This window comes from Anaerococcus sp. HMSC075B03 (assembly GCF_001815585.1).
GTDB classification, from domain to species: Bacteria; Bacillota; Clostridia; order Tissierellales; family Peptoniphilaceae; genus Anaerococcus; species Anaerococcus vaginalis.
This window is the reverse complement of the sequence record NZ_KV821186.1, coordinates 1-57671: the sequence shown is the minus strand read 5'-3', so window position 1 is coordinate 57671 and position 57671 is coordinate 1. Positions and strand designations below refer to the sequence as shown.

The following is a 57671-nucleotide window of genomic DNA, read 5'->3' as shown; positions in this document are numbered from 1 at the left end:
AAGTCAACAACTTGACCATCTCTTTTTTTAACTTCCATATCCACCCCTAAATATTGTTATTTTTATATTTAATCCACTATATATAGTGGTAATTCCGAAATTTCTACCTAACAATCATATCACAAGATAGGAATTTTAAAAAGTATAAAGTACTTATAATTTTTGAAAATTTAAAAATACTTACAAAATAAATAATTTCTAATTATAATTATTAAATAATTTAAATTTAAAATTTCCCACAAAAAAAGATATATCTTGAAATTCAAAATATATCTTAAAATCTTTATTTAATTTTCAAAAAGATAATCTACCACATCATCTTTTATAACAACCGTATCAACTAACATATCTGCCAAAGATTGTTTGTTTGGGCTAAATCCTATAATTAGGTACAAAATTTTTATAAAATTTTGAATATATCTTGCGAAAACTTCTCTTACCAAACAATCAAAAAAACTAAGTTTTTCATCATTTAAAGAAATAACCCTAATTCCCATCGCCATTTTTCCTAAAGTTTGGCCGTTGTTCAAATAAGTTAAGATGAAAAAATATAACAAACAAATTCCTGTTTCAATCAACGGATTTATTTCTATATTCATAATTGTTAAATCCGTTTTTATTTGAAAAATTTTCATAATAATATTTGAAAAAGAATAGGCAACTATAGAGTCTATTGTAAAAGCCACAAGTCTTAGGAAAAAACCAGCATAGGCAAATTGAGGTATGGAGATTGTCTTTTGTGAATTCAAAGAGTTGTTTTCTATTGTTTCCATATTTTCCATAATTTCACCTATTTCCCATAATAATACATTGGTAGTGGAGATTCTTTTTCCATTAATTCTTTCAAAACACTAAGATCAGATGAAGAATTTTTTTCTACTAAATTTTGAGCTTTTGAAAATAATTTTTTTAATGAATAATCACTTCCTTCATATTCAAAAACTTCTGGATTATTTAATTTATAATCTTTTTTCATATCTTCAATTGCATCATCAAGATTTCCAATTTTATCTACAAGACCATTGTTTTTAGCTTGAGCACCATCATAAACCCTGCCGTCTGCAAGTTTTCTAACTTGATCTTCTTTCATAGATCTACCTTGAGATACAATTTTTATAAACCTATCAAATGACGAATTTATAAGGTCTTGGAAATATTTTTTTTGCTCATCAGTCATATCTTTTCCAAGAGAGCCTGCATCTTTCATCTTGCCTGTTGTGATATTTTGTTCTTTAATTCCATATTTTTCAAATAAACCTTGGAAAGATCTTGATGACATAATTACACCAATAGAACCAGTTAAGGTTTCATTTGAAGCATAAATTTTATCAGTTGGGGCAGAAATATAATATCCACCACTTGCAGCCATTGTCTTCATAACTGTAAATACAGGGATTTTTTTGTCAGTTTGAATTTCTTTTATCTTATTTGCAATTTGTTCAGAATTATAAACAGCTCCACCTGGAGAATTTACTTGCATAATTACGCCCTTAACAGAATCATCCTTGTATATATCATCAAGTTGCTCCATAAAAGAATCATAAACTTCTCCATCTCCGATTGCTCCCTCATAAGAAATAAGAGCAATTTTATTTTTCTTATCCCCATCTTCTACAATATTTTTATTTGCAGTAGCTGAAAAAGGATTAAATTGATTTAAATATTCATTTTTCAATTTATCTGCCTGTTTTTCAGATATTTTATCGCTCCTATTTGATACAATAGAAGATGCTACAAACAAAAGTAGAGCAATAGCCACAGCTATCCATCTTTTGCCATTGTTTTTTTTCATATTAACTCCTTTAATTTTATATTTTATAATAACACTATATTATTCTAAATTTAAAGAATCAAGGATAAGAAAATAAGTTTTGATTTTTTTTAACAATTGAGTACAATGAAAAGGCAAGACAATTATCGTTGACACTAAGAGAAATTGTTTTTGTATAGTCTCTTAATTGAGACTATTTACATAAAGGATTTTTACCAAAAATCAAAAGGTAAAAGTCCATTTTTTTGTATGTTTTTAAAACTTATCTACAAATTCTTCCTCGTGTTCTTTTGCAAATGCTGTAACCTTTCTAATTTCTCTAATAAAAAACATCCCCTCATATTCCTTAGGACAGATAGAAATATTTTGAATAATATTTTTACCCTCTACTAGCATAAGTAAAATCTAGTTTAAATTTTCTAGTTATTTTGAAAAACATGTTATCTATACCTAAATAACAGGCAAAGAAATTCGGCAATTTTTAAACCTGTAAGAAAATTTCTCCCTCTACTAGACCTATGACAAAAGCAATAGTATTGATTAGTTATTTAGAAGATTTAATTCTATTAATTATAAAAATACGAAAATAAATCTGTCTTAAGAAATATGTAAAGATTAAGTTTTAGAACGCGGTATAATATTACAGAAATACTTGCTAGAATTTGTAAGTATTTTAAATGTGATATATCCGAAATATTGGAGTATAGAATTGAAAATACTAATGATTGAAGATGACAGCACAATTGCCTTTGCTGTTAAAACTTACTTAAACAAACATAATATTGAAACTATTATTTATAACAATCTTTCTCTGACAGAAAATCTTAATTTTAATAATTTTAATTTAATTCTACTTGATGCCAATCTTCCAGATGGATCAGGCTTTAATTTTTTAAAGTGGCTGAGGGGATTTTCTGACCTTCCTGTAATAATGCTTACTGTAAAAGACGAAGATGAGTATGTAATAAAAGGTCTTTCTCAAGGAGCAGATGATTATATTACAAAACCTTTTTCTCTCCCTGTCCTAAAGGCGAGAATAGATAATGTATTTAGCAGAAAAATAAAGAAGGTTGACGAACTGACTTTTGAAAATTTATCTTTAGATCTAATTTCAAAGCAAGCTTTGCTAGATGGAAAAGATTTAGACCTTAACTTAAAAGAGTTTACTATATTGGAAATGCTTTTAGAAAATCAAAATATAAATCTACTAAGAGAGCGAATTTTAGATTATGTTTGGGGTTATGATTTTTATGAAGTAAATGACAATACCCTAACTGTCACCATAAAAAGACTCAGATCTAAACTTGGAGATTATGGTAGCCATATAAAAACTCTTAGAGGAATAGGATATAGGTGGGACAATGAATAAAAACAAAAATATTTTACTTGTCTTAATTTTAAATTTGATATTGTCTTTGTTTGTAATTTATCTCAATCCAAGATTTGATATTCTAACTCTTATAGGTTTTTTACTTATAAATATAATTCTGTTTATAGCTATTTCAAAAATTGAAAAGAAAAAAGAAAAAGTTCTTGAGGATAAGATTAATAATATATTTAAATTACTACATTCACTTGATATAGACTCAGATAATTACGAAATTATAGACGATGAATTCGGCAAACTCAGAGATGAGATTATTAAAATTATTATAGAAAATAAGAGAATAGCTGAAAATGCAGAGAAAAATAAGGAAACTTTAAGAGAATATACTGAAGACATTGCTCATCAAATAAAAACTCCGTTGACGGGATCACTATTATTGTTAGACCTATTAGAAGACGAAAATGACAAGTTTTCCGAAGAATATATAGAAAGACTTAGAGATAATTTGCTTAGACTCCACAACTTATCTGACATTTTATTAAAGCTTGCAGCTCTTGATTCAGGTACAATAGAAATGGCAAAAGACAGAATATCTGCTCAAGAATTAATTGAATATATCATGCAAAAGCTAAAAGATTATTTTATAAAAGATAATATTGAAATTCCTCTTTATGGAGAAGATTTTGATATCTTATGTGATAAGAAATGGACTTATGAAGCATTATTTAATGTGATGAAAAATGGTCTAGAAGCAACAAAAGATAGACATATTGAAATTCACTTAAAAGAAACGAATTTATATAAGAGTATTTTTGTGGAAGATTTTTCTAAAGGTTTAGATAAACAAATGTTAGAAAAAGTTTTTAGGCGTTTTTATAAGGCGGATCCAAATTCAAAAGGCTATGGTATTGGACTTCCAATGGCAAAATCAGTAATGGAAAGACAAAATGGTGAGCTTTTATATCATAAGGGGAAAAAATCAAATGCCTTTGAACTAAGATTTTATAATTAAATTTTAAGACTGTGTCTAAAATAAGACACAGTTTTTTTCTAGTCACTTTTCAGTCACTTAAGTCTAATATTATATAGACAAGTTAAGGAGGATACATTATGAATATAGTAAAAACAGTTGATTTAACAAAAACATATAAGGGCGGAGTAGAAGTAAATGCCCTTTCAAATGTAAACTTTGAATTAGAAAAAGGAGACCTAGTTGCCATTATAGGAGACAGTGGATCCGGCAAATCTACACTACTTCATTTACTTGCAGGAGTAGATACACCAACAAGTGGGGATATTTTTATTCAAGATAAAAATATTACCAAGTTTAACAAAGATGAGATGACAGTATTTCGCAGAAGGAATATAGGCGTAGTATATCAATTTTTTAATTTGATTCCAAACATCAACGTTCGAAAAAATATTTTACTTCCTCTTTTATTGGACAATAAAAAAGTAGATGAAGAATATTTAAAGGAAATTTTATCAATACTAGGAATAGAAGGAAAGCTTGATAGGTATCCAAAACAATTATCTGGTGGAGAGCAACAAAGAGTCGCTATTGCTAGAAGTCTTATTACAAGACCTGCCATTATCCTAGCAGATGAGCCTACAGGAAATCTTGATAGGAAAAACTCAGAAGAAATCACAGGACTTTTCAGACTTGTAAATAAAAGATTAAATTCTACAATAATGATAATAACTCATGATGAAAAAGTAGCAAATTCTTGTGACAAGGTTTATAGAATGGTAGATGGTAGGTTAAATTTCTTAGGAGATGGAACTTATGAAAATTATTAATGACCTAGCTGATGGAGATGTAAAAAATAATAAGAAAGACAGTTTTGCTATTAAAATATCAATATTTTTAGCAGTTATTCTACTAGGAACTGTAATTTTTATCTTTAATGCAATGAGAACCGAACAGTATAATTATGTTAAAAAAAATGTTGGAGACTACCACGTGTCAATCTCTGAAATTGACGAGAAACTTTATGATAAATTAATAAATAATGAGGATATAGAAAAGATTTCTTTTAATAAATTCATAAAGACAGATCTAAATGCAATTATATATGAATTTGGAGATCCTTCTAGTCTTATAGATTTTGATATTAAAGAGGGAAGAAAACCAAATAATGCAAACGAGATTTTAGTTCCAGAGAAATTTTTAATAAAAAGTAAAGAATACGATTTGGGTTCTGAAATAACTGTTCGTGATAAAACTTATAAAGTGGTTGGAATTTATGATGATTATTCTAAATCATTTGAAGAATCTATGCTTATAGGCTTGATTGAAAGTGATGATCAGAAGGGTTTATTTGAAAAAAATAATGGAATAGAAGCTCAAATTTGGTATAAAAATATAAGGGATACTTATACAAAAACTAGAGAAATTTTGTCAGAAATGAATATTGACGAGAACCATGCCCTAGATATTGGGAGAGTTTTTTATAACAAAGATATTTTGGAGTATAAAATGGTCTATCCAAAAGGAATCATTCCACCAAAAAGTGTTGTATACTTAGCCATAGAAAAATATGGAGCAGGCTTCTTACTTTGCCTACTTTTTGCTTTTATCATTTATGGTTCTTTTAATGTCTGGAACAATAGGGATTTAAAGAAAATTGCCCTATTAAAAAGCACAGGTATGACAGATAAGCAGGTCAAAAAAATGATTCGAAAGAAAGCTTTTAAACTTTCAACATTACCAATAGCCTTGGGTACAATTTTATCTTTGGTATTTGCAAATCTTTTATTATATTTGATGTGGCTTAATAATTCGGTATCCTATAAAAATATGTCTGAGATATTGGGAGAAACTTTAAAATCTCCAGGTTTTTATTTCGTCTATCCAAACCCTATTTCTATAATAATGATTATATTATTGTCGATCCTAACAGTTTATTTATCTGCGATAATTCCTGCTAGGAAAAGTGCAAAAATAAAAATTATAGAAGGTTTAAATGGGATTACAGAAAAAAACATTAAATTGGGTAAGTCAAAAATAAATGGACCTATAGAAAAGACTTTAGCAAAAGATTATTACAGGTCATATCGATCAACCTATCGAATTATTGTAATTTCCATGGCACTTTCTGCCTTTGTACTGACTACAGTTTTAGTTAGCCAGTCCTATAGAGCTTTGAACGAAAAATATAACTCTTATAAAAGTCCTTACAATTTTAATTCAAGTATCTACACTGATAAGAGTTTAGATGAAAACTTATTAGCTGATTTAGAAAAAGTTGAAGGAGCAAAAGACCTTCATTTATATCAAAGAAATAACACAAAATTTTATGTTGACGAAAATAAAAATTTTATTTCTAAAGACTTAAAAGATTCTTTAGCTAGTGGAAAAATAGAAAATGATAGACTATACACAAGTATATATGCTTTAACAGATGAAGATTTTGAAGAGCTTTTAAAAGAAAATAACATCTCTCATGCATCTTATTTATTGCTTAATAAGATAAGAAAAGATAATAGAACGCCTTACGCTTTTAGCGATTATATAAAAATTTCTGACAAGGAATCTGGAGATATTTCTTTAAAATATAATGCAGAAGGAAAGCCAATAAATTTAAAAATAGATGCAAGTATAGAAGAGATACCTTATGATTTAGAAGCCTATAATAACAATGAAATACCCATCTACACAAGCGCAAGTAATATGAGAAAATTTATTGATGAATATGGAATAGCTGAAGGCGACCCAGTCTATTATTACTTTGTAAAAATTAAAGCTGATAATAATAAAGAAAAAGTATTTGAAGATGCAGAAAAAGTGATTTCTAATTATGTACCAAAGTCTGACCATGGAACAGCTACAGAAATTTTAAGAGAAGCAGCAAGTAAAGAACAAACAAGGAATGAAAGACTTTTAAACCTAGCTATCCAAATCATTCTTATAACAATTGCTCTTTCCAATGCCTATAATAGTTTTAAAGGAAACCTTAGAGCAAGAGCCAATGATTTTAAACTTCTATCAACAGCAGGTATGACAGAAAAACAAATGGAAAAGATGGTCTTTGAAGAAGGAAAAATATTGTTTAAAAATATTTTCTTAGCCTATATCTTTATGTTTATTATGGGAATTACACTTAGAGCCTATAGGAGCAACTATGAATTAGGATTTGCGATAAAAGGTCTGATAACAAATATAAATTATATCCCTATTATAATCGTATTTGTATTTATGAGTGCAGGGGTTTTACTTGCAATAAAAAGTGGTCTTAAAACAATAAACGAAAACTCAGATAATACTTTTAAGAGTATATAAGAAAAAAAAGGCTGTGAGCATTAAACTCACAGCCTTTTATCTTGCCACCTAAAGACTCTCTAAATCAGTTTTTCTAAAATCCATAATTTAATTCCCCTAAGGCAAGATTATTTTTTTATTTAATTAAAATTTAAAATCTATACTATCTACTATGTCTTCTCCGTCTATATATTTTTTATCTATTCCAAATAAATATGTTAGTATAAATCCTCCAACATATCCACCGATAAGTCCAAATATATATCCTAGGGCTTTTCCATTATAGATTAATGGGATTAGGGCAAGTCCACTTGGTCCAACTGCTGTTGCTCCAATTGATCCTATTGCACCAATTATTGCTCCTCCTACTCCTCCGCCAAGACACGCTGTTATAAATGCTTTTCCCATTGGTAGAGTTAGGGCATAAATTAATGGTTCTCCAATTCCTAAAATTCCTACTGGCAATCCACCTTTTGCTATTTCTGTTAATCTTTTATTTTTTCTACATTTTACAAGTATTGCTATTGCAGCTCCAACTTGTCCTGCTCCTGCCATGGCAAGAATTGGCAATAAATATGTTGCGCCTTGTTGTTCAATCATTGCAATATGGATTGGTGTTAAAATTTGATGTAGTCCTAGCATTACCATTGGTAAAAATACTGCGCCAAGAATAAATCCTGCAACTGCTCCGCCTAATTCTATTACAGAATTAATTATTCCTATAAGTCCATTTGATATTAATCCTGCTATTGGCATTATTATAAATATTGTCAAAATTCCTGTAATTAATAAGGATATTGTTGGAACAATAATTATATCTAGTGAATCTGGAATTACATTGTGAAGGGCATTTTCAATTTTTACAAGTATAAATACTGCAAGAATTACTCCAATTACTCCACCTTGTCCTGGTAGTAGGGCTGAATCTAAAAACATATTTTTTAATGGCTCGTCTGGATTCATTGCTGAAAGATATACCATTCCTCCAATTACTCCACCCAAGCCTTCGTTTCCTTTAAAGACTCTTGCTGCATTTATTCCTATAAATATATTCAAATATCCATAAAGTCCGGTTTTTATTATATTTAAAACTTGAAGTACTGCTCCAAAATTTTCTTGTGAAAGTGAACCTGCTGTTATCATGTTTTGCATAACAGAGGCAATACCACCTATTAGTCCTGCTCCTACAAAAGCTGGTATTAATGGAACGAAAATTGATGCTATTGTTGCTGAAAATGATTTGAATTTTGATTTATTTTGTTTTTCTTTTACTTTTGCTTTATTTTCTCTAGTTCTTTTTTCTATATCGCTTTCAATTTCTTCAGAAAATTTTGCATTTGCCATATTTGACATTTCTTTTGCTATTTTTTCACTTTTGCCAGGGCCTGTTACTATTTGAATTTGTTCGCCTTTTAAAACTCCCAAAACTCCATCAATTTTTTCAATTTCTTTGAAATTTACCTTGCTTTCATCTACAACTTTTACCCTTACTCTTGTCATACAATTTATAACTTCTGTTATATTATCTTTTCCACCAAAATTTTTTATAAGGTCTGTGGCGATTTTTTTGTTATCTTGTTTCATTGTATTCCCTTTCTTAAAAATCCTTCGTTTTCTTCCAACAACTCAAGTGCTTCTTTTTTGCTAATTGATTTTTTTTCCATTAAAATTGCACATTTTACCCTGCCATCTGCATCATCTAGTAATTTTTCTGCATGATTTTTATCGATATTGCAAATATCTTCAATCATTTTTAAAGCCCTATTTTTTAATTTCTCATTTGATACCCTAAGATCAACCATAAGATTATCGTAAACTTTTCCAATTCTTACCATTGAAGTTGTTGAAATCATATTCAAAACCATTTTTGTTGCAGTCCCTGCTTTCATTCTAGTAGAACCTGTCAAAACTTCGCTTCCTGTGTCTATTTCTATTGGATAATCTGCAAATTCCGAAATTTCAGAACCTATGTTGCAAGTTATAGAACCTGTTTTTGCTCCAAGTTTTTTTGCATATTTTAATGCTCCAATAACATAAGGTGTTCTTCCACTGCTTGCTATTCCTACAAGCAAATCGTCTTTTGTAAATCCATGGTCTAGCAAATCTTTTTTTGCCAAATTTTCATCATCTTCTGCATTTTCAATTGGATTTCTTAGTGCCTTATCTCCTCCTGCAATAATTCCTTTTATCATATTTTTATCTACGGAAAAAGTTGGAAATGCTTCAGACGCATCCAAAACTCCAAGTCTTCCGCTAGTTCCTGCGCCAATATAATATAAATGACCGCCCTTTTTAAATACATCTACAATAGCATCTGTTAATTTTTCAATATCTGGGATTTTTTCGCCAACTTTTTTAGCTATTGTCATGTCTTCATTATTAATTATTTTTAAAATTTCTAGAGTTGACTTGGTGTCCAAGCCCTTGCTCTTGTTATTTCTTGATTCTGTTGATGACAAGTCTATCACTTCCTCCTATCAAATCTAATATTCCTAGATGAGACTTATCTACATGTCCAATAATATTTCTCATCTTATCTTCTCCTATATCTTTTCTAATTATTTCAAGCTCTCCAGAATATCTTTTGGCATTTTTATTTAAAATTACTAAATCGCCCTTTTTTATTTCTCTATCATCGATTTTTTCAATCAATTTATAGGACCTTTTATTTCTAATCAAAAAATCACTTAAATCTTCTCTAACTTCAAAATTTTTCAAATCTTTATAATCATCTTCCAAAAAAACATCTAAATTTATTAGCTTATTTTTCTCATAATCTTCTATATATTTTTTATTTTTTTGAGAAATCCCTTCAGATAATAAAAGATTTTTTATTTTATACTTTCTTCTAAGTTTCAAATAAGAATAATAAGGATTTTCCCACCTATCTTCTTCCAAAGTAGGAAGACTTTCATACATAGGTCCTCTAAAATTTTTATCTCCTTGAAAAAAGGCAAAAATATCAATGCCAAATGCTTTTAACATTTGATTTTTTTTAATAAATTCTTCACTTCCAAGTCCTGAATAAGAAAGAGGATAATAATTATGCCAAGCACTAACGTTTGAAAAATTTGAATTTTTTTCTTTCAAATCCATTAGGTTACTATAATCTATGGTCGATGCATTTATAGCCAATTTATTTTTTTTAGATAATTTTGCTATAAGTTCATTATTAAATCCAAAATCTAGCCTTATTATTATGTTTAAATCTAAAAGTTTGGGAAATTTTTCCAAAACTTCTCCATTTAAATCTACACAAACTTTAGTCTTAGAATTTTTTAACCTATTCAAAAGCCACAATAATTTATTCATATTCTCATCTTCCAGAGGATAGTGCATAGATGTAAACAAAAAATCATAATCTTTAAATTCTTCTAGCTTTTTTATAATTTCATCTTTATTTTGATTGAGATACAAACTAAAACCTAACATAAATAATTCCTTTTTCTCCTAGAAAAGCTTTTCACATTTACATTATAAAACACTTGAAATAAAATTTCAAGTGTTTCTTTATATTTTTAAAATTAAATTTTAAGTTTGTCTGTAAATTCTTTGGTTACTTTTAAATTATCAACTACATAATCATAGTTCAATCCTATATAAGAAAAATATAAAATATCCGTTATGATTAAAGATGAAAATCTCGACGCAATCGCTCCATACCTAATTTCTTTTTCACTTGATGGAATTTTTATAAAAACGTCAGAATCTTTTGCAAGTTTTGAATTTTCATTTTTACTTATACTTATAAGAGATGCTCCCTTAATTTTTGCATAATTAAATGATTCCATGACTTCTTTTGTTTTTGCCCCATAAGTTATAGCGATTAAAAGATCATTTTTTCCTATATGAGAAATTCTTGAAAGATTTGTATGGGCGTCTTTTTCATAATACACATCTGCCCCTGCCCTTAATAATTTATAATAAAAATCTTCGCATATAAGTCCAGAACCTGCCACTCCTGAAAGATAAATTTTTTTAGCCTTATTTAAAATTTGGCACGCCTTTTCAATTTTTTCTTCATCTATTAATGCATAAGTTTTTTCTATTGTTTTTTGTATATTTGCCTTAGACTTATTTATTATATCCTTTGTTTTGTCAGATTTTTTTATTTCATCTTCTATAAAATCACTTTCTTCTTCAAAGGCTTTTGCAATTGATATTTTCATATCCACAAAGGAATTATAACCGATTTTTTTTACAAATCTTGTAACAGCAGCCTGAGATGATTTTGTGTTTTTTGCAAGGTCAATGCTCGATTGTTTTATTATCAAATCCTTGTTGTTTAATATATAAGATGCAATATTTTTATCTGTCTGAGTAAAACTATCTTTTTTATCTTCAATTCTAATTATATATTCCATATAAACCTCAAAACTCCAAAAAATTTAATTTGAAGTTAATTTTTATTTTCTATTTTTAATCTTTTTCCCTTAAAACAAAAAGAGCCACTAAGGCTCTTTTATTATTCATCTTCTTGATTTGATTGTTCACTTGAGCCTAAGGCTATTGTATCATCTAAATCTTTATCTGAAGATTTTTCTTCATTTTCTTTCAAAGTTTCTTCTAATTCCTTTTTCAAATCTTCATTTGAAATTTCGCTAGAATTTTCTTTTTTGTCATCTGATGTTTTTATTTCATCTTCGATTGCTTTTTCTTCTAATTTATTTTCATTTGAAGGTTCTTCTTTAGGATTTTCTTTATTTTCTACAGGTTTTTTATTTAATATTTCCATAAATTGCTCGCCTGTAATTGTTTCTTCTTTTAAAAGGAAGTCTGAAATTTCATGAAGTTTTTCTAAATTATCTTTTAAAATTTCTATAGCTCTCATGTGAGCTTGCGCAATAATTTTTCCTACCTTTTGGTCAATTTTATCTCCTGTTCCATTTGAAACTATCATTGATCTTTGACCGCCAAGGTATCTTCCTTGGATTTGTTCAAGTTGCATAAAGTCAAAGTCATCATCCATACCATAAATTGTTACCATATTTCTTGCTATGGCTGTGGCTTTTTCTATGTCGTTGCTTGCTCCAGTGGTTTTTGCATTAAATATTAATTCTTCTGCACTTCTTCCACCTGCCAAGGTTACTATTTCATCAAATAGCTCTTGTTTTGTCATTATAAATTTCTCATCTTTGTCGACAGTCATTGTATAACCCAAAGCTCCACCAGTTCTTGGTACAATTGTAATTTTGGTTACTGGAGTTTTTTGTGTTTGAATTGCTGCAACAAGAGCATGTCCTACTTCGTGGTAAGCGATAATTTTCTTTTGATCATCTGAAATAACTGCATTTTTCTTTTGGGCACCAGCTATAACTGTTTCGATTGATTCTTCAAGGTCTGTTTGAGTTAGTTTTTTACGTCCTTCTCTAACAGCTCTCAAAGCTCCTTCGTTTACAATATTTGCAAGGTCAGCTCCGCTTGTTCCTGCAGTTCTTTTTGCTATTTCTTCATAATCAATTTCATCTTCACGCTTAATTTTTTTGGCATGAACTTTTAATATATCTTCACGGCCTTTTAGGTCTGGAAGTTCTACTTGAACCCTTCTATCAAAACGTCCTGGTCTTGTTAGGGCTGGATCTAGAATTTCTGGTCTGTTGGTTGCAGATAATAAAACTACTCCCTCTGTCGCATCAAATCCGTCCATTTCATTTAGCAATTGGTTAAGTGTTTGCTCACGTTCGTCATTTCCAGAATATCCTGAAACATCACGCTTTTTACCAATGGCATCTATCTCGTCGATAAATACTATACAAGGAGCTTTTTCCTTTGCTTGTTTGAAAAGATCACGAACCTTGCTAGCACCCATTCCTACAAACATTTCTACAAATTCAGAACCTGAAATTGAGAAAAATGGAACATTTGCCTCTCCTGCAACTGCTTTTGCAAGAAGAGTCTTACCAGTTCCTGGAGGGCCTACAAGAAGTACTCCTTTTGGTAAAACTGCACCAATTTCCTTATATTTTTGTGGTCCATGCAAGAAATCTACTACTTCGTTTAAACTATCTTTCGCTTCTTCTTGACCTGCTACATCTGCAAAGGTCTTGCCGGTTTTATTTTCCATATAAATTTTGGCGTTTGATTTACCAAAATTCATAAAGTCTCCGCCGCCACGGCCTCCCATAGTCTTTGATAAAGACCTATTTGCCATATAAAATATTAAAAGTAAAAACAACAATGGCAAAATACTTGTAACAAACAAGGTAAGCCATGGGCTCATCTTTGTTTCAACTTCCTTAGTAAAGGTCAAGTTTTTGTGTTTTTTGCTAGCCTCAAGAAGTCTTTCAGTAAGGTCAGTATCAGGCCACAAGCCTGTGATGAATTTTTGCTTATCTCCATCAACTACCGCTGTGAAAGTGTAATTATAATCATCTTTTGTAACTTCTCTAACTTGTCCATTATCAATCATTGACACAAATTGAGAATAAGTTATCTCTTTTGGTTTTCCCTCAGCCCTAATTGGTTGCAAAATTTGTTGAATAACCAAAAAGGCCACAATGGCAATAATCCAATAATAGACTAGAGGCCTTTTGCCCTTTTTAAATGATGGCATCTATAAACCACTCCTAACAATGTAATCGTCTAATAAATTATCTAGTGAATCTAATTCATTAATTATTGTTTTTAAATTAGAATTTATACTTTTTTCGTCTTCTTTAGGTCTAATTTTATCAAAATATTTGCTTACCTTTTCAGCAGCATCAAAACCCTTTTGTGTTAATTTCACATTAACAACTCTTTCATCTTCATCAGATCTATTTCTATCAACAAATCCTTGTTTTTCCAATTTTTTGCAAATATTAGAAATATTTCCACCATTTACTCCAATTGATTTACCAAGATTTCCTATAGAAACTGATTCATCAGATGCTGATAGAGTCATAATCATTTTAAGTTGAAGAGTTGTAACGCCCATTTCTTGAGCTGTTTCTTGTAAAAGCAAATCTATCTTATGTGATATTTCCCTAATCATTGAAAATATAGAGTTATTAAATTCAAAAAATTCTATGTGTTTTCTTGTCATATAAACCTCCTTACAATTTATAGACTGTAATCTAGAATAGAATAATCTACTTAAATATTATTCTACATATAATACGACAATTTTCAAGTAAAAAGAAAGAATATTTTTGATAATTAATTTTAATTATGTATTAATTATGTTTTTTACAATTTTTATATTATTAGAGCTAACATTATGATAAATTTTTTTGAAATTTAAAAAAATCTCCAAGCATAAAAAAATAAATTATAAATGGATTTTTTTAAAAAATTCTTTAAGCAAAAAAATAATACCACACTTCATTGCATGACATTAATTGTTTCACGTGAAACATTTTATTTATTTTTACTTATATAACTTGCCGCATTTAATCCAGCAATTTGTCCTTGGCCTACCGCCTTATTTATTTGATAAGGTGTGCCGACTATATCTCCACAGGCAAATAGACCTTTTATATTTGTTTTCATATCTAAGTCTACTTTTATATGGCTATTTTCAATTTTCACTGATGGTACAAGACTTTTTGGTTTTGAAGAATTTTTTATTACAAAAAATCCATCAGCCTTCAATTCTTCCCCATCTTCTAATATAAGACTTTCGGCCTTCAAAGCTCCTTGAAATTTTTTTGGCTTTTTGTTTATAATTTTAATTCCATCCTCAAGTTCTATAGGTTTTTTACTAGGGTTTACAAAAATTGTTTGGCTTGCCATTTTATTTATAAAATTTGCTTCTTCAATAGCTTCTTCATTATATCCAACCAAGACTACTTTTTTTCCTTTATATAGGCTGGCATCACAAGTTGCACAATAAGAAATTCCTTTGGCAAAAAATTCATCTTCTCCTTCAATGCTTTTTCCCATATCAATTCCTGTTGCAATTATGCAAGCTTTTGATGTGAGCATTTTTTCGCCCAAATCTATTGAAAAATATTCTCCCATGGCATAAACTGCCTTTATTTTCCTACCCAATATCTTAACAGGATAATTTTTTATATGATGTATAAAATTATTGTATAAGTCCAAGCCTTTTATATCACTAAATCCCAAATAATTTTTTATTGAGGGACTTTTTTCCAAGGCTTTTGATTTTTTTCCAATAATTAGAACTTTTTTTCCTCTTATACTAGCATTTAGACCTGCAGAAATTCCTGCAGGCCCAAATCCTATTATTATTAAATCATAATCCATTATTTAAGTTTTTCTATTTCTTCAAGTATTACTTCTTTAGCTTGAAAACCTACTAGAGTATTTTTTAAAACTCCACCTTTAAATAACATCATTGATGGAACTGCATTTACATTATATCTTCCTGCAAGGTCTGGATTTTCATCTACGTCTACTGAATATATTTCAAAATCAACTTCGCCTTCCATTTCTTCAAGAACTGGTTTTTGCATTTTGCAAGGTCCACACCAAGTGGCTGAAAAATCTACTAAAACTATTCCTTCGTTTTCTAAAACGTGTGTATCAAATTCACTTGTATTTATTTCTTTCATAATATCCTCCATTTTTTCTCTTTAAATTATACCGTCTTAATTTTGCTCAACAAGCCCGCGCACATCTGTGACAGGAAGTGAAAATAAAATCCCCTTCGAATTTTCATCCAAATTCATTGCATCATAAATTGCTGATTTTACTTTCTCTGAAATTTCCTTCTTTATAAGCATTATGACAATATCTTTTTCAGGCTCTATAGTCATATTTAAAAACACAGATTTTTTTTGAATTCCAGATCCTCTGCCATGAACAACAGTTGCGCCTTTTGCTCCTTCTTTTTGGGATATTTCTATAACTTTATCTGCATTTTCCTTATTAACTATCACATACAAAGCTTCATATTCCATATCTATTTCTCCTTTGTAATCTACTGGTGTCGTAAACATTATAGATGTGTTTTTCTTATCAAATTTATCTTTTATTTGGTCTAATAAATCATTTACCAAATCATCATTTACAAGTGCTGAAACTATTTCTTTTTTTTCCTTATCAATTTCTAAAACTTCAAGAATATGTGCATTGGCAGATCCTTCTGCCAAAAGGCAAGATATTGACTTAGCACCTTTTTCTTTTAATTGGTTCATAATTTTTGACCCTTTTGATCTTGGTGTTATTATTCTTAAATATTTCATTATCCTTCTATGGCCTCCTTATAAAAAGATCCCATTATCATAATTGTAATCACTGGCATTAAAGCTACAAAGGCGATCACTCCAAATCCACCATCAATATTTCCTGCAACTCCTTGACAAAAACCTAATATAAAAGTCGCAGTCATTGGCCCCGACGCAACTGCCCCCGAATCAAAAGCAATTCCTACAAAAAGTTGGGAAACATTTCTTGATAAAATTAGAGCTATTAAAAATCCTGGAACAATTATCATCCATAATTTAAAGCCTTCTATTTTTATTCTAAGCATAGCAAGCATAACTGCAAAAGCAACTCCAACAGAAAGAGCTTTCATTATTGAAGATTTGTGGATTGAACCTCCTGTAACTTCTTCGACTTGTTCTGCCAAAACAAAAACAGCAGGCTCTGCCAAAACTACCAATAGGCCCAAAATAAATCCAATGATAGGTACAAATCTAAAATCAGAGTAATTCTCCCCCATAAGTCTTGCAAGTTCCATAAATCCACCTTCTACACTTGTCAAAAATATAATCAGTCCTAGGTAAGTGTAAATCAAACCAAGATTTATTGATTTTTTATTTTTAATTTTAAAAACTAGCTTATCCATTATAAAAAACACCAAAGTTATTGGCAAAATTGCAAAACTTGCCGATTTAAATCCTGAAATCAAAGCTAGTTGATGAGCTTGTTCTTCTAGCAAAATATTTTTTGAATTTATAGACATAGTCATCAAAAGTCCCGCAAGAATTGGTCCTGTTGATGCGATTCCTACAAGGCCAAAGGAATTTTCTTCTCCCTTTTTTTCTCCCTTTAATTTACTTACTCCAAGACCTAGAGCAATAATAAATGGAGTTGTCATTGCACCTGTAGTTGCTCCCGATGCATCAAAAGCTATGGCATGGCCCAAATCATTTACTATAAACATTAGAATAAAAATCACACCATAAATTATAAACATAAGTGTTGAAAGTTTTATTTCTTTAAATATCCTAAAAAGACCAAGAGAAATCATAAAGCCAACCCCAATTGAAATTATGGCTACTATTAATAAGGAAGAAAGACCAATAGCACTTCTTACTTGATTTGCTAAAATTAAAAGATCTGGTTCTGCAATTGAAATTATAAATCCTATAAAAATTCCAAAAATAATAACTTTAATTATTTTTTCAGATTTTGCAATAAAATCTCCCATATATGTTCCAATTTTTGAAATTGATAGATTAACTCCAGTAAGAAAAATAGAAAGACCAAAAATTATCCCAATACATCCTATTAAAAATTTTATAATAATTTTGTTTTCTACTGGTCTAAATAAATTTAAAATTAAAACTAAAACTGCTATGGGAACAACAGCTTTGGAATTTTGTTTTATTTCTTCTCTAAATATTATCATCACCTCTTTTTGTTTTATTATTTTTATATTTCATATATTAATTTTTTGTATAACAAAAGAGGCAATCTAGCGACTGTCTCTTTTGAAATTTTTATTAATCTCTAACTTGATTTGCTGTTAGTATTGTTAATTTATATACGTCTTCTTCGTTACATCCTCTTGAAAGGTCGTTAACTGGTTTGTTTAATCCTTGAAGTATTGGGCCTAAAGCTTCGTATCCACCAAGTCTTTGTCCAATTTTATATCCAATATTTGCAGCTTGTAGGTCTGGGAAAATAAATACTTTTGCTCTTCCTGCCACATCTGAATTAGGAATTTTCTTTCTTGCAACTTGTGGTGAAATTGCTGCATCAAATTGCATTTCTCCATCAACTTTAAGATTTGGATCCATTTCTTTTGCAAGTTTTGTAGCTTCTTCTACTTTTCTTGCGAGTTCGTGTTTTGCAGATCCTTTTGTTGAAAATGATAACATAGCAACTATTGGTTCAATTCCAAATTCTTCTGCTGTTTTTGCTGCTTCAACTGCAACTTCTGCAAGTTCGTTTGATTGAAGAGTAATATTTATTGCTGTATCTGCAAATAATAATTTTTCTCCATTAGGTCCAAGCATAATCATAACACCGGATACTCTATTTACACCTTTTCTAGTTTTGATAAGTTGTAGGGCTGGTCTTACAGTATCTCCAGTTGGATTTGATGCTCCTGAAACCATTCCATCCGCTTTTCCAGTTTGAACTAGCATTGTGCCAAAGTAATTGTTATCTTTCTTTAGTATATATTCACCATCTTCTCTGGTGTTTTTTCCTTTTCTAAGTTCAACGTATTTATCTACTAATTCATCAAGTAGTTCGCTTTCTCTAGGGTTTATTATTTGAATATCTCCTAATTTTACCCCTTCTTCTTCTGCTACTTTTTGAATTTCTTCTTTATCTCCTAAAAGTATTGGTACTATAAGACCATCATTTTGATGTCTAATAGCTGCTCTTAATACTCTTGAGTCATTGCCTTCTGGAAATACTATTTTGCGATTTTTGCCCCTAATATTTTCAGTAGCAAGTTCCATAACTCCATCGTTTGCCATAATTACCTCCTAATCATAAATCGATTTTAGCATTAATATTATACCCCAATAATTTTAATTATCTTCTATAATTTTGATTTTTCTAAAGATTCCTTTTCCCTTTCGGAAAGCTCTATGTCACACTCTCCATTTGTAATCTCTTTTAAGTAAGTATTTGAGCCATCTTGTGAATATAAATTTGTAAGAATTATTCCATTGTGATATGAATCTAGGAGAGTTAATGAAAACGAATTTTTTCCTCTTTGGCTATCAAAAGCATCATAATGAACAACTGCCATTTTGCTAACAGCTCCCATTGTAGTATTTTTTGTATCTGATGATCTTTGGTCAAGAGATTTTATTTCCCTATTTGATTGTTCGATTTGGTCATTTAATTGCAAAATTAATTCTTCAAGATTTACATCAGGATTTTTGCCCCTAAGTAGATGATCGTATCTTCTTTTTTGTCTTTTTAGTTTGTTATTATTAGCTTTTATCATAGAATATTCAAAAATAACAAGAATAAATAAGATTACTATAGCTATTATTTGTCCCATTTCTTTTCCCTTTCTTCGATGATTTTCATATTATCCTTATATAATTTATCACAGAAATTTATAATAGATTTGTAATTTGTTTTTTCATGATTTGGATCAGTAATATTTTCCTCATTCAAAATAAGGTTTATAAAAGAAGAATGGATTGATTCTTTTACAAGTCTAAGTCCTATTTCTCCATCAGAAATCGCATCAATATTTCCATATTTTAAAATAAAATCACAATCTTGCAAAACAATTATCATAAGCTCTATAGTTCTTTTTGGAGCCTTGTTTGCCTCTATAATATAGTCATCGTAATTTTTTATTTCCTTATTTTTATAAGCTTTTATTAAAAGATTTACCTTATCAATATCTTCTTGCATAAGTTCTTTTAATTCTTCAGAATATTTTTTGAATTTATCTTCAATTTTTTTTGATTTTTTATTTAATTTTTCATCCTTATAATCTTTTTTTGCCATCATCAAAATAAGATTTAAGCCTAGGTTTCCAACAAGACTTGTTATAGCCCCTCCTCCTGGATTAGCTGTTTTTTTTCTGGTATTTTCTATAAGATGGTCTACAGAAAAATCTATCATTTTATTCTTTTCCATTTTTTAATCTCCAATATAAATTTTCTATCTCCTCAATAGAAAAACAATCAATAGTAACCCTATAAGTTTCATTATTTCTTTTAATTTCTACCTTTGAATTAAGTAGGTCAATAAATTTTTCCTCAAAATCCTCAAATAAAATCCTATCTAAATTATCTTCCTTTTGATTTTTTTTATTATTTTTAGAACTAATCTTTTCAACTTTTCTTATATTTGTTTTTTTATTTTTAAAATCATAAAGGCTTTTTTTTCTATCTTCTTCATCCTTTATAGAAAGAAGTGTTCTTGCTTGGGATGAAGAAATATTTCCCTTTTCAAGCTCTTTTTTTGAATTTTCATCAAGTTTTAAAAGTCTTAGGGTATTTGCAATGTAAGATCTTGATTTGCCAACAGTTTTTGCTATTTCATCTTGAGTCATACCATAGTTTTTTGATAGCTCATTATAAGCATTGGCCTCTTCAAGACCAGATAAATCTTCCCTTTGAACATTTTCTACTATTGAAAGAATATCAATATCTTTTGTATCTACATTTTTTATAATTGCATCAATTTCTTTTAAACCCAAAAGCTTACTTGCCCTAAACCTACGTTCTCCAGCAATTATTTCATATCTTATCCCATTTTTTTTAAGGACAATTGGGTTTAATAAGCCATATTTTTCTATAGATTGACTGAGTCCTTCCAATGATTTATCATCAAAATTTTTCCTAGGTTGATCATCTCTAGCATAAATTTTTTCCAAAGGAATCCTAACTATGGCCTTATTTTTTTTGTTATTTTCTGGTATTAGAGATCCAAGTCCTCTACCCAATGTTTTTTTCGTCATAGCTAATCCCTCTTTTCATTATTTATTAGTTTATTTTGATTAAAAGAAAATTTGTTTTTCTTTACTATTGTCTCATCAGAATTTTCTTTTTTATCATTCTTAACTATGTTTTTATCTTCCTTAGATTTTTCATCATCAATTTCTTTAGTTTTTTCTGAATTTTTCATCTCAGCATTATTTAATTTATCATTTTTTTCTTCAATCTTTGAATTTTTTTCTAAGTTTTCTTTTTTTCCAAAAATATTTTCTACAATCTCTTTTGCCAAAGACAAGTAAGCTCTTGCTCCCTTAGATTTTTCATCATAAGATATAACAGATTTTCCAAATGATGGCGCCTCTGCGAGTTTTATATTTCTTGGAATCATAGTAGAGAATACTTTCTCTTTAAAAAATGATTTTACTTCTTCTACTACTTCATAAGATAAATCCGTATCCTTATCAAACATACAAAGCAAAACTCCCTCAATTTCCAAATCTTCTTTTATGGATTCTTTTATTGTTTGATAAGTTTTTAATAGCTCGCTCACTCCCTCAAGAGCATAGTATTCTGTTTGAATAGGAATAATTATAGAATCACTAGCTACAAGAGCATTTAAAGACAAAAGTCCCAAAGATGGCGGGCAATCTATCAAAATAATGTCAAAATCTTTTTTTATTTCTTCAATGATTTGGCTAAGCATTTTCAATCTTTCCACTTCATCAAGACTTACAAGTTCTACTTCAAGACCTGACAAGGAATTTTCGCTAGCTATTAGATAAGGACCTTCCTCACTTTTTAAAATATATTCCTTGTAATTATCCCCTTCATCATAAAATATTTTGTATATTGATTTTTCAAGTTCATTTTTATCAAAACCAAGACCTGTTGTTGTATTGGCTTGTGGGTCAAAATCAATAACCAATACTTTTTTATTAAGTCTTGACAAGGATACTGCAAGATTTACAACACTTGTAGTTTTTCCTACTCCACCTTTTTGATTAAATATCGATATTGTCTTCATACTTACCTCTCATAATAATTATAGCAAGATCCAAGGCTCGATTTTTTGCAAAAAGTCTTGCCTTATTCCTATCAGCTGAAAATTGAAATTTTTTTATAACTTTTTGATTCTTATATTTTATTGCAAGAATCACCTCTCCCTTGTGGGCATAGCCAGTTGATCCTATACAAAGACTTGACTTTGTTATTTTGTATAATCCTTCCACCATTTCGTTTGCACACTCAACACTTACTGCACTATATTTTTCTAATGTTTCACGTGAAACATTTAAAATCTTTTCTTTAATTTTATCTGAATAAGTTATATAGGATTCCTCTATTACATCACTTGCACCACTTATATCTATTATTGATGAAGCAATCAATCCTCCAGTTATAGATTCACAAGTAGAAACTTTTTCATTTCTTTCTTTTAATAAATTTATTAAAGTTTCTTCTTTTCTTAAACCATCATCAGAAATAAACAAATTTCCAAAAACATTTTTAACTTCTTTTTCTTTTTCATTTAATAAAAAATCTGCTTCTTTTTCGCTTTTAGCCTTTGCAGTAATTCTTAAAAATCCACCTTCATTATCAAAATAAGGAGAGATGGTAGGATTTGTTGATGACAAATCAATTCTATTTGCCATATCCCATTCTCCCAAAAGTCCTATTCTTAAATTCTTCGATTTAATAATAGCATCTTTTTTTAAATAACTTGAAAGTTTATTTTCAAACATATATTCCATTTCTCTTGGTGGTCCAGGAAGAAGAATTATCTTAGTCTTATCTCCCATTATGCAACCTGGAGCTGTTCCTTTGTCGTTATCTAAAATGATTGCACCTTTTGGAAATTTTGCTTGCTTTAAATTTACCTTAACAGCTTTTTTGTTATTAGAAAAATAACTTTCAATTCTTTCTTTTGATTTTTTATCAATTTCTACTTGGTCTTCTTTTCCAATAACTTTTATGGCAACTTCTTTGCTTATGTCATCTTCAGTTGGTCCAAGCCCTCCTGTTACAAAAATATAATCAACTTTTCCATAAGCATTTTTCATTGCTTGGTACAATCTATCAAAATTATCTCCAATAGTTACCATCTTATAGACATCTATTCCATATTCTGTAAGTTTTTGCCCTATAAATTTCGAATTTGTATCTGTAATATTTCCTAATAAAATTTCTGTTCCTACAGAAAAAATTTGTGCTTTCATAAATCCTCTTTTCTCTATAATAGTATAACATATTTTCAATAAAAAAATGTTTCACGTGAAACATTTTTTCTTTTATTTATTTTATTTTTATAAAGGATTTTTCTTTGGTTGATTTTTTCCTCTAGGATATTTTTTTTTCGTTGACCTTACTTTTTTTATCAAAATATTTTTTCTTGTATTTCCGTAAAGATCAATTGTGTCAATATTAATTAATTCTCCTCCCAAAATTTTCAAAGCATTTTGTGCTTGTTCATATTCTTCTTCTGCTTTGGGACCTTTCATAGCTATAAATATTCCGCCAACTTTTAAAAATGGAAGAGCATATTCTGAAAGTGTTGATAAGTTTGCAACTGCTCTTGAAATAACCATATCAAATTCTTCTCTATGATCTTTTGCGTAATCTTCTGCTCTGACATGAACAGCTTTAGCTTTTTCAAGTTTTAATTCTTCTATTACTTCATTCATAAAATTTACTTTTTTATTTACTGAATCTATCAAAGTTAAATCAAAATCTTTTTCAATTCTTAGAGGTATTCCTGGAAATCCAGCTCCTGATCCGATGTCCAAGACTTTCATTCCTTTATTTATATATGATTTTATAGTAAGAGAGTCTTCAAAATGTTTTATCCTTATTTCTTTCGGATCATCTATGCTTGTTAGATTAAATTTTTTATTTGTTTCTATGAGCATTTGTTCATATATTTTAAACTTATCCATTTAAATCTCCCGACTTGAGTCTTATAAGAAGTACATTTATATCAGCTGGCGAAACTCCTGAAATTCTTGAGGCTTGACCTATTGAATCTGGCTTTATTTTATTTAATTTTTCTGCTGATTCTTTTTTTAATCCATTGATTTTACTGTAATCAATATCATGGTCTAGTTTTTTGTTTTCAAGTTTTTTGAATTTTCCTATATCTGCCATTTGTTTTTTGATATAGCCTTGATATTTGATTTCTGTTTGAACTTGAATTTGTTGGAATTTTGGCAATTCTGGTCTATCAGGATCTAAAACTTCCAATTTTTTATAAGTTAATTCTGGTCTTTTTATAAGATCAAACAAACTATATCCAGTTTTTATAGGATTTGAACCTATTTTTTCTAGAATTTCATTATTTTCTTCGTTAGGACTAATCATTACATTTTTTAATCTAGAAATTTCTTTTTCAATATTTTCTCTTTTTGCCACCATTTTTTCATAACGTTTATCTGATACAAGTCCTATTTCATGTCCTTTTTCTGTAAGCCTAAAATCAGCATTATCTTGCCTCATTGTAAGTCTATATTCGCACCTTGAAGTCATCATCCTATATGGTTCATTAGTTCCTTTAGTTACTAAATCATCAATCAAAACCCCAATATAAGCATCAGACCTATCAAGAATTAAGGCATCTTCTCCTCTTAATTTTAAAGCTGCATTTATTCCTGCAATAAGACCTTGCCCTGCGGCTTCTTCATATCCACTTGAACCATTTATTTGTCCTGCAAAAAATAAATTTTCAATCTCTTTTGACTCTAAACTTCTTTTTAAATTTGTAGAATCAAGGCAGTCATATTCAATTCCATAAGCTGGTCTAATTATCTTACATTCTTCCAAGCCTATTATAGTTTTATAAAATTCTTTTTGAACTTCTTGAGGAAGAGTTGATGAAACGCCTTGAATATACATCTCATCTGTTGAAAGACTTTCTGGTTCAATAAAAACTTGATGAATATCCCTATCTGGAAATCTCACCATTTTATCTTCAATTGATGGACAATATCTTGGACCAATCCCTTTTACAAGACCTGCATACATTGGTGACCTATCCAAATTTTCCATAATAATTTCCTTAGTTTTTTCTGTTGTATATGTCAAATAACAGGCTTCTTGTTTTTTATCTGAAAAATCTTTATCTTCATTTAAAAATGAAAAGGCAACAACATTTTCATCTCCTTTTTGAATTTCAGTCTTTGTTAGATCTAGACTTTTCTTATCAACTCTTGCTGGGGTTCCAGTTTTAAAACGTCTTAATGAAAAACCTAATTGCTCTAAACTATCGGATAAATGAGTTGCTGCAGATAAACCGTGTGGACCTGATGTTTTTTGAAAATCTCCCATCAAAATTTTTCCATTTAAATATGTTCCTGTGCAAACCACACAAGCTTTTGTAGGAAAAATTGCCCCTTGAATTGTTTCAACGCTTTTTACTTTGCCATCTTCAATATTAATTTTATCTACTTCTTGTTCAAACAAATCAAGATTTTCTTGATTTTCAAGAGTTTTTTTCATCTCTTGATGGTATTTGATTTTATCAGCTTGAACTCTCAATGAATGAACAGCAGGTCCTTTTGATGTATTTAACATCCTTGATTGGATAAAGGTTTTGTCAATATTTATTGCCATCTCTCCACCCAAAGCATCAATTTCTCTTACTATATGTCCCTTTCCTGTTCCTCCAATATTAGGATTACATGGCATATCAGCCACTGATTCCATACTTGTTGTAAGAACCAAAGTTTTAAATCCAAGCCTCGCAGAAGCAAGTCCCGCCTCACAACCAGCATGACCTGCACCTACAACAACTACATCATAGGCTTCATCTATATATTTATGATTTTTATTTTCTAACTTATTATTTTCCAACACAAAACTCCCTAAATACCTTATCCATTATTTCATCTGAAACAGTTTCTCCTATTATAAGTCCCAAATCATCATAAGAAGATCTCAAATCAACTTCTACACAATCAATAGGAACATAAGCTTTTATATCATTTAATGATGATTGCAATTTTTTTCTTGAAGAATTTAATAATCTTTCATGTCTTAAATTTGTTATCATCAAAGATTCCTTATTTAATTCTTTTGAATCAAAAATATCAAAAATAGCTCCTTCTAATTTATCAACTCCATCTCGTGAAACCATAGATGTTTCGATAATTTTAAAAGAATCATCAAAATCACTTTTTGAAATTTTTGAATCCAAATCAATTTTGTTTAAAATTATAATAGCATTTTTTCCTTTTAACATATCCAAAATCATCTTATCTTCGTGATCTAGTTTTCTGGACCTATCAAATATTGCTATAATAAGATCTGCATCTTCTGCTAATTCTTTTGATCTTTGCACTCCTATTTTTTCAACTTCATCGTGGGTTTCCCTAATTCCTGCCGTATCATTAATTTTTAAAGTTAAATTTCCAAGATTTATATACTCAGTTATAGAATCTCTTGTAGTTCCAGGAATATCTGTAACAATTGCCCTGTTTTCATTTAATAAAACATTTAAAAGTGAAGATTTTCCTACATTTGGCTTGCCAATTATAGTTGTTTCAATCCCATCTTTTACAAGTTTTCCCTTATTTGCTGTTGCTAGAAGTTTTGAAATTTCATCATAGGCCTTTTGCATAAAAGCTATAATATTATCAACTGGCAAATCCTCTCCATCTTCGGTAAAATTAATCGAATATTCTATTCTTGATAAGGCCTCAAGTTCTATATTTCTAATTTCCTCAATTTTTTCTCTTAACAAACCTGATAAGTGTTTTAAGCCTTGTTTTTGTGATAATTCATTGGTTGAATTTATAATATCAAGAACCGCCTCAGCTTGGGATAAATCTATTCTTCCATTAAGAAAAGCTCTTTTGGTAAATTCTCCCCTATCTGCAAGCTCACAGCCCATATCCAATAATAAATTCAAAATATCTCTTACAGAAATCATTGAACCGTGGCAATTTATCTCGCAAATATCTTCTCTTGTGTAGGTATTTGGTCCTTTCATAAAATTAACCATAACTTCATCAAAAATACGGCCGTCTTTTTCTATATGACCGTATCTCATCATCCTATTATCTTTTTCTTTATCTAAAGCCCTCTTATTTATTGGCTTAAAAATCTTTTTTATAATGTCAAAAGATTTATCGCCACTCATACGAACTATAGATATACCACCACTACCTTGTGGCGTAGAAATTGCTGCTATTGTAGATTCACTCATAATTCATCCTTTCTAAAATGACTGTTTACCTTTGACATAAACAAAATTTTCATTCTTTCCATATTATACATTAATTTTATCAATTAAAAAAGATGTTTCACGTGAAACATCCTTTATATTAATCTAATTTATAATCAACTACAACATATCTTTTTGGTTCAATTCCTTCTGAGTGAGAATCAAGCTTATCATATTTTGAAATTTGCTCATGAGCAAGTCGTCTTTCATAGGAATTCATATATTTTAAGTTCCAACTTTTTCTTGTTTTTAAAACTTTTTTGCACGCCTTATCAGCAAGCATTACAATTTTATCATCACGTCTTTTTTTGTAGTTATTTATATCAATATTAAGCTTAACCTTGTTTGATCTTGCTTTTATAATTTTTCTTATTACAGTTTCAATTGAATCAAGGGTTCTTCCATTTTTCCCAATTACAATTCCTGTATCTTTTGGATCAATTTTTGCATCAAGCTTAATGATGTTATCTTCTAAATTTCCAATAACTTTTACATCTTCAAAGTGCATTTGGATTAAAATTTCTTCTAACAAATCTTTTGCCTTATAATAAAGACTTACTTCGTCTTCTTTTTGGTCAGAATCTTCTAATTCATCTTCAAAATCTTCTTCTATTAAGTCTTCAAAAGATTCATTTATTTCATCCAAATTTTCTTTTTCATCCAATCCATCTTCAAAAGAATTTTCTTCTTCTATTTTTTCTGATAAATCTTCCAAATCAAATTCTTTTTCTAGCTCTTTTTTGCTATCTTCTTCAATTTCTTTCATTAATGAATCAATTCCCTCATTAATATCTTCATCATAAGAAATTTTAACAACAGCATCTTTTTGTCCAATTAAACCCAAAAATCCTGTAGATTCTTCTTCTATAACTTCAATATCAACTTCATTTATTGATTTATTAATTTCTTTCAAAGCTTCATTAATAGCTTCATCTTTAGTTTTTGCTGTTTTTACTATTGATCTTTTCATCTTTTTCCTCTTTATCTCTTTTGCTTAGGCCAACTAAATATTGTCCTCCAAGAATTAAAAGTCTTGCAAGTGAGCTTGTTGTCCAATATAAAGGCAAACCTGCAGGAAGGTTTCTAAATACAAAATAATAAATTACTGGCATAGCCAAAAGCATATTATTCATAGAACCCATACCAGGAGTATTTTGAGCTTGACCTTGAGGTGATGTTTTCATTGTGAAAAGTTGAACACCTAATTGGCTTATACTTGTTAAAAGTGGCAAACCATAAAATAAAGGATCTGCCTTAGAAAGGGTTGGTACCCATAAAAAATTATCTTTAACTTGGTGCATATCACCTGCAAATATAAATTTATTTGGATTTTGAATAACCCTATATAAAGATAAAAGTATTAATAATTGGAAAATCATAACCAAACATGAAGATATTCCTGGTCCTACACCTTCTTCCTTATATAACTGTTGCATTTTTTGTTGCATAATTTGAGGATCGTAGGCATATTTTTTCTTAATTTCTTCAACTTTTGGCTGAATCTCTCCACTTTTTGCCGCTTGTTTTTGTTGATTCATAGTCATTGGTATAGTAATTAATGATACCAAAACTGTCATTAAAATTATTGAAATAGCATAAAAACTTATATTAGATGGTTCAGTAAAATTATTTACTAAAGAATCATAAATAAATTTCATTAAGCTACCCAATATTTGTGCTATAAAACTTAACATTATCTCTCCTAATCTCTAGTGTAAATATAAAAAATCAATTGCTAGGCCGGATCGTATCCTCCTTTAGAAAAAGGATTGCACCTTAGAATTCTCCAACAAGCCTTAAAAAAGGCCTTAAAAAAATTGTACTTTTTAAAACAGTCAATAGCATATTGGCTACAAGTAGGATAATATTTACATTTTCCAGAGCCTAATAGTGGAGAAATAAACAATTGATAAAATCTAATTAATATTAGAAAAAGTTTATTTAACATATCTAATTTTCTTGTCCTTAAAGGCTTTACTAAGTACGTGTCCCAAAGAAGATTTAAGTTTTTGGTAAGTAAAATCTGTGGTATGTTTTTTTGGAATAATAATTATATCTACATTATTAATATTCCTATAATTTTCATAAACAATTGCCCTAAGTCTTCTTTTAAGTTTGTTTCTTTGATTTGCCTTGCCTATTTTTTTAGAAATAGAAAAGCCAAACCTTGGCCTATTTACACCGTTATTTTTTATAAAAACGGTAAAATCTCTATTGTAGTAGTGCTTAGATTTTTTATAAACTCTTTCAAAGTCTACATTCTTTCTTAAACTAAATTGTTTTTCCATAAGAATAAAACCTAACTTCTAACTTATCTACAATATAAAAAAGCCGTAGCTTTTTTATTATGCAGATAATTTCTTTCTTCCCTTTTGTCTTCTGGATTTTAAAACTCTTCTACCAGCGGGAGTTGACATTCTTTTTCTAAAGCCATGGTCTTTTTTTCTTTTTCTTCTATTTGGTTGATAAGTTCTCTTCATATTATCACCTCCTATTATTTTACGCTGTCTTTTATTATATTTAAATAATGGTAGAAAGTCAAGGTTTTAAATATAAAAATACAAAAATTTAAATTAAAAATTAATGCTTAAATTTTATAGGTTTATATTTTTATTTGAAAATAAAAAAATAATTCTTTAAATTTTAAAAAATTTAAAATTTTTGTGCGTAAATTTCTATTTTTTCTAAAATTTTAAAGCTAATATCAGTTTTATAAATTTTATGCAAATATCCACCGAATTTAAATTATTATTTATATGTGGATAAGTTTTTTTAATTATATTTTATACACAGACAATTTTGCTTGTTCTTTATTTGAATAATTTTTAAATTTCTTGAAATATTTTTTTAATAAATTCCTATAATCAAAGATTTACTCATAAAAATATTTACAAATTTTTATATTTTATCAAGATATCCACATTATCCACATAGTTTTAATTTTTCTAAATTTAAATTTATTTATCTTATCCAAAACTTATCAACATTTTGTGGATAACTTTACAAGATGGCTATATTAGTGTATAATCTCTTGTGTAAAAGATGATGATAAGTCTATTTTTTATTGATTTGCTTATATTTTTTGTGGATAAATTAATTGTATTATTTTATTTTTTTTAAAATAAGCAAAAATTTTCTCTAAAAATAAAGATTTATCCTATCCACATTAAAGTTATCCACAACTTATCCAAAATTTGGGGATAAGTCGAAAAATATAATTAACTTATTACAATTTACCATTTTGTTAAGTGTGGATAATATTTTATGAAAGAGAGCTGTAAGATGAATCTAGAATACATAACTAATGAATTAAAAGAAAAAATGAAAATGAATGTTCCAGATCTTCAACAATACGAAACTTGGATTGGAATTTTAAAGCCACTAAATAAATATGAAGATACTATTTATTTAGAAATTCCAAAAAATGATACTAAGTTTATTTTTGACCAAATTTGGGTTCCTCAACTCCAGTCTATTTTAAATGATATAAATAAGAGAGAAAATACGGCATATAAAATTGAAATTGTTGCCAAAGATGGACCTAATTATGATGAAGTTTTAAGTCTTGGAAAAAATGTTGATGATGATGGACAACTAAGACTTAATAATGTAAATAAGTATCCTAAACCTCTTCTTGAAAAAAATAATGTTTTTAAAAATTTTGTCCAAGGAAAATCAAATCAATTAGCTCTTGCAGCAAGCCAATCTGTTGCTGAAAATATGGCTAATTATAAGGTTTCAAGAGTTTATAATCCGCTTTTTATTTATGGAGCAAGTGGACTTGGAAAAACTCACCTTATGCAGGCAATTGCTCATGAAATTCTTGAAAAAAGAGATGATTGCTATGTGATGTATCTTTCTAGTGAGAAATTTACTAATGAAATGATTTCTGCTGTTAGAAATAATACTAATGAAGAATTTAGGAAAAAATATCGTTCTGTTGATATGCTTTTGATTGATGATATTCAATTTATTGCCAATAAAACTGGTACTCAAGAAGAATTTTTCCATACTTTTGAAGATTTATATAATCAAGGAAAACAAATTGTAATTTCATCAGATAGGCCACCTAAAGAAATCAAACACTTGGAAGATAGGCTTGTATCAAGATTTGGTTGGGGAATTATAGTTGATATTTCAAAACCTGATTTTGAAACAAGGGTTGCAATTTTACAAAAAAAACAAGATGAGCTTGGAGCTGTTGTTGATTACAAAATTTTAGAATATATTGCAGAAAATATTGAAACAAATATTAGGGATCTTGAAGGAGCCTTGGCAACTTCAATTGCTTGTGCAAAATCAAATAATAGATCATTTGTAAGCCTTGAGGATGCAAGACTTGGTGTAAGTTCAAGAGTTCATAATGATAGAAAAAAAATAAATGCAGAAGATATTCAAAAAAAAGTTGCTGAAAGATACCATGTAAAACTTGCTGATCTTAGAGGTAAATCTAGAAAAAAAGAAATAGTTATGCCAAGACAAATTGCTATGTATCTTTGCAGGGATCTTTTATCAATTTCTTTGGTAAGTCTTGCCAATGAATTTAATAGAGATCATACAACTGTTATGCATGGTCATGATAAAATTAAAGATTTAATGGAAGAAGACCAAGATTTTAGGCAAGAAATAGAAGAAATTATTAAAGAAATAAAAGCTTAGTTATCCACAAATTGTGTATAAGTTTGAGGATAAGCTTGTTTATAAGCTTAACTTTCTAAAAAAATTATTTTAGTCTGTGGATTGTGTGGAAAAGTGGATGACTTATAAAAACTTATCCAGAACTTATTATTTGAGTTTTTAATTTATAAATAAAGCTTTGTAAGACTTATCCACATATATACACTACCTAATACTAATACTACTAAGTTTATATAATATGTTAGGAGCAAACATGAAAATAGAAATTCAACAAAAAGATTTATCAAATAAAATTTCCATAGCTATGAAAGCTGTTTCGAGAAAAACCAATATACAAATACATGAATTAATATACTTTGAAGCAAAAAATGATACTTTAACACTAACATCATCAGATGGAGAAATATCTATTGTAACAAAAGCTAATTGTAAAGTAATACAAGAAGGCGAAATGGCAATAAATGCAAATATAATTGCAAATATCGTAAGAAAACTTCCAGATGAGCTAATAAAAATTGAGCTAGAAGATTCAAAAATAAAAATCAAATGCAATGGTTCAAACTTTAATATCCTAGCTTTTGATTATTATGAAAAGAAAAATTTCTCTATACCAAGCGTTGATTATTTAGAAATTCAAAATGATAAATTGAAAAGATCAATTTCACAAACAGAATTTGCAACAAGCTTGGACGAAACAAAACTTGCCCTTACAGGAATTTTATTTGAATTAAAAGATGGATATTTAAATTTTGTAGCCCTTGATGGTTATAGGGTTGCCCTTAAAAAATTAAAATTATCATATCCATCATCAATGGATAAGGCTAGGCTTATTATTCCAAGAAAATCTATTTCTGAATGGACAAGGATAATTGATGATGAAAAAATTACAAAAATTTATAAGGACGACAAGGATATAATTTTTGAATCTGGAGATACTACAATGTATTGCAAGGTAATTGATAAAAATTATATTGATTACACAAATATAATTTCAGATATTTCTACAACAAGCCTTGTTGTTGATAGGCAAGAACTTATTAATTCTTTGGAAAGAGCTCAATTATTAAACAATACCCAAAGAGCAAATCTTATAAAAATAAATATAGAAGATGATAAGTGCCTAATCGAATCAAATTCTGAAATTGGAGATTTGAAAGAAGTTTTACAAATTCAAAAAGAAGGCGATGATGTAAAAATTGCTTTTAATGCAAGATATTTGATAGAAGGAGTTAAGGCTTGTGATACCCAAACTATAAGAATGCATTTAAAATCATCTTTAAATCCATGCCTAATTTATCCAAACGAATCAAAATATGATGATGAAGAATTTACTTATCTTGCCCTTCCAGTTAGACTTGCAGAATAGGAGTTTTTATGGAAAAGATAGAATTTGAATGCGACGAGATTTTAGCAAAAGATCTTTTAAAGGCAACGGACATAGCCCGAAGCGGAGGAGAAGCCAAACATCTTATAAAAGAATATGGAATTTTGGTAAATGGCGAAGAATTTTTCCAAGCTGGCAAAAAACTTTATAAGGGCGATGAAATAGAATTTGACAATCAATTTTTAATAAGTCTTGTATAATGTGGATTCAAAATTTAAAACTCAATAAATTTAGAAATTATCTTTCTCAAAATATAGAATTTAATGAAAATATAAATATATTTTTGGGAGATAACGCCCAAGGAAAAACAAATTTACTTGAAAGCATATATTATTTGGCAAATGCAAAAAGTTTCAAATCCTTTAGGGACAAGGACCTTATTATGTTTAATGAAAAAGAAATGTCCCTTGATGGAATTATTAGAAAAAATCAATCTTTTAAAAATGTTCATATAGATGTAAATGAAAATAAAAAAGATATTTTTGTAAATGAAATAAAATATGACAAAAATAAGGATTTAAAATCTCTTTTCAAGTTGGTTTTGTTTACCCCAGAAGATTTAAATATAATAAAAGATGGACCAAATTTTAGAAGAGACTTGATTGATGATATAATAATTAGTGTTAATTTTAGCTACAAGGCAGTTAAAAAAGATTTTGATAAAATTTTAAGCCAAAGAAATAAATTATTAAAAAATCAAAGGTCAAAATATTTTAAAACTGAGCTTATGGCATTTGACCAGCAAATAATTAGGCTAAATTATAAAATTTATAGGTTTAGGGAAAAATATATTTCCCTAATAAATACCTATGCCAATAAAAATCATTTGAATCTTACAGAAAATAAGGAAAATTTAACCATAATTTATAAGCCAAACATCAAAGCAAATTCAATGGAAGAATATGGTGGAATATTTATGGAAAATATTTCTGATGATTTAAAATATTATAGGACTACATCAGGCAGTCAAAGAGATGAAATTGATATAATAATAAATGGCAAAGATACAAAAAAATTTGGATCTCAAGGTCAACAAAGATCTGCTATTTTAAATATTAAACTTGCCAATGTAAATTTAATAGAAAATACTAGCCAAGATAAGGCGATAATCTTATTTGACGATGTTTTTTCAGAACTTGATGAAAAAAGATCAAATTTTTTATTGGAAAATTTAGGAGAATTTCAAACAATAATTACAGCAACAAACACCAAAAGTTTGGATGGGGTTAGTAGGAGTAAAATTAGAAAAATAAAAGATGGTCGAATTAAATAATAGAAAGGAATCTTATGGAAAATTCAGAATATAATGCATCGAACATTAGGGTCTTAAAAGGACTTGAGCCAGTAAGACTAAGACCTGGAATGTATATAGGTTCAACAAGCGAAAGGGGACTTCATCACTTAGTTTACGAAGTTGTAGACAATTCTGTTGATGAGGCTCTTGCAGGTCGTTGTGACTACATAAAAATTAGTATAGATGAAAATAATATTGTAACAGTAGAAGATGATGGTTCAGGAATTCCTATTGAAAAGCATCCACAAACTGGAAAATCAACCTTAGAAACAGTTCTTACAGTTTTGCACGCTGGAGGAAAATTTGACGATAAGGCTTACAAGGTTTCAGGAGGACTTCACGGAGTAGGAGTTTCAGTTGTAAATGCTCTAAGTGAATATTTGATTGCAGAAGTAAAAAGAGAAGGTCATATTCATAGAATGACTTTTGAAAGAGGAAAACCAACAAGTGATCTTGAAATAATTGGGGATACAAAAGAAAGTGGAACAAAAATAACTTTTAAAGCAGATCCAGAAATTTTTGATGTAACTGTTTATGATAAAAAAACCCTAGAAAATAGATTTAGGGAAATGGCCTTTTTAAATAAGGGAGTAAGACTTATTTTTGAAGATAAAAGAGATGAGTCAGAAATTGAATTTAAATATGACGGTGGAATCAAAGAATTTGTAGAATATTTAAATAGAAATAAAACTCCAATTTTTAAAGAAGTTCCATATTTTGAAGGACGTCAAGAATCTACAGAAATAGAAATTTCTTTTCAATATACAGATGGATATAGCGAAAATATCCTAACATTTGCAAATAATATTTACACCCTAGAAGGTGGAACTCATCTTTCAGGATTTAGGTCAGCTTTGACAAGAAGTGTAAATGATTATGCTAGAAAATATAATTTATTAAAAGAAAATGAAGATAATCTTCAAGGAGATGATGCAAGAGAAGGAATTACTGCAATTATTTCAGTAAAAATTTCAAATCCTCAATTTGAAGGACAAACAAAGGGAAAACTTGGAAATAGCGAAGTAAGAGGAGCAGTTGATGCCTTTTTCTCAGAGCACATGGGAAATTTCTTAGAAGAAAATCCAAAAATCGCTAAATCAATAATTCAAAAAGCCCTAGCATCTAGAAGGGCAAGAGAGGCTGCAAGAAAGGCAAGAGATTTAACAAGAAAAAGATCAATTCTTGATTCAACAACTCTTCCAGGAAAACTTGCTGATTGCCAATCACAAGATATAGGAGAAAATGAAATCTTTATAGTCGAGGGTAATTCAGCCGGTGGATCTGCAAAAGGCGGTCGTGACAATAGAATTCAAGCAATTCTTCCTCTAAGAGGAAAAATAATGAATGTAGAAAAGGCAAATCTTGATAGGATTTTAAATTATGAAGAGATAAAATCAATGATTACAGCTTTTGGTACAGGAATTGGTTCGGAATTTGATATAAGTAAACTTCGTTATGGAAAAATTATAATTATGACAGATGCCGATGTAGATGGGGCTCACATTAGAACCTTACTTTTGACATTTTTCTACAGATACATGAAACCACTTGTTGATGGAGGACATATTTATATTGCCCAACCACCACTTTATAAAATTTCAAGTGGAAAAAAAGAAAGATATTGCTATACAGATAAAGAGTTAGATGAAATTGTAAAAGAATGGAAAGTAGATAATTACAAAATTTCTAGATACAAGGGTCTTGGAGAGATGAACGCAGAGCAATTGTGGGAAACAACTATGGATCCAGAAAACAGAGTCTTACTTCAAGTTTATGAAAAAGAAGATTCACAAATGTCAACAGACGCAACATTTTCAATGCTAATGGGTGAAAAGGTAGAACCTAGAAGAGAATTTATAGAAGAAAACGCCCAATATGTTGAAAACTTAGATGTCTAGGAGGATAAATGACAGAAGAAAGCTATAAAAATATCATAGAGGTAGATCTCGAAAAGCAAATGAGAAGTGCTTACTTGGAATATTCCATGTCAGTAATTGTTTCAAGAGCCCTACCAGATGTACGTGATGGATTAAAACCAGTTCATAGAAGAATTTTATACGGAATGGAAGGACTTGGACTTGATCCAAATAAGCCAACCAGAAAATCAGCCAGAGTTGTCGGAGAGGTTATGGGTAAATTCCACCCTCATGGAGACTCTGCAATCTACGATGCCCTTGTAAGACTTGCTCAAGATTTTTCAACTAGGTATCCTTTGGCAAGCGGTCAAGGAAACTTTGGTTCAATTGATGGCGATGATGCAGCGGCTATGCGTTATACAGAAGTTAAAATGAGCAAAATTGCCAAGGAAATGCTTAGAGATATAAACAAAGATACAGTTGATTTTATGCCAAACTTTGATGAAGAAGAAAAAGAACCAACAGTTCTTCCATCAAGATTTCCAAATCTTTTGGTAAATGGATCAAATGGTATAGCAGTAGGAATGGCAACCAATATGGCTCCTCATAATTTGGGAGATTCTATTGATGCTTGTATTGCTTATATGAAAAATCCAGAAATTTCTATAAAAGAATTGGCAGAAATCATAAAAGGACCAGATTTTCCAACTGGAGCACAAATTCTTGGAAAAGCTGGAATCAAAAAAGCCTACAAAACAGGACGTGGAAAATTAAAACTTCGTGCTGTTGCAAAAATTGAGCCATTTAAGAAAAACAGGGAAAGAATAATTGTTACAGAAATTCCTTACCAAGTAAACAAGGCAAATTTAATCAAAAAAATTGCTGAATATGTTAAAGATAAAAAGCTAGAAGGAATTTCAGATATTAGGGACGAATCCGATAGAAAGGGAATGAGAATTGTAATTGAGGTAAAAAGGGATGCAAATGCAAATATTGTCCTAAATAATCTCTACAAACAAACTCAACTTGAAACAACTTTCGGAATTATAAATCTTGCCCTTGTTGATGGGGTTCCAAAAATTCTTGACTTAAAAGAACTTATAAAATACTACATTGAACATCAAAAAAATGTAGTAAGAAGAAGAACAATATTCGACCTTGACAAGGCTCAAAAGAGAAAACACATAGTTGAAGGTTTGATTATTGCCATTGATAATATCGATGAAATTATAAAAATAATCAGATCATCTTATGATAACGACCAAATTAAAAAAATATTTAATGAAAGATTTGGCTTAACAGATTTACAATCTCAAGCAATTCTTGATATGCAATTAAAAAGACTATCAGGTCTTGAAATTGAAAAATTGCAAGCAGAAGATAAGGAACTTGCTGAAAAAATCGAATATTTCACATCAATTTTAAATGATGAAGAAAAATTAATTGGCGTTATTGAAGAAGAAATTTTAGAAATAAAAGAAAAATTTGCTGATGACAGAAGAACGAAAATTGTTCCAGATGAGGGAGAATTTGATATTGAAGAATTAATTGAAAAAGAAGACGTATTAATTTCTTTAACTCATGATGGTTATATAAAAAGACTTCCAATAAATACTTATAAGGTACAAAATAGGGGAGGAAAGGGAATTTCCGCTGGAAATACAAAGGAAAATGACTTTATCCAAAAAATTCTTACAACAAACACTCACGAATCCCTACTTTGCTTTACAAATCTTGGAAGAGTTTATTCACTAAAATGCTACGAAATTCCAGAAGCAAGCAGGCAATCAAGAGGTCAAGCTATAATAAATATAATTTCTCTTGCAACAAATGAAAAAATAACTGACATAATGGAATTGTCAGAGCTAAGTGACAACAGCCAATTAGTGTTCCAAACTGAAAAGGGAAAAATCAAAAAAACTGATGCCCAATTATTTACAAATATTCAAAGAAATGGAATTATAGCAATTTCACTTGAAGATGATGATAGACTTGTTTCAATTAGGCAAATAGATCATCCTTGTGATATAATTGTAACAACTCAAAAAGGAATGGCAATAAAATTTGCCTCATCAGACATCAGGTCTATGGGAAGAAATGCTCAAGGAGTAAGGGCAATTAGACTTGGAGATGATGATAAAGTTGTGTCAATGAATATAGTTGAAGATGAAGTTTATTTGGTAGTTGTAACTGCAAATGGTTTTGGTAAAAAAACATCCTTCAATAATTTTAACAATCAAAATAGGGGAGGAAAAGGTGTAAGATGCCACAAAATTACAGAAAAAACTGGAAATGTGGTAGCAACTCTTCCTGCTAATTTGGATGACGACATAATGATGGTTTCCTTAAAAGGAGATATGATTAGAATATCAGCAAGAGACATATCAACAACAGGTAGAAATACCCTAGGAGTAAAATTAAAGAATTTAGAAAATACTGAGGACTTTATTGTTTCTGTAACCAAATATTATGAAGAAAACAGCGAGGACTAGAAATGTTTAAGGCAAATATTGAAGAAAAAAATGATCACTTATTAGTAAAACTTATTGGGGATTTAGACGTTTATTCAAAAGAAGATTTTTCTAAATTTTGCGATGAGTCTTTAAAAAATACTGATACAGATTTTATAATAGACCTTGAAAAATTGGATTATATAGATTCAACAGGTCTTGGTATGTTTATAAATATATACAAAGACCAAAAAGAAAAAGACAAAATTGTAAAAATAATTAATCCAAAAGAAAATATCAAAAAATTATTTAAAATAACAGACATAAGTGATTTATTTGAGATGGAGGAATAATGGATACCATAAGTTTAACAATTCCACCAAAAACCATTTATTTAAAATCAATGAGACTTTTAGCAGCAAGCCTTGCAAGCGACATTGGCTTTGATATAGAAGAAGTTGAAGATATAAGAGTCGTTGTATCAGAAGCAATAAATTATAAAATGAGCGATAGAAATATAAAAATAAATTTCTATACAAAAGAGAATTTAATGAAAGTAGAAGTTATAGGAAAAGATAGGGAAATTGAAGAGGAAAATCTAAAAATCAAACAAATTATCCTTGAACAATTAGCAGACAAGGTAGAAGTTGTTGAAGATAAGATAATACTTACAAAAGAGAAATAATTATGGCAGATACAAAAGAATCTCTTGAAAGAAAAAAAGAGATCAAAGAAAAATTTGAACAATTTTATAAAACAAGGGACAAGGATCTGAGAAATGAACTTATAGAAGATCATATGTATATAGTCGACATCCTTTCCAACAAATACGTAGGAAAAGGAATCGAAAAAGATGACCTTTATCAAGTAGCATCTCTTGGTCTAATCTATGCCATTGATAGGTACGATCCATCAAAAGGATACGAATTTTCATCCTTTGCAACCCCAACAATAATGGGCGAGCTAAAAAGATATTTCAGGGACAAAGGTTGGGTAATAAGAGTTCCAAGAAGAATTCAAAATCTCTACAAAAAAATAAATGTAGCAAAAAAAATTCTTCCACAAGAACTCCAAAGAACCCCAACTATAAAAGACATTGCAGCTTACCTTGGAGAAGACGAAGAAACAATTCTTGAAACAATAGAGGCAAGCAAGGTTTATTCTCCACAAAGTTTGGATATGAAATATCAAGTCCAAAAAGGAGAAAATTCCGTAGATTTATCCGACATGATAGGAGAAGACGACAAAAATTTTGATTCAGTAGAATTAAAAGATTTGATAGATAAGTCAACCGAAAGACTAAACGACTTAGAAAAACAAATTTTAGAATTAAGATACTACGAAGGAAGAACCCAAGTAGATATAGCAAATAAACTTTCTATTTCTCAAATGACAGTATCAAGAATAGAGAAAAAAATTCTACAAAAATTCACAATAGAAATGCAAAAAATGCAATAATAACTAGCAGTTTATCTGCTAGTTATTTTTTTGAAAATTTTTAAAAATTTAAGAAAATTTCTCAAATATTTTTTGAAAATATAATTTTTTAAATTTTATAAATTACAATTTAGTCTATTAATATGCAAATGAAGCAAAACTTATTATTTCAATAGTTTAGCTTAATAAATCAAAAAAAATCTCTGATTTTTCTACAAAAAAAACTTAAAATTTTGTATAAATATAAAAATATAAAATTTTAAAAAAATTTTTTTCATTTAAATTTATTGAAATTATCAGCAACAAATGGAGTTTGACAAAAACATAAATATAAACTATAATGTATTCATATAAATCAAAAATAAAAAAGAAAAGAGGAGAGAAGGATGAATGTAAAAAAAGTTTTCTCACAAGCTTTTGCGCTTGGCTTAGTTTTAACACTTACTGCTTGTGGCGGTAGCGGAAACAAAGACAACAACGGCTCAAATGCTGGAGACAACAATGCAAGTAACGAACAAGCTAAGGATGAAGAATTTAAAAAGCAAACTAATGATGATACACTTGTAGTAGGTGTTGATTCACTTGGTGGAGAATTCATCCAAGGTTTTAATAACAGCCAAAATGACGTAAGAGCAAGAGAATTTATGGGAATCCAAGGTTCTGTTGGTTATGATACTTACGTTAAAGATAAGGGCGGAAAATATGTAGTTAATAAAACAGTTCTTGATGGAGATCCTCAAGAAAAACAAAATGAAGATGGATCAAAAACTTTTACTTTTAAAATTAAAAAAGATTTAAAATGGTCTGATGGTAAGCCTGTAACAGCTGATGATTATTTATTTAAAGCTCTTTTACACTCACCACAAGATTATGCTCTAATAACAGGATCTACTGAAATAGGTGGAGATTCATTAAAGGGTTACAATGACTTTAGAGAAGGAAAAACTAAAGAATTTGAAGGTGTTAAAAAAATTGATGATCATACTTTTGAAATTACACTTGATTCATCATTCTTACCATACTTTGAAGAAGAATCTTTAAAGGTAATGAACCCAAGACCAATTCACTATATTGCTCCAAACTTAACAATTGATGGATCTAAATTTGCTCTTAAAGATGGTTATAAATTATCAGACGATGATAAAAAAGCCTTCATTGAATCACTTGATAAGCAAATTGAAACAGAAAAATCTTCTTATGATGAAGAAGTAAAAGAAGCTGGCGAAGAAGATCCAGAATACAAAAAAGAACACGAAGAGAAATTAAAAACTCTTGAAGATAAGAAAAAATCTGCAGAAAGCGGAAATGATATAGACCCTACAGAAATGCTTGTAGAACAAGCTATGCTTTTTGATGCAAATGACTACAGAAAAGCACCAAAAGTTACTTGTGGACCTTACAAATTTGTTTCATTTGAAAACAATATGGTTAAGATGGAACTTAACGACCAATATGCTGGAGATTTTGAAGGACACAAAGCTACAATTCCAAATGTAATCATTCAAGCAATAAACCCAGAAATATCTGTAGACCTTGTTAAAAATGGGGACATAGATGTATTCGAAGATGAAATGAATGGTTCAAGAATTTCTCAAATTAGAAAAGCTGCTGAAGAAAAGAAATTGCAATATGTAGCTTACGACAGAAATGGTTATGGATGTTTATCATTCTTAGATGATAGGGGACCAACTCAATACAAAGAAGTAAGACAAGCAGTAGCATTTTTAATGAACAGAGATGATTTCGTACAAAACTTTGCAGGTGGATATGCAGTAGTAACAAACGGAATGTATGGTTCTAGCCAATGGATGTATAAAGAAAGAGGAGCTGACGTAGAAGCTAAACTTACAAAATATACATTAAATGTTGATGAAGCTAACAAGAGATTAGATAATTCTCCATACAAATTTGAAAAAGATGGAAAAACTCCTTGGGATGTTAAAAAAGCAGCAGAAGAATACAAAAATAATGCTGACAAATTTGATTACTACAGATACGATGAAAATGGAAAGAAATTACAAATCAACCAATTTGGTGCAAAAGAATCAGAAATAACAACACTTCTTTCAAACCAATTACCAGACAATGCTAAACAAGCAGGACTTGAATACAACGTTCAAGCAGGTGACTTTAATACCCTTCTAAACTACAGAGAAAATCCAAAAGAAGGAGATAAAGCAGAATATACAGCATTCAACATTGGACTTGGATTTGGATCACCATTTGATCCTTACTACCAATACAATAGTAAAGGAAATGATAATAAAACAAAGACAAATGATCCAAAAGTTGATAAAATAACTGAAGAATTAAGACAAGTAAAACCTGGCGATAAAGAAGCTTACTTAGATAAATGGGAAGAATTCCAATTATGGTACAATGATTACCTTCCAGAAATTCCACTTTATTCTAACAATATCCACTCATCAGCATCATCAAGAGTTAAAGGATTTGATGGTTTAACACCAGAATGGGCAGTATCTTGCCAAATCAATCAAATGAGTCTTAAATAAGATTTAATCAAATAAAAGACAAAAAGAAGCCATAAATTTGGCTTCTTTTTAATTGATTTAATTGATGAGTATAAAATTTCTTTTTATTTGCTTAGTATAAAAATTAGAAAAGGAATATGATTACAAAATTTTTTGAAATTTAGAAATATAAATAGTAAAAAAATGTAATTAATTTAAATTATTAACTTGTTTTATAAGGAGTTTTTTATTTGCTATGATTTTTTTACATTTCATAAATTTAGCTAATAGAAATCTATTTCTAGAAAATCCACAATATTTTTTTGCTTTCTAATCAAATTTATTTTCCTTTTTTAATATCATTTTTTATTAATTTATATTTTTTATTTTTATTAATTCCTAAATTCATCTTTATAAATTAAAATCATTAGAGTATTAACGTATTGTAGAATAATTTTTCAATTAATATGCATTGAGATAAGTTTTTGCTCATGAATAATGAATTTTTAAAAATAAATGTCAATCTTTATAAGTTTATGACAAATTTTTCGTTGACAAATATAGGTTTTTATATTAATATAATGGTTATGATATTATAAGTTTACTCTATCTAATTTTTTTATATTTATTTATAAATTTCTATAAGTAATATTTTCTTAGTCAAAATCTTTGTTGAAAATCATAAAGATTTTTAATTAATCAATATGAGTAAAATATTAGATGGTAAGCTTAAAAACATAAGGAAGGGATGAATATGTTAAAATACATAGTAAAAAGAATCATTAATTTGATTCCTGTAGCCATAATTATATCTATTTTGGTTTTTGTACTTTCTAAATCAATGCCTGGCGATCCTGTTTTAGCTATGATGCCAAAGGATGGAAGAATGACCAAGGCTCAACAAGAACAAATGTATAAAAATCTTGAGAAACGTTATGGTTATGATAAATCGTTGCCAGAGCAATATTTTATGTGGATGGGAAGAAGTTTGAAGGGAGATTTTGGTGAATCTACTCAAGCTAAAAGACCTGTTAAGGAATATCTTTCTGAACCACTTAAAAATACAATTTTATTAAATATAGGTTCGACTCTTGTTTCTTTTGTGCTTTCGGTGCTTATTGGAATAAGATCGGCTGTTCATAAGGGAGGATTTTTTGATAAGTTCTTCCAGGTGTTTACTCTTGTTGGAATTTCTTTGCCTACATTTTTTATAGGATTATTTTTGATATTCTTATTTGCTTTTAGGCTAGGATGGTTCCCTGCTAATGGTATGCCTAGAAATAATACTTTTGGCGAATGGGTTAAGTATTTAATCCTACCTACTTTAACTTTAACTTTTGGTTCTATGGCATCTATTTCTAGATATGTAAGAAATTCTATGCTTGATTCTTTAAATGAGGATTATATTAGAACTGCAAGGGCTAAGGGTTTAAAGGAAAAAACTGTAATTTATTCTCACGCTTTTAGAAACGCCCTAATTCCAGTTGTAACTGCTATGACTTGGGCTGTTTTATCAATGTTTTCGGGTTCTGCTATAACTGAAACTATTTTTGCTTACAGGGGAATTGGAAATATTCTTATTAAATCTGTTTTAGCTCAAGATTATAATGTTATTCTTGCTTTAACTATGTTTTATGCAATTTTAACTCTTCTTGGAAACTTGATTATGGATATTGCTTATGCTCTTGTAGATCCTAGAGTAAAATTGGAGGCTTAATATGAAAGATGAATTAAATAAATCATTTAAATCTTTTGGTAGATTAGTTCTTTCTTTATTTACTTTTGGAACTAGGGCAAATAATGAAGAATCTGATGTAAATCTTGGAGATGTTAATCCTAAAAATGAAAATGAGTCTTTGAAGGAAGATGCTATTACTTCTCCTGGAAAAATGGCTGTAAAAAATTATTTTAGAAATCCTTTGGGAGTTATTGGTCTTCTTTTGATGCTTGGAATTATTCTAGCAGTTTTTGTTGGATCAGCATTAATTCCTTTTAATCCTTACCAATCTGAGGGTAACCTTATAAATGTTTCTGCAGGTTCTGGATATATGAAATATCCTTCTGAAATGGAAAAAGAAGGTGTTGAAAGAATTTCTGTAGGAAATACTTTTGGTGTAGGTCTTACTAAAAAGAAAAATTTCTATTATTGGGGCAAAAATAACGAAGATAATGTTATGAAAATGCCTGATGATATAAAGGAAAAACTTGATGGTAAAAAAATAAAAGATGTTGCAGCTGGGGATAGACATATTCTTGTTGCAACTGAAGATAATGAAGTTTATGGTTGGGGTAATGATTCATTCCAACAAACAAAACTTCCACCAATGCAAGAAAGCCAAATAAAAGAAGAAGGAATCAAAAAACTTGGTGGCGGAGTTCAATATTCTGTAGTTTTAACTGAAAAAAATAATATATATGTTTGGGGTTCTACTATGAACTCAAGACTTGATCTTATTCCAAAAGAAGTTCAAGGAAAAGTTGTTGATTTTGATACAAGCGGTTCAAATATTTTGGCTGTATTAAAAGATGGCTCTACAAAACTTCTTGGTGTAAGAGGAGCTGAGGTAGATGTTGGAGCGCCAGATGAAATTAAAAATAATAAAGTTAAAATTTCTAAGGTTGCCTTAACTTCAAATTCTGCGGCAGCCCTTGATGAAAATGGAAAACTTTATGTTTGGGGACCTTCTAGAGATAACTTATCTGGAGATAATGTTCCAAAAATTAAGGGCAAAATTAAAGATATAGTTGCAGGAACAAATCATTTTACTGTCCTTGCTGAAGATGGAAAATTATATTCTTGGGGAAATAATAATTATAGCGAAGCAGATGCTCCTAGTGGAAAATATGAAAAAGTATTTTCTGGTTATTTCAACAATTATGCTGTAAGCAAGGATTCTAAAATTGATACATGGGGACTTAAAGGATTTAAATTTGGATCAGATGACCAAGGTCGTGACATTTTTACAAGATTAATTCACGGTGGAAAAATGACCATAATAATTTCTTTTGTATCAGTTCTTATCCAAGTAGTTCTTGGTGTAATTATTGGTATGGTTTCAGGTTATGCTGGCGGACGTGTTGACAATGTTTTGATGAGAATTACAGAAATTGTTCAATCATTCCCATTTTATCCATTAATTATTACACTTTCAGCCCTACTTCCTGTAAATACTAGTCAAAATACAAGACTTATGATGATCATGGTTTTACTTGGTGTTATTGGATGGACAGGAATTGCAAGACTTGTACGTGGACAAATTCTTGCTGAAAGAGAAAGAGATTATGTAATTGCAGCTAAAGCCCTTGGTGTTACAAATTCGTCAATTCTTGTAAGACATATTTTGCCAAATATTCTATCAATAATAATTGTAAATGCAACTCTTGGATTTGCAGGAAACCTACTTACTGAAGCAGGTCTATCATTTTTAGGATTTGGTGTTCAAGAGCCAATGCCATCTTGGGGTAATATGATGACAAGTGCCCAATCATCAGATGTAATTAATATTTATTGGTGGAGATGGGTAATTCCAGCTCTTGCAGTATTTTTGGCAGCATTTTCAGTAAACTTGATTGGAGATGCCCTAAGAGATGCAATAGACCCAAGATCAAATGAGAGATAGGTGTAAAAATGAAAAATTTACTTGAAATAAAAAAACTTCATACCTACTTTGAAACAAGACGTGGTCTTATAAAAGCAGTAAATGGAGTATCATGCACAATTGAAGAAGGAAAAACTTTGGGTTTGGTTGGAGAATCTGGTTCTGGAAAAAGTCAAACTGCTATGAGTATTTTGCAACTTTTTGAGCCAAACCAAAAAATCTACAGCGGAGAAATTATTTTTGATGGTAAAAAGATTTCTGATTTTAATAGAAATCAAATGGAAAAGGTAAGAGGAAATGATATTTCTATGATTTTCCAAGAACCTATGAGTTCACTTAACCCAGTTTTTACAGTGGAAAAACAAATTTCAGAAGTTTTAATTCTTCACAAAAAAATGAATAAAAAAGAAGCGGCAAAAAGAGTGGAGGAATTACTTGCTCAAGTAAAAATTCCAAATCCTCACGTTGTTGCCAAACAATATCCATTTGAGCTTTCTGGTGGTATGAACCAAAGGGTTATGATTGCCATGGCACTTGCTTGTGAGCCAAAATTATTAATTGCAGATGAGCCAACAACAGCCCTTGACGTTACAATCCAAGCTCAAATTCTAAAATTGATGAACGAATTAAAGGAAAAACAAAATACTTCAATTTTATTTATAACTCACGATTTGGGAGTAATAAATCAAATGGCAGATGAGGTTGCTGTAATGTATTGTGGACAAATTGTTGAACAATCACCAGTTGATTATATTTTCAAACACGATATTACAAAATACAACCATCCTTACACAGTTGCTCTTTTAAATTCTATTCCAGCAATAACAAGCGATAGAAACGAAAGACTTGATATAATACCAGGCTCTGTTCCACATCCACTTAACCTTCCTGATGGATGTAAATTTGCAGATAGGTGTAAGTATGCTACAGAAAAATGTAGGAAAGAAATGCCAGAGCTTGTGGCAGTAAATGAAAATCAAAAAATAAGATGCCACTTTCCAAATAGAAAGGAGAGAGAAGATGGAGAAAAATAATAAAAAGATCTTATTTAAAATAAGAAATCTCAAAAAATATTTCCCAATCAAGAAAAAATCTATCTTTTCTAGGGGAGCAAACGAATATGTCCATGCAAATGAAAATATTTCAATAGATATATTCGAAGGCGAAACTTTTGGTTTGGTTGGAGAAAGTGGTTGTGGAAAATCTACTTTTGGTAGGACAATCCTTCAAATTTATGAACAAACTGAAGGAACTACTCTTTATTATGGAACAACTCTTGATAGACTTGCCCCAGCTTATATGGGAAAAGATATTAAAGAAATTCCAAAAAAATTCCCTTCTTATGATAAGGAAGTTGAAAAACTTCATTCAATTTATGACGAGCTAGAAAAAACTGAAGATGAAGAAAAAAAAGCTGAATTAAACGAAGCTGCTATGCATCAAAGAAGACTTCTCCAAGAAGATTATGAAAATATGATGAGAATAGCAGGAGGACTTCTTGCAAGCGACAATTTGTCAGAAATTTCTTCTATTCTTGATGATTATTACAAAAAAATCAAGGAAAGATCCAAAGTTTTACTAGACATTAAAAAAATTGAAGAAAAAGACGAAGTAAGGATTAGAGATAAAAAAGAATTAAAAGATGCTATCCTAAATGATCCGAAATACAAGGAACTTTTGAATAAAAAAGAAAAACTTGATAAGGAAGTTTTGGAAAAAGAGCAAAAAATATCTGCTAAAAAAGAAGAATTAAAATCAAAAGAGCTTTTTGAAAAATTCGAAAGTTTTGTAGATGATGGAATTGATCTTTCAAGACTTACAAACGAAGAAATGAGAGAGCTTAGAAAAGATCTTCAAATTATTTTCCAAGATCCTTATGGTTCTTTGGATACAAAAATGACAGTTGGAAATATTATTGGAGAAGGTGTCTTGGGTCATGGACTTTTTAAATCAAGAAGTGAAGCAGGCTACAACGAATATATCCAAGATATAATGAACCAATGTGGACTTGCTCCATATTTTATTCATAGGTATCCTCACCAATTTTCTGGTGGACAAAGACAAAGAATTGGAATTGCAAGAGCCCTTGCTTTAAATCCAAAATTTATAGTTTGCGATGAGGCAGTATCAGCTCTTGACGTTTCAATCCAATCACAAATTATAAATCTATTGCAAGATTTAAAAACTGACTTAAATTTAACATATTTATTTATAACCCACGACCTTTCAGTTGTAAAATATATTTCTGATAGGATAGGAGTAATGTATTTGGGAGTTATGGTCGAGCTTTCAGATTCTGATAGAATTTTTGCAAATCCACAACACCCTTACACCAAAGCACTTTTGCAAGCAATACCAAGAACTGATGTTGATAAGGGACAAGAGCTTCAAACAATCGAAGGAGATATTCCATCAGCTGTAAGACCACCAAAGGGTTGTCGTTTCCATACAAGATGTAAATATTGCATGGATATTTGTAAACAATTTGAGCCAGAGCTTAAAGAAGTTGAACCAGGTCATTTTGTAGCTTGCCATTTGATGGATGTATCAGAAGAAACAAAAATGAAAGCCTTCGAAAAAAATGAAGAAGAAAGACTTAAAAAAGAACATGAATTAGCCGAGGAAGCTAATCTATGAAAAGACCAGTAGATCCTTTCAAAAATAAAACAAAAGAAGAAATCTATGAAAAAGAAGAACTTTTAGAAAAAGATAATCTAGAAAAAGACGATAGACTCGCTATGTTTTTGGCAGCTATGAAAGTTTTTTTACCACCAGTTTTATTAATACTTCTACTCTTTACATCCTTAATATTTTTCTTTTAAGATTACAAAATAAATTTAAGGGTAAGAAATTAAAAGAGAAATGATAAAAGAATATGAAAGGAAGTATTATGAGTAAATTTGATTTATATTTTAAACCAGAATGTCCATATTGTTTAAAAGTTTTAAACTTTATGCATGAAAATAAAATTGTAGATTTCACATCTTACAACGTAAAAGATGGAAGAAGTGGAGAAGAAAACACCAAAGAGTTAATAGAGCTTGGTGGAAAAGATCAAATTCCATTTATGGTTTTTGGCGATAAAAAAATGTACGAATCTGACGATATAATAGAATATCTAAAAGAAAACTATTAGAATTAAGCCAGTGGGAAATCCTGCTGGTTTTTTTGTGAGGGAAAAATGAAAAAATTACAATATAAAGACGAAAAAATTTTTGAAAATGAAAGAATGACCTATAAATTAGAAGGAAAGTACAATGTATTGCGTCCTAGTGGTAAATTGGTAGCAAGATTTAAAATAAAAAACTTATTTAGCCTAAGAGGAAAAAGGCAAGCTGTAATAGGAAATTTAAAAATTGAAAAAATGAACGACCAAAAAATAAATGAGGCGAAAATTATAAATAGGCAAATGAAATTAATAGAAAATGGAGAAAATCTAACATTAATAAAAGAAGATGAATTTTTGGCAAACTTTGACTTTACAAAAAACACCTTAGAAATTTATGAAGATGAAAACTTGTGTGTTGCAATATTTTTTGCCTTAAAAAAATTGGAAGAAAATAAAAAATAAGAATGGAGATTTAAGAATCTATATATATTTTTATAAAGAAAAAATACAAAAATCCAAATAAAAAAGGACTTTTGCAAAACTATGAATAATCATAATTTTGCAAGAGTCCTTTAAACATATATATTTCCATATTCATCAGAAGTTTTAGTAAGAGCTATTATAAATTCCACAAAGGCTATTATTGATGGGATAAAAGTCCATGAAAAAATTAAATAAACTATACCTGTGCCGATTTTTCCAGAATAAAATTTATGAGCTCCGATTCCTCCCAAAAAAAACGCCAAAAGCACATAAGCAACTTTATTTACAGCCCTTTTATTGTAAGAGTTTATATAATAATTATTAGTCACATTACTTTTTTCTTCAATCCTATTTACCTTAAAATCATCTTCATCAAAATCTTCATTTAAGCTATGATTTTCAACAAAATTTTTTTCTTTGATTTTACTTACCAAATATCCATCATCTGCCTTAAAAACTTTGACCTTGTCCCCAATTTGAGGAATAAAATTCACATCAGAAAGTTTTACTCTTACAACAGATCCGTCATCAAGACCTACAACTATATCATCAATTTCAATTTTTATAATTTCTCCCATAAATTTCTCCTTATTTTTTATAATTATATCATAATTTGTATAAAAAAAATAAAAAAATCATAAAATTTCCCCAAAGTTGCCCTATAGTTGCTAGCTTTTTTGAAAAACATTACTTAAAATAATATTAAGGAGGACTTATGATTGGACAAAAAATCAAAAACAAAAGAAAAGAATTGAACCTTACCCAAGAATATTTGGCAAAGGAACTAAATATATCAAGACAAGCCGTATCTAAATGGGAAAAAGAAATAAGCGAGCCATCAATGGAAAATTTGGTAAAATTGTCAGAAATTTTTGGAGTAGATATAGGATATTTTAAAAATGAAGAAGATGAATCGAAAATAGGAAAAATTTTTTGGTCATTTCTATACGCCATAATTGGCTTTGCCTTTTACCTAATTTATTATTTTGGAATAGTAGAAGGAGTCTTAAACAAAAACCCAAAAGAAATGCCATTTTTAATATTAACAATTTTTCTAGCCTTGTCAGTAATAGCCTTCCCCCAAGCCATAAAAGATATGGGAGAAAAATTAGAAAAAATAGATTATTTAACATTTTCGAAATTGGTTTTGCCAATAATTTTTATAATTTCGCCTTTTATTGTGTTTTATTATATTTTTAAAAATGAAAGCTGATAATTTTATGATTTTTATGTAATTTTAAGAAAAAATAATGGGGTTGTTGAAAAATATGAATAATCATTATTCAATATTTAGAGGGGTCTCCTAGAAGATTTTTAATAGCACTCTTATATTGAGGCAAAATCTTCATAGAGTTTCCTCTAAAAATTGGGATGATTTATTTATTTTGCAACATTCCAATATTTTTTATTTTCTTATTAAATAGTTAAAGGCTGATAGGGCTGCTGTTGCTCCTGAGCCTGCTGCTATTATTATTTGTTTATAAACGGAATTTATTGCATCACCTGCTGCAAATATTCCTTCTATATTTGTTGAACCGTCTTTTTCTACTTCGATTTCGCCCCTATCTGTGAGTTTTATCTTTCCTTCTAGCCATTCTGTGTTTGGAATTTGACCGATTTGGATAAAAACTCCAGCGAGATCTATTGTTTTTTCTTCTTTTGTATTTCTATCTATATATTCAAGACCTGTTAGTTTTTTATCTCCTAGGAGTTTTGTTGTTTGGGCAGATGTTATAACTTTTACGTTTTGAAAGGATTCTAATTTTGTTTGTAATATTTTATCTGCCTTTAATTCTGGTAAAAATTCGAGAACTGTAACGGTTTTTGCTATTGATGCAAGGTCTATTGCCGCTTCTATTCCTGAATTTCCTCCTCCTACAACTGCCACGTCTTTTCCTTTAAATAGGGGACCGTCGCAGTGGGTACAAAAAGCTACGCCCTTGTTTTTGAATTTTTCTTCTCCATCTATTCCAAGAAGTCTCCATCTTGTTCCTGTTGCAAAAATTAGACTCTTACTATTTATTTTTGCTCCATCTTCTAGGATTATATTAAATTCATCATCTTTTTTTTCGAAATCGACAGCTTTTACTCCCTCTATTATGTCTACGCCAAGATTTTCTACTTGGTTTTTGACTGATAGCATATATTTAGGTCCTTCTGTTTTTAGGATTCCTGTTATATTTTCTATATCGAGAGTTTCGTTTACTTGTCCACCAAATTCGTCTGCAACTATTGCAACTTTTAGGCCTTTTCTTGCTCCATAAATTGCAGCTGTAGCACTACTTGGTCCTGCTCCGACTATCAAGATATCGTAATCTTTGAAATTGGATAAATCTTTTTGGACTTTTTCTGCAACAAGGTCTAAAAGACTTGCCATAGTTTTTTTGCCCCCGTCAAGAAACTCTCCATTTTCAAAAATTGCTGGTACTGCCATAACATCTCTTTGTTCACATATATCTTGGTTTATTGAACCTTCAATCATTGTGTGTGAGATATTTTTGTTTAAAACTGCCATAATATTGAAAGCTTGTACAACCTCTGGGCAGTTGTGGCAGGAAAGTGAAACTATTGTTTCAAAATTTCTTTTTTCCTTTATAGATTTTATTCTTTCTTTTTCTTCAGTGGATATTTTTGGTTCGATTCCACCAACTTGCAAAAGTGCAAGAACAAATGATTCGAACTCGTGTCCCAAAGGAATTCCTGCAAAAACAATTTTTCCGTGTTCAAATTCTCCGTTTAAACTAAAAGCAGGTGTAAAATCTAATTTTTCTTCTTTTATTTTTATCTTGTCAGATAAAGACTCAACATCTTCAACAAAAGATTTTAGTTTTTTTGAATTTTCATCTTCATTTAGCGAAAGTCCAATTGTTACATTGGACTTTAGCATTTTAAGATAAGCCTTTAGCTGATCTTTTAATTTACTGTCTAACATCAGATTTTTCCAACAAGGTCAAGTCCTGGTGTTAGTGTATCATCATTTTCAGAATTCCATTTAGCAGGACATACTTGGTCTGGATGTTTTCTTACATATTGACCAGCTTTAACTTTATATATATTATTTTCTGCTTTTCTTCCGATTCCTCCTGCATTTATTTCTAATGCTTGAATAACATTATCAGGGTCTATAACAAAAGTTGCTCTGTCAGCTTTTCCATCTTCTGTTAAAATATCTAAAGCTTTTGTGAGTTCTTTGTTAGAATCGCCAATCATTTTGTATTGGATTTTTCCTATAGCTTCACTTTCATCATGCCAAGCCTTGTGTACAAAATGTGTATCAACACTTACAGAATAAACTTCTGCTCCCATCTCTTTTAATTGCTCATATTTTTCTTGTAAATCTTCAAGCTCTGTAGGACATACAAAAGTAAAGTCTGCTGGATAAAACATTAAAACTTTCCATTCACCTTCAAGGTCCTTATCGCTAATTTTGATAAATTCATTTGTTTTTGGATCATAAGCATCCAAATTAAATTCAGGTAATTTTTTTCCTATTAATGACATAATATCCTCCATTTTTAAATAAATTACTTTATTTTAAATAAGAAACAAAGTATATGATAATTATACTCATTATAAAACTAAAATCAATATCATAAATTTCAAATAAAAATGCCCTTCCAAAATTTATGGAAAGGCAATTTTAAAAAGCCACTTATAAGTATTTAAGTGGCTCTTTGATGGGCGAAATCTTTTTTCAAAGATTTCCATGAGTTAAACAGTAAAAGTTTATTTTCTAAACTTTCTATTTAATTATATCATTGAATTTACAATTGGTAAAGATAATTAATAATTTGTCCACATAGTTTGGGTATAATTTAATTGAGGTGAATTATGAATATATTATTAGCTTTGGATTCTATTAAAGATTTTGAAAATTCTATTGAGATTGGAAATTATTTCAAGGAAGAATTGGAAAGTGAAAATGTGAATAATGAGGTTAATATTCTTCCATTTTTGGATGGGGGAATGGGGACTGTTGAAATTATGAAGGAAGTTATTGGTGGGGATTTTTCTTATGTTAATGTTCATAATCCTTTGAGTGAGGCTGTAACTTCTAGATATATTATAAAGGAAAATTTGTGCGTGATGGAGATGGCTCAGGCTTGCGGGCTTAGGCTTTTGTATAAGGATAAGCTTGATGTTATGGAATCTTCTTCAATTGGTCTTGGGGAGATGATTGTTGATGGTTTAAATAATGGCTGTGAGAAATTTTTTATTGGCATTGGGGATACTGCAACTAATGATATGGGCATGGGTATGCTTTATGCTTTGGGGGTTAGGTTTTTTGATAAAAATCTTAATTCTTTAAATCCTGTTGCAAAAAATATGATTAAGGTTGATTCTATTGATATGTCTGGTCTTGATAGAAGAATAATGGATGTTGATTTGGAGATTGCTACAAGCCAACCTCTTACTCTTTTTCAAAGAAATTCTTTTTTGGAAAAAAGACCTATTAGAAAGGGAGCAAGTCCTGAGGAAATTTTAGAACTTGAAAAAGCCTGCAAGCATTTTTCTAAAAAAGTTAGTGAGGCTTTGGGTGTAAGCGAAATAGATTTTCCTTATCTTGGTGCTGGTGGCGGAGTTTCTTGGGCTCTTTATATATTTTTTAGGGCAAAAATTTCTAATTCTATGGAACTTGTTTTGTCTTTGCTTGATTTTCAAAAATTGGTTAGGGACAAAGACCTTTTAATTATTACGGAAAATGTTGATGAATTTAATGGGGAAAATTCTATTAATCTTTCTAAATTTGCTAAAAGATATAATGAAAATATAAAAATTATTTTCTTGCAAGATGAAGATTATCCTAATATGAGGGATAATCCTTATATAGATGATATTTATAAATTTAAAATAAAATCTAATCTTGAAAGGGGAGATTATGAGAAAGAAATTAGGTCTGTTGCTAGGACTTTTATTTCTGATAATCTTTCACAGATGGAAAATAAATTTGAGAAAGAGGAGTTATGGCTAAGGGAAAAATGACAAGAATTTTAATGGGAATAAATATCCTAGTTTTTATATTGATGACTGTTACAGGTGGCAGTGAAAATATTGAAAATCTTTTGAGATTTAATGCTATGAGCAAAATCTATATTTATTATGGCGAATGGTGGAGGCTTTTTTGCCCGATTTTCATACATATTGGGATAATACATCTTTTGATGAATATGTATTTTTTAAATAATATTGGAGATGTATTTGAAAGTCTTTATGGCTCTACAAAATTTCTGATAATTTATTTACTTTGTGGAATAATGGGTAATTTATTTACTTATGCTTTTGGAGAGGTAACAAGCGTATCAGCAGGGGCATCAACTTCTTTGTACGGCTTATTTGGGCTTGCCTTGGGGATTATGTTCAATTACAGGGACAACGAATTTCTAAGACAATTTGGCTCAAGCTTTATAGGAATTGTTGCTATAAATATAATATATTCATTTATGGTTCCAGGAATTGGAATTACAGGACATATTGGAGGGCTTTTGGGCGGATTTATTCTTGCAGGATTTTTCCCGATAATGAATATGACTTTGCCAACAAGCACAAGAATTATTTCCCTTCTAGCCTTTGTGCTAATTGCAATAGGCTTTGTATTTATAGGAAATAAATCAATGTTACAAGCCATATAAAAAATTAAACAAAATAAAAGGAGAAAAAATGGATAGAAAAGATATAGACAAGTCTCTAAAATGGGATACAGAAAAAATTTACAAGACAGACGAAGACTTCTACAAAGAAGTAGAAGAAGTAAAAAATCTAATCGAAAAAACTAAGGCATACAAAGGAAAGATTTTACAATCAGCCGACAGTCTTTACGATTTTTTAAAAACAAACGAAAAATTAGAAAGAAAATTTTCAAAACTTGGCGTATATGCCTCATTAAAATCTGACGAAGATACAAGAGTTGCAAAATACCAAGAAATGTCAAAAATAGCAGATAATTTATTTGCAAATCTTGCCCAAGAACTTTCTTTTATAACACCAGAAATTTTGTCAGAAGATTATAATAAAGTACAAACATATATAGAAGAAAAAGAAGAGCTAAAAATTTACGCTCATTATTTTGAAGATTTATTTAGAAATAAAGACCACACCTTGGGCGAAAATGAAGAAAAAATAATAGCTTCATTTGCAAAATTATCCCAAAATCCACAAAACACTTATATGATTTTTTCAAACGCTGACCTTAAATTTCCAAAAGTAAAAAAAGGCGATGAAGAAATCCAAATTACAGACGCAAACTTCACAAACCTAGAGCTAGATTCAAATCGTGAATTTAGAAAAGAAGTTTACGAAAAATATTATACAGTTTACAAGCAATTTGAAAATACAGCAGCCTCCCTTCTTGATGGCGAAATGACAGCAAATAACACCATAGCAAAATTAAAAAAATTCGATTCGGCAAGAGCTATGAGCCTTTTTTCAAATAACATTGACGAAAAAGTTTACGATAATCTAGTAGAAGTAATCCACGACAATATAGAAATCCACAGAGATTACACAAGTTTGAGAAAAAAAGTTTTGGGACTTGATGATTTAGGATTTTACGATATTTATTTGCCATTAGTAGAAGATTATAACAAAACTTACACTTTTGATGAAGCGAAAGAATTAATCCTAAAAGCCCTAGCTCCACTTGGAGAAGATTATATCAAAAAAGCAAGAGAAGGCTTTGATGATAGGTGGTTTGATGTAATGGAAAACGAAGGAAAAAGATCTGGAGGATATTCATCAGGTTCTTATGATACAGAACCATACATTTTATTAAACTATAATGAATCCTTAGACTCCCTTTTCACAACAGCCCACGAATTGGGTCATTCTATGCATTCCTACTACACAAGAAAAACCCAACCATATATCTATGGAAACTATTCAATATTTTTGGCGGAAATAGCATCAACAACTAACGAACTTCTATTATTAAACTATATGATAGACCATGCAAAAGATGAAAAAGAAAAAGCCTATTTACTAAACCACTATGTAAATTCATTCAAATCAACAGTATTTAGACAAACAATGTTTGCAGAATTTGAGCTAGAGGCAAACAAATTAGTAGAAAATTCAATGCCAGTAACAGCAGAAAAATTAAATCAAATCTACCACGACCTAAACGTAGATTATTTTGGCAAAGATATAGAAGTAGACAAATATATATCAACAGAATGGGCAAGAATTCCACACTTTTATATGTTCTACTACGTCTTCCAATACGCAACAGGCTTCTCATCAGCAGTAAGCCTATCAGAAAAAATACTTCACGGAGATAAAAAAGATTTGGAAAAATATCTTAACTTCTTAAAAGCAGGAAAAAGTAAATATCCAATAGAAGTATTAAAAGATGCAGGAGTAGATATGACCAAAAAAGATTCACTCCAAAAAGCAATGGATGCTTGCAAAGAAAAATTAGAAGAATTAAAAAAATCATTAGAAAAATAAAATAAAAAGAGCCTTATAAAAGAGTAAAAATACTTTGAAATAAGGCTCTTTTAAAATGCAAAAAAATAAAAATAAAAAAATTTGACAAAGATAAAAAATCCTAGTATTATATAAAGGCACTGTTAAAGAGCAAAGTCAAAAAGAAAAATAAAAATTGACAAAGTAATTTAAATAGTGTATTATAAATATAATATCACTTCAAACAAACAATCTAAAAAGTAAGATTTTAATAAAAAAATTAAAAAAATACTTGACAAGATAAAATGAACGTGGTATTATATAATAGTCGTTACAAAGTAACGGCATTGAACCTCAAAAAATATATAGAAAACTACAATAAAAGTAAAGTGAATTACTTTGAGTAAACCAAAACGAAAAATGACAAAAGTCAAGATCAAA

At 29.4% G+C, this 57671-nt stretch carries 57 protein-coding genes (1 of these 57 running past the window's edge); 26 read left to right on the top strand and 31 right to left on the bottom strand.

Annotated features, from left to right (window positions below):
* The 4 genes from HMPREF3045_RS05255 to HMPREF3045_RS09315 all read right to left on the bottom strand — a co-directional run.
* Positions 1-38, bottom strand: the 5' portion of a protein-coding gene (locus HMPREF3045_RS05255) for a ribonucleoside-diphosphate reductase subunit alpha (protein WP_070737623.1). Its footprint begins 2491 nt before the window's first position; 38 of the gene's 2529 nt are visible here — the first part of the coding sequence; its start codon is at positions 36-38; its stop codon lies off the left edge, out of view.
* 249 nt (positions 39-287) lie between these two features.
* Positions 288-782, bottom strand: a complete 495-nt coding sequence (locus HMPREF3045_RS05250) for an RDD family protein (protein ID WP_070737620.1) — start codon at positions 780-782, stop codon at positions 288-290.
* An 8-nt stretch (positions 783-790) separates the two neighbouring features.
* Entirely contained in the window at positions 791-1792 is a 1002-nt protein-coding gene (sppA, locus tag HMPREF3045_RS05245; RefSeq protein WP_070737617.1) for a signal peptide peptidase SppA, read from the bottom strand.
* Positions 1793-2026: 234 nt separating this feature from the next.
* Positions 2027-2167: a hypothetical protein gene (locus HMPREF3045_RS09315; RefSeq protein WP_180363007.1), complete on the bottom strand. Its 141-nt coding sequence runs from the start codon at positions 2165-2167 to the stop codon at positions 2027-2029.
* Positions 2168-2410: 243 nt separating this feature from the next.
* On the opposite strand from HMPREF3045_RS09315, the gene HMPREF3045_RS09085 reads away from it, so the two are divergent.
* From HMPREF3045_RS09085 to HMPREF3045_RS05225, 5 genes are all read left to right on the top strand, one after another.
* Positions 2411-2500, top strand: coding sequence for a helix-turn-helix domain-containing protein (locus HMPREF3045_RS09085; protein ID WP_143269978.1), 90 nt, complete (start codon positions 2411-2413; stop codon positions 2498-2500).
* Complete coding sequence (locus HMPREF3045_RS05240; RefSeq protein ID WP_070737614.1) at positions 2481-3140, top strand: response regulator transcription factor; 660 nt, start codon at positions 2481-2483, stop codon at positions 3138-3140. The genes HMPREF3045_RS09085 and HMPREF3045_RS05240 overlap by 20 nt, the downstream gene beginning before the upstream one ends.
* A complete protein-coding gene (locus tag HMPREF3045_RS05235; protein WP_070737612.1) occupies positions 3133-4110 on the top strand; it encodes a sensor histidine kinase in 978 nt (325 codons plus the stop codon). Before HMPREF3045_RS05240 ends, HMPREF3045_RS05235 begins: the two co-directional genes overlap by 8 nt.
* A 98-nt stretch (positions 4111-4208) precedes the next feature.
* A complete protein-coding gene (locus tag HMPREF3045_RS05230) occupies positions 4209-4898 on the top strand; it encodes an ABC transporter ATP-binding protein (protein WP_070737608.1) in 690 nt (229 codons plus the stop codon).
* Positions 4885-7380: an ABC transporter permease gene (locus tag HMPREF3045_RS05225; protein ID WP_070737605.1), complete on the top strand. Its 2496-nt coding sequence runs from the start codon at positions 4885-4887 to the stop codon at positions 7378-7380. The genes HMPREF3045_RS05230 and HMPREF3045_RS05225 overlap by 14 nt, the downstream gene beginning before the upstream one ends.
* 123 nt (positions 7381-7503) lie before the next feature.
* Here HMPREF3045_RS05225 and HMPREF3045_RS05220 read toward each other — a convergent pair whose 3' ends face one another.
* The 24 genes from HMPREF3045_RS05220 to rpmH all read right to left on the bottom strand — a co-directional run bounded on the left by HMPREF3045_RS05220 (position 7504) and on the right by rpmH (position 29588).
* Positions 7504-8943, bottom strand: coding sequence for a PTS transporter subunit EIIC (locus HMPREF3045_RS05220; protein WP_070737602.1), 1440 nt, complete (start codon positions 8941-8943; stop codon positions 7504-7506).
* Positions 8940-9827 (bottom strand): N-acetylmuramic acid 6-phosphate etherase, encoded by an 888-nt coding sequence (murQ, locus tag HMPREF3045_RS05215; protein ID WP_257244375.1) that lies wholly within the window; start codon positions 9825-9827, stop codon positions 8940-8942. Before murQ ends, HMPREF3045_RS05220 begins: the two co-directional genes overlap by 4 nt.
* Positions 9793-10791: a MupG family TIM beta-alpha barrel fold protein gene (locus tag HMPREF3045_RS05210; protein ID WP_070737596.1), complete on the bottom strand. Its 999-nt coding sequence runs from the start codon at positions 10789-10791 to the stop codon at positions 9793-9795. Before HMPREF3045_RS05210 ends, murQ begins: the two co-directional genes overlap by 35 nt.
* 92 nt (positions 10792-10883) lie before the next feature.
* Positions 10884-11723, bottom strand: coding sequence for a MurR/RpiR family transcriptional regulator (locus HMPREF3045_RS05205; RefSeq protein ID WP_070737593.1), 840 nt, complete (start codon positions 11721-11723; stop codon positions 10884-10886).
* 101 nt (positions 11724-11824) lie between these two features.
* Positions 11825-13912: an ATP-dependent zinc metalloprotease FtsH gene (ftsH, locus tag HMPREF3045_RS05200; protein ID WP_070737589.1), complete on the bottom strand. Its 2088-nt coding sequence runs from the start codon at positions 13910-13912 to the stop codon at positions 11825-11827.
* The gene (locus tag HMPREF3045_RS05195; RefSeq protein ID WP_070737586.1) at positions 13913-14383 is read right to left on the bottom strand and encodes a MarR family winged helix-turn-helix transcriptional regulator; all 471 of its coding nucleotides are present in this window, start codon (positions 14381-14383) and stop codon (positions 13913-13915) included.
* Positions 14384-14697: 314 nt separating this feature from the next.
* Positions 14698-15549, bottom strand: coding sequence for an NAD(P)/FAD-dependent oxidoreductase (locus tag HMPREF3045_RS05190; protein ID WP_070737582.1), 852 nt, complete (start codon positions 15547-15549; stop codon positions 14698-14700).
* Positions 15549-15869: a thioredoxin family protein gene (locus HMPREF3045_RS05185; protein ID WP_004839593.1), complete on the bottom strand. Its 321-nt coding sequence runs from the start codon at positions 15867-15869 to the stop codon at positions 15549-15551. Before HMPREF3045_RS05185 ends, HMPREF3045_RS05190 begins: the two co-directional genes overlap by 1 nt.
* 24 nt (positions 15870-15893) lie before the next feature.
* Entirely contained in the window at positions 15894-16490 is a 597-nt protein-coding gene (locus tag HMPREF3045_RS05180) for a P-II family nitrogen regulator (protein WP_004839594.1), read from the bottom strand.
* Positions 16490-17881, bottom strand: coding sequence for a DUF1538 domain-containing protein (locus HMPREF3045_RS05175; protein ID WP_070737579.1), 1392 nt, complete (start codon positions 17879-17881; stop codon positions 16490-16492). The genes HMPREF3045_RS05180 and HMPREF3045_RS05175 overlap by 1 nt, the downstream gene beginning before the upstream one ends.
* Before the next feature lie 94 nt (positions 17882-17975).
* Positions 17976-18962: a phosphate acetyltransferase gene (gene pta, locus HMPREF3045_RS05170; RefSeq protein WP_070737577.1), complete on the bottom strand. Its 987-nt coding sequence runs from the start codon at positions 18960-18962 to the stop codon at positions 17976-17978.
* Positions 18963-19027: 65 nt separating this feature from the next.
* Positions 19028-19498, bottom strand: coding sequence for a DUF4446 family protein (locus HMPREF3045_RS05165; protein ID WP_070737574.1), 471 nt, complete (start codon positions 19496-19498; stop codon positions 19028-19030).
* Positions 19486-20091: a cyclodeaminase/cyclohydrolase family protein gene (locus HMPREF3045_RS05160; RefSeq protein WP_004839598.1), complete on the bottom strand. Its 606-nt coding sequence runs from the start codon at positions 20089-20091 to the stop codon at positions 19486-19488. Before HMPREF3045_RS05160 ends, HMPREF3045_RS05165 begins: the two co-directional genes overlap by 13 nt.
* Positions 20078-20917, bottom strand: coding sequence for a ParB/RepB/Spo0J family partition protein (locus tag HMPREF3045_RS05155; protein ID WP_070737571.1), 840 nt, complete (start codon positions 20915-20917; stop codon positions 20078-20080). Before HMPREF3045_RS05155 ends, HMPREF3045_RS05160 begins: the two co-directional genes overlap by 14 nt.
* A 2-nt stretch (positions 20918-20919) precedes the next feature.
* Positions 20920-21918: a ParA family protein gene (locus HMPREF3045_RS05150; RefSeq protein ID WP_070737568.1), complete on the bottom strand. Its 999-nt coding sequence runs from the start codon at positions 21916-21918 to the stop codon at positions 20920-20922.
* The gene (locus tag HMPREF3045_RS05145) at positions 21896-23110 is read right to left on the bottom strand and encodes a CinA family nicotinamide mononucleotide deamidase-related protein (RefSeq protein WP_070737565.1); all 1215 of its coding nucleotides are present in this window, start codon (positions 23108-23110) and stop codon (positions 21896-21898) included. The genes HMPREF3045_RS05150 and HMPREF3045_RS05145 overlap by 23 nt, the downstream gene beginning before the upstream one ends.
* Positions 23111-23197: 87 nt before the next feature.
* Positions 23198-23827 (bottom strand): 16S rRNA (guanine(527)-N(7))-methyltransferase RsmG, encoded by a 630-nt coding sequence (rsmG, locus tag HMPREF3045_RS05140; RefSeq protein WP_070737562.1) that lies wholly within the window; start codon positions 23825-23827, stop codon positions 23198-23200.
* Positions 23820-25736, bottom strand: coding sequence for a tRNA uridine-5-carboxymethylaminomethyl(34) synthesis enzyme MnmG (gene mnmG, locus HMPREF3045_RS05135; RefSeq protein WP_070737559.1), 1917 nt, complete (start codon positions 25734-25736; stop codon positions 23820-23822). The genes rsmG and mnmG overlap by 8 nt, the downstream gene beginning before the upstream one ends.
* A complete protein-coding gene (gene mnmE / locus HMPREF3045_RS05130; protein ID WP_070737556.1) occupies positions 25726-27090 on the bottom strand; it encodes a tRNA uridine-5-carboxymethylaminomethyl(34) synthesis GTPase MnmE in 1365 nt (454 codons plus the stop codon). Before mnmE ends, mnmG begins: the two co-directional genes overlap by 11 nt.
* A 118-nt stretch (positions 27091-27208) precedes the next feature.
* The gene (jag, locus tag HMPREF3045_RS05125) at positions 27209-28078 is read right to left on the bottom strand and encodes an RNA-binding cell elongation regulator Jag/EloR (RefSeq protein ID WP_070737553.1); all 870 of its coding nucleotides are present in this window, start codon (positions 28076-28078) and stop codon (positions 27209-27211) included.
* The gene (locus HMPREF3045_RS05120; protein WP_019118855.1) at positions 28044-28802 is read right to left on the bottom strand and encodes a YidC/Oxa1 family membrane protein insertase; all 759 of its coding nucleotides are present in this window, start codon (positions 28800-28802) and stop codon (positions 28044-28046) included. The genes jag and HMPREF3045_RS05120 overlap by 35 nt, the downstream gene beginning before the upstream one ends.
* A gap of 41 nt (positions 28803-28843) precedes the next feature.
* Positions 28844-29056, bottom strand: coding sequence for a membrane protein insertion efficiency factor YidD (gene yidD, locus HMPREF3045_RS05115; protein WP_004839607.1), 213 nt, complete (start codon positions 29054-29056; stop codon positions 28844-28846).
* Complete coding sequence (rnpA, locus tag HMPREF3045_RS05110; RefSeq protein ID WP_004839608.1) at positions 29046-29396, bottom strand: ribonuclease P protein component; 351 nt, start codon at positions 29394-29396, stop codon at positions 29046-29048. Before rnpA ends, yidD begins: the two co-directional genes overlap by 11 nt.
* Before the next feature lie 57 nt (positions 29397-29453).
* Positions 29454-29588, bottom strand: a complete 135-nt coding sequence (gene rpmH / locus HMPREF3045_RS05105) for a 50S ribosomal protein L34 (protein ID WP_004815746.1) — start codon at positions 29586-29588, stop codon at positions 29454-29456.
* Between the two features lie 802 nt (positions 29589-30390).
* Here rpmH and dnaA point away from each other — a divergent pair.
* From dnaA to HMPREF3045_RS05020, 17 genes are all read left to right on the top strand, one after another.
* On the top strand, positions 30391-31767 hold the full coding sequence (gene dnaA / locus HMPREF3045_RS05100) for a chromosomal replication initiator protein DnaA (RefSeq protein WP_070737550.1): 1377 nt from the start codon (positions 30391-30393) through the stop codon (positions 31765-31767).
* Positions 31768-31999: 232 nt separating this feature from the next.
* On the top strand, positions 32000-33112 hold the full coding sequence (gene dnaN, locus HMPREF3045_RS05095; RefSeq protein ID WP_070737537.1) for a DNA polymerase III subunit beta: 1113 nt from the start codon (positions 32000-32002) through the stop codon (positions 33110-33112).
* A gap of 8 nt (positions 33113-33120) precedes the next feature.
* Entirely contained in the window at positions 33121-33330 is a 210-nt protein-coding gene (locus HMPREF3045_RS05090; RefSeq protein ID WP_070737534.1) for an RNA-binding S4 domain-containing protein, read from the top strand.
* Positions 33330-34403, top strand: coding sequence for a DNA replication/repair protein RecF (gene recF, locus HMPREF3045_RS05085; protein ID WP_070607553.1), 1074 nt, complete (start codon positions 33330-33332; stop codon positions 34401-34403). Before HMPREF3045_RS05090 ends, recF begins: the two co-directional genes overlap by 1 nt.
* A 14-nt stretch (positions 34404-34417) precedes the next feature.
* A complete protein-coding gene (gene gyrB, locus HMPREF3045_RS05080) occupies positions 34418-36322 on the top strand; it encodes a DNA topoisomerase (ATP-hydrolyzing) subunit B (RefSeq protein ID WP_070607551.1) in 1905 nt (634 codons plus the stop codon).
* 8 nt (positions 36323-36330) lie between these two features.
* Entirely contained in the window at positions 36331-38772 is a 2442-nt protein-coding gene (gyrA, locus tag HMPREF3045_RS05075) for a DNA gyrase subunit A (protein ID WP_070737531.1), read from the top strand.
* 2 nt (positions 38773-38774) lie between these two features.
* Positions 38775-39083, top strand: a complete 309-nt coding sequence (locus HMPREF3045_RS05070) for an STAS domain-containing protein (RefSeq protein WP_070737528.1) — start codon at positions 38775-38777, stop codon at positions 39081-39083.
* Positions 39083-39415 (top strand): ATP-binding protein, encoded by a 333-nt coding sequence (locus tag HMPREF3045_RS05065; protein ID WP_019118861.1) that lies wholly within the window; start codon positions 39083-39085, stop codon positions 39413-39415. The genes HMPREF3045_RS05070 and HMPREF3045_RS05065 overlap by 1 nt, the downstream gene beginning before the upstream one ends.
* A 2-nt stretch (positions 39416-39417) precedes the next feature.
* On the top strand, positions 39418-40188 hold the full coding sequence (locus tag HMPREF3045_RS05060) for a SigB/SigF/SigG family RNA polymerase sigma factor (protein WP_004839617.1): 771 nt from the start codon (positions 39418-39420) through the stop codon (positions 40186-40188).
* A gap of 365 nt (positions 40189-40553) precedes the next feature.
* A complete protein-coding gene (locus tag HMPREF3045_RS05055) occupies positions 40554-42680 on the top strand; it encodes an ABC transporter substrate-binding protein (RefSeq protein ID WP_070737525.1) in 2127 nt (708 codons plus the stop codon).
* Positions 42681-43392: 712 nt separating this feature from the next.
* Entirely contained in the window at positions 43393-44355 is a 963-nt protein-coding gene (locus HMPREF3045_RS05050) for an ABC transporter permease (RefSeq protein WP_019118864.1), read from the top strand.
* A gap of 1 nt (position 44356) precedes the next feature.
* Entirely contained in the window at positions 44357-46258 is a 1902-nt protein-coding gene (locus HMPREF3045_RS05045; RefSeq protein ID WP_070737522.1) for an ABC transporter permease subunit, read from the top strand.
* A gap of 8 nt (positions 46259-46266) precedes the next feature.
* The gene (locus HMPREF3045_RS05040) at positions 46267-47271 is read left to right on the top strand and encodes an ABC transporter ATP-binding protein (protein ID WP_070737519.1); all 1005 of its coding nucleotides are present in this window, start codon (positions 46267-46269) and stop codon (positions 47269-47271) included.
* On the top strand, positions 47258-48874 hold the full coding sequence (locus tag HMPREF3045_RS05035) for an oligopeptide/dipeptide ABC transporter ATP-binding protein (RefSeq protein ID WP_070737516.1): 1617 nt from the start codon (positions 47258-47260) through the stop codon (positions 48872-48874). Before HMPREF3045_RS05040 ends, HMPREF3045_RS05035 begins: the two co-directional genes overlap by 14 nt.
* The gene (locus tag HMPREF3045_RS05030) at positions 48871-49059 is read left to right on the top strand and encodes a hypothetical protein (RefSeq protein ID WP_070607539.1); all 189 of its coding nucleotides are present in this window, start codon (positions 48871-48873) and stop codon (positions 49057-49059) included. The genes HMPREF3045_RS05035 and HMPREF3045_RS05030 overlap by 4 nt, the downstream gene beginning before the upstream one ends.
* A 68-nt stretch (positions 49060-49127) precedes the next feature.
* Positions 49128-49373 (top strand): glutaredoxin family protein, encoded by a 246-nt coding sequence (locus tag HMPREF3045_RS05025; RefSeq protein WP_019118869.1) that lies wholly within the window; start codon positions 49128-49130, stop codon positions 49371-49373.
* A 45-nt stretch (positions 49374-49418) separates the two neighbouring features.
* Positions 49419-49808 carry a hypothetical protein gene (locus HMPREF3045_RS05020; RefSeq protein WP_070737513.1) on the top strand — a complete coding sequence of 130 codons (390 nt, stop codon included), beginning with the start codon at positions 49419-49421 and terminating at the stop codon, positions 49806-49808.
* A 110-nt stretch (positions 49809-49918) separates the two neighbouring features.
* On the opposite strand, the gene HMPREF3045_RS09435 is transcribed toward HMPREF3045_RS05020, so the two are convergent.
* Positions 49919-50407 carry a TM2 domain-containing protein gene (locus tag HMPREF3045_RS09435; RefSeq protein WP_070737509.1) on the bottom strand — a complete coding sequence of 163 codons (489 nt, stop codon included), beginning with the start codon at positions 50405-50407 and terminating at the stop codon, positions 49919-49921.
* Positions 50408-50544: 137 nt separating this feature from the next.
* Here HMPREF3045_RS09435 and HMPREF3045_RS05010 point away from each other — a divergent pair, with 137 nt between their 5' ends.
* Entirely contained in the window at positions 50545-51042 is a 498-nt protein-coding gene (locus HMPREF3045_RS05010) for a helix-turn-helix domain-containing protein (protein ID WP_070737507.1), read from the top strand.
* A 192-nt stretch (positions 51043-51234) separates the two neighbouring features.
* Here HMPREF3045_RS05010 and ahpF read toward each other — a convergent pair whose 3' ends face one another.
* Both ahpF and ahpC read right to left on the bottom strand, forming a co-directional pair.
* Entirely contained in the window at positions 51235-52761 is a 1527-nt protein-coding gene (ahpF, locus tag HMPREF3045_RS05005) for an alkyl hydroperoxide reductase subunit F (protein ID WP_070737505.1), read from the bottom strand.
* Positions 52761-53330, bottom strand: a complete 570-nt coding sequence (gene ahpC, locus HMPREF3045_RS05000; RefSeq protein WP_070737504.1) for an alkyl hydroperoxide reductase subunit C — start codon at positions 53328-53330, stop codon at positions 52761-52763. The genes ahpF and ahpC overlap by 1 nt, the downstream gene beginning before the upstream one ends.
* A 330-nt stretch (positions 53331-53660) precedes the next feature.
* Between ahpC and HMPREF3045_RS04995 the strand changes: the two genes are divergently transcribed.
* The 3 genes from HMPREF3045_RS04995 to pepF are packed head-to-tail and all read left to right on the top strand — an operon-like array spanning position 53661 to position 57272.
* Entirely contained in the window at positions 53661-54812 is a 1152-nt protein-coding gene (locus HMPREF3045_RS04995; RefSeq protein WP_070737502.1) for a glycerate kinase family protein, read from the top strand.
* Complete coding sequence (locus HMPREF3045_RS04990) at positions 54794-55459, top strand: rhomboid family intramembrane serine protease (protein ID WP_070737492.1); 666 nt, start codon at positions 54794-54796, stop codon at positions 55457-55459. Before HMPREF3045_RS04995 ends, HMPREF3045_RS04990 begins: the two co-directional genes overlap by 19 nt.
* Before the next feature lie 28 nt (positions 55460-55487).
* Positions 55488-57272 (top strand): oligoendopeptidase F, encoded by a 1785-nt coding sequence (pepF, locus tag HMPREF3045_RS04985; RefSeq protein WP_070737491.1) that lies wholly within the window; start codon positions 55488-55490, stop codon positions 57270-57272.
* The last annotated feature ends 399 nt before the right edge of the window (positions 57273-57671 follow it).

Bases quoted from the DNA above. Each gene is read 5' to 3' on its own strand.
- HMPREF3045_RS05165 (WP_070737574.1), bottom strand. From the start codon at position 19,498: ATGGGACAAATAATAGCTATAGTAATCTTATTTATTCTTGTTATTTTT.
- HMPREF3045_RS05235 (WP_070737612.1), top strand. From the start codon at position 3,133: ATGAATAAAAACAAAAATATTTTACTTGTCTTAATTTTAAATTTGATA.
- HMPREF3045_RS05185 (WP_004839593.1), bottom strand. From the start codon at position 15,869: ATGGAGGATATTATGAAAGAAATAAATACAAGTGAATTTGATACACAC.
- ahpC (WP_070737504.1), bottom strand. From the start codon at position 53,330: ATGTCATTAATAGGAAAAAAATTACCTGAATTTAATTTGGATGCTTAT.
- pepF (WP_070737491.1), top strand. From the start codon at position 55,488: ATGGATAGAAAAGATATAGACAAGTCTCTAAAATGGGATACAGAAAAA.
- HMPREF3045_RS05150 (WP_070737568.1), bottom strand. From the start codon at position 21,918: ATGAAGACAATATCGATATTTAATCAAAAAGGTGGAGTAGGAAAAACT.
- HMPREF3045_RS05225 (WP_070737605.1), top strand. From the start codon at position 4,885: ATGAAAATTATTAATGACCTAGCTGATGGAGATGTAAAAAATAATAAG.
- HMPREF3045_RS04995 (WP_070737502.1), top strand. From the start codon at position 53,661: ATGAATATATTATTAGCTTTGGATTCTATTAAAGATTTTGAAAATTCT.
- HMPREF3045_RS09315 (WP_180363007.1), bottom strand. From the start codon at position 2,167: ATGCTAGTAGAGGGTAAAAATATTATTCAAAATATTTCTATCTGTCCT.
- sppA (WP_070737617.1), bottom strand. From the start codon at position 1,792: ATGAAAAAAAACAATGGCAAAAGATGGATAGCTGTGGCTATTGCTCTA.
- yidD (WP_004839607.1), bottom strand. From the start codon at position 29,056: ATGTTAAATAAACTTTTTCTAATATTAATTAGATTTTATCAATTGTTT.
- HMPREF3045_RS04990 (WP_070737492.1), top strand. From the start codon at position 54,794: ATGGCTAAGGGAAAAATGACAAGAATTTTAATGGGAATAAATATCCTA.
- HMPREF3045_RS05220 (WP_070737602.1), bottom strand. From the start codon at position 8,943: ATGAAACAAGATAACAAAAAAATCGCCACAGACCTTATAAAAAATTTT.
- HMPREF3045_RS05120 (WP_019118855.1), bottom strand. From the start codon at position 28,802: ATGTTAAGTTTTATAGCACAAATATTGGGTAGCTTAATGAAATTTATT.
- HMPREF3045_RS05230 (WP_070737608.1), top strand. From the start codon at position 4,209: ATGAATATAGTAAAAACAGTTGATTTAACAAAAACATATAAGGGCGGA.
- HMPREF3045_RS05190 (WP_070737582.1), bottom strand. From the start codon at position 15,549: ATGGATTATGATTTAATAATAATAGGATTTGGGCCTGCAGGAATTTCT.
- HMPREF3045_RS05210 (WP_070737596.1), bottom strand. From the start codon at position 10,791: ATGTTAGGTTTTAGTTTGTATCTCAATCAAAATAAAGATGAAATTATA.
- recF (WP_070607553.1), top strand. From the start codon at position 33,330: ATGTGGATTCAAAATTTAAAACTCAATAAATTTAGAAATTATCTTTCT.
- jag (WP_070737553.1), bottom strand. From the start codon at position 28,078: ATGAAAAGATCAATAGTAAAAACAGCAAAAACTAAAGATGAAGCTATT.
- HMPREF3045_RS05205 (WP_070737593.1), bottom strand. From the start codon at position 11,723: ATGGAATATATAATTAGAATTGAAGATAAAAAAGATAGTTTTACTCAG.
- HMPREF3045_RS05180 (WP_004839594.1), bottom strand. From the start codon at position 16,490: ATGAAATATTTAAGAATAATAACACCAAGATCAAAAGGGTCAAAAATT.
- HMPREF3045_RS05060 (WP_004839617.1), top strand. From the start codon at position 39,418: ATGGCAGATACAAAAGAATCTCTTGAAAGAAAAAAAGAGATCAAAGAA.
- rsmG (WP_070737562.1), bottom strand. From the start codon at position 23,827: ATGGATAAGTTTAAAATATATGAACAAATGCTCATAGAAACAAATAAA.
- dnaA (WP_070737550.1), top strand. From the start codon at position 30,391: ATGAATCTAGAATACATAACTAATGAATTAAAAGAAAAAATGAAAATG.
- mnmE (WP_070737556.1), bottom strand. From the start codon at position 27,090: ATGAGTGAATCTACAATAGCAGCAATTTCTACGCCACAAGGTAGTGGT.
- HMPREF3045_RS05050 (WP_019118864.1), top strand. From the start codon at position 43,393: ATGTTAAAATACATAGTAAAAAGAATCATTAATTTGATTCCTGTAGCC.
- HMPREF3045_RS05035 (WP_070737516.1), top strand. From the start codon at position 47,258: ATGGAGAAAAATAATAAAAAGATCTTATTTAAAATAAGAAATCTCAAA.
- HMPREF3045_RS05020 (WP_070737513.1), top strand. From the start codon at position 49,419: ATGAAAAAATTACAATATAAAGACGAAAAAATTTTTGAAAATGAAAGA.
- HMPREF3045_RS05090 (WP_070737534.1), top strand. From the start codon at position 33,121: ATGGAAAAGATAGAATTTGAATGCGACGAGATTTTAGCAAAAGATCTT.
- HMPREF3045_RS05040 (WP_070737519.1), top strand. From the start codon at position 46,267: ATGAAAAATTTACTTGAAATAAAAAAACTTCATACCTACTTTGAAACA.
- gyrA (WP_070737531.1), top strand. From the start codon at position 36,331: ATGACAGAAGAAAGCTATAAAAATATCATAGAGGTAGATCTCGAAAAG.
- rpmH (WP_004815746.1), bottom strand. From the start codon at position 29,588: ATGAAGAGAACTTATCAACCAAATAGAAGAAAAAGAAAAAAAGACCAT.
- HMPREF3045_RS05155 (WP_070737571.1), bottom strand. From the start codon at position 20,917: ATGACGAAAAAAACATTGGGTAGAGGACTTGGATCTCTAATACCAGAA.
- rnpA (WP_004839608.1), bottom strand. From the start codon at position 29,396: ATGGAAAAACAATTTAGTTTAAGAAAGAATGTAGACTTTGAAAGAGTT.
- gyrB (WP_070607551.1), top strand. From the start codon at position 34,418: ATGGAAAATTCAGAATATAATGCATCGAACATTAGGGTCTTAAAAGGA.
- HMPREF3045_RS05070 (WP_070737528.1), top strand. From the start codon at position 38,775: ATGTTTAAGGCAAATATTGAAGAAAAAAATGATCACTTATTAGTAAAA.
- HMPREF3045_RS05175 (WP_070737579.1), bottom strand. From the start codon at position 17,881: ATGATAATATTTAGAGAAGAAATAAAACAAAATTCCAAAGCTGTTGTT.
- HMPREF3045_RS05160 (WP_004839598.1), bottom strand. From the start codon at position 20,091: ATGGAAAAGAATAAAATGATAGATTTTTCTGTAGACCATCTTATAGAA.
- ftsH (WP_070737589.1), bottom strand. From the start codon at position 13,912: ATGCCATCATTTAAAAAGGGCAAAAGGCCTCTAGTCTATTATTGGATT.
- HMPREF3045_RS05030 (WP_070607539.1), top strand. From the start codon at position 48,871: ATGAAAAGACCAGTAGATCCTTTCAAAAATAAAACAAAAGAAGAAATC.
- pta (WP_070737577.1), bottom strand. From the start codon at position 18,962: ATGGCAAACGATGGAGTTATGGAACTTGCTACTGAAAATATTAGGGGC.
- ahpF (WP_070737505.1), bottom strand. From the start codon at position 52,761: ATGTTAGACAGTAAATTAAAAGATCAGCTAAAGGCTTATCTTAAAATG.
- HMPREF3045_RS05010 (WP_070737507.1), top strand. From the start codon at position 50,545: ATGATTGGACAAAAAATCAAAAACAAAAGAAAAGAATTGAACCTTACC.
- HMPREF3045_RS05055 (WP_070737525.1), top strand. From the start codon at position 40,554: ATGAATGTAAAAAAAGTTTTCTCACAAGCTTTTGCGCTTGGCTTAGTT.
- dnaN (WP_070737537.1), top strand. From the start codon at position 32,000: ATGAAAATAGAAATTCAACAAAAAGATTTATCAAATAAAATTTCCATA.
- HMPREF3045_RS05045 (WP_070737522.1), top strand. From the start codon at position 44,357: ATGAAAGATGAATTAAATAAATCATTTAAATCTTTTGGTAGATTAGTT.
- HMPREF3045_RS09435 (WP_070737509.1), bottom strand. From the start codon at position 50,407: ATGGGAGAAATTATAAAAATTGAAATTGATGATATAGTTGTAGGTCTT.
- HMPREF3045_RS05250 (WP_070737620.1), bottom strand. From the start codon at position 782: ATGGAAAATATGGAAACAATAGAAAACAACTCTTTGAATTCACAAAAG.
- HMPREF3045_RS05195 (WP_070737586.1), bottom strand. From the start codon at position 14,383: ATGACAAGAAAACACATAGAATTTTTTGAATTTAATAACTCTATATTT.
- HMPREF3045_RS05145 (WP_070737565.1), bottom strand. From the start codon at position 23,110: ATGAAAGCACAAATTTTTTCTGTAGGAACAGAAATTTTATTAGGAAAT.
- HMPREF3045_RS05025 (WP_019118869.1), top strand. From the start codon at position 49,128: ATGAGTAAATTTGATTTATATTTTAAACCAGAATGTCCATATTGTTTA.
- HMPREF3045_RS05065 (WP_019118861.1), top strand. From the start codon at position 39,083: ATGGATACCATAAGTTTAACAATTCCACCAAAAACCATTTATTTAAAA.